General features: G+C 63.2%; 49 protein-coding genes, 1 tRNA gene and 1 riboswitch (2 of these 51 cut by a window edge). Of the genes, 18 read left to right on the forward strand and 32 right to left on the reverse strand.

The genetic code is table 11. The annotated features are described in order from the left end of the window. Positions 1–318, forward strand: partial view of a 3-ketoacyl-ACP reductase gene (locus J1C56_RS24265; protein WP_214392573.1) — the end only. It extends 459 nt beyond the left edge of the window; 318 of the gene's 777 nt are visible here — the last part of the coding sequence; its start codon lies beyond the left edge, outside the window; the stop codon is at positions 316–318. Positions 319–326: 8 nt separating this feature from the next. Continuing rightward, positions 327–1,982, forward strand: a complete 1,656-nt coding sequence (locus tag J1C56_RS24270; protein WP_214392574.1) for a GMC family oxidoreductase — start codon at positions 327–329, stop codon at positions 1,980–1,982. An 86-nt stretch (positions 1,983–2,068) separates the two neighbouring features. On the opposite strand, the gene J1C56_RS24275 is transcribed toward J1C56_RS24270, so the two are convergent. From J1C56_RS24275 to J1C56_RS24305, 7 genes are all read right to left on the reverse strand, one after another. Further along, a complete protein-coding gene (locus J1C56_RS24275; protein WP_214392575.1) occupies positions 2,069–2,311 on the reverse strand; it encodes a DUF1344 domain-containing protein in 243 nt (80 codons plus the stop codon). 195 nt (positions 2,312–2,506) lie between these two features. Beyond that, positions 2,507–3,478, reverse strand: coding sequence for an ABC transporter ATP-binding protein (locus tag J1C56_RS24280; protein WP_214392576.1), 972 nt, complete (start codon positions 3,476–3,478; stop codon positions 2,507–2,509). Continuing rightward, positions 3,475–4,677: an amidohydrolase family protein gene (locus tag J1C56_RS24285; RefSeq protein ID WP_214392577.1), complete on the reverse strand. Its 1,203-nt coding sequence runs from the start codon at positions 4,675–4,677 to the stop codon at positions 3,475–3,477. The genes J1C56_RS24280 and J1C56_RS24285 overlap by 4 nt, the downstream gene beginning before the upstream one ends. 17 nt (positions 4,678–4,694) lie before the next feature. Next, positions 4,695–5,618, reverse strand: a complete 924-nt coding sequence (locus J1C56_RS24290; RefSeq protein WP_214392578.1) for an ABC transporter permease — start codon at positions 5,616–5,618, stop codon at positions 4,695–4,697. Beyond that, positions 5,615–6,580, reverse strand: coding sequence for an ABC transporter permease (locus J1C56_RS24295; RefSeq protein ID WP_214392579.1), 966 nt, complete (start codon positions 6,578–6,580; stop codon positions 5,615–5,617). Before J1C56_RS24295 ends, J1C56_RS24290 begins: the two co-directional genes overlap by 4 nt. A gap of 58 nt (positions 6,581–6,638) precedes the next feature. Then, positions 6,639–8,204, reverse strand: coding sequence for an ABC transporter substrate-binding protein (locus J1C56_RS24300; protein ID WP_214392580.1), 1,566 nt, complete (start codon positions 8,202–8,204; stop codon positions 6,639–6,641). A 458-nt stretch (positions 8,205–8,662) separates the two neighbouring features. Next, positions 8,663–9,676 carry an ABC transporter ATP-binding protein gene (locus J1C56_RS24305; RefSeq protein ID WP_246591888.1) on the reverse strand — a complete coding sequence of 338 codons (1,014 nt, stop codon included), beginning with the start codon at positions 9,674–9,676 and terminating at the stop codon, positions 8,663–8,665. A gap of 119 nt (positions 9,677–9,795) precedes the next feature. On the opposite strand from J1C56_RS24305, the gene J1C56_RS24310 reads away from it, so the two are divergent. Continuing rightward, positions 9,796–10,536 (forward strand): GntR family transcriptional regulator, encoded by a 741-nt coding sequence (locus J1C56_RS24310; protein ID WP_214392581.1) that lies wholly within the window; start codon positions 9,796–9,798, stop codon positions 10,534–10,536. Here the strand turns inward: J1C56_RS24310 and J1C56_RS24315 are convergent. The 3 genes from J1C56_RS24315 to J1C56_RS24325 all read right to left on the reverse strand — a co-directional run bounded on the left by J1C56_RS24315 (position 10,533) and on the right by J1C56_RS24325 (position 13,037). Then, on the reverse strand, positions 10,533–11,300 hold the full coding sequence (locus tag J1C56_RS24315; RefSeq protein ID WP_214392582.1) for an aspartate/glutamate racemase family protein: 768 nt from the start codon (positions 11,298–11,300) through the stop codon (positions 10,533–10,535). The two genes, J1C56_RS24310 and J1C56_RS24315, sit on opposite strands and share 4 nt — an antisense overlap. 357 nt (positions 11,301–11,657) lie before the next feature. Next, positions 11,658–11,909, reverse strand: coding sequence for a hypothetical protein (locus tag J1C56_RS24320; RefSeq protein ID WP_214392583.1), 252 nt, complete (start codon positions 11,907–11,909; stop codon positions 11,658–11,660). A 129-nt stretch (positions 11,910–12,038) separates the two neighbouring features. Further along, the gene (locus tag J1C56_RS24325) at positions 12,039–13,037 is read right to left on the reverse strand and encodes an AraC family transcriptional regulator (protein ID WP_338001500.1); all 999 of its coding nucleotides are present in this window, start codon (positions 13,035–13,037) and stop codon (positions 12,039–12,041) included. 196 nt (positions 13,038–13,233) lie between these two features. Between J1C56_RS24325 and J1C56_RS24330 the strand changes: the two genes are divergently transcribed. Together J1C56_RS24330 and J1C56_RS24335 are read left to right on the forward strand one after the other, a co-directional pair. After that, on the forward strand, positions 13,234–13,686 hold the full coding sequence (locus J1C56_RS24330) for a cupin domain-containing protein (RefSeq protein WP_214392585.1): 453 nt from the start codon (positions 13,234–13,236) through the stop codon (positions 13,684–13,686). A 93-nt stretch (positions 13,687–13,779) separates the two neighbouring features. Next, complete coding sequence (locus J1C56_RS24335; RefSeq protein ID WP_214392586.1) at positions 13,780–15,267, forward strand: flavin-containing monooxygenase; 1,488 nt, start codon at positions 13,780–13,782, stop codon at positions 15,265–15,267. Between the two features lie 86 nt (positions 15,268–15,353). On the opposite strand, the gene J1C56_RS24340 is transcribed toward J1C56_RS24335, so the two are convergent. Continuing rightward, a tRNA-Val gene (locus J1C56_RS24340) sits at positions 15,354–15,428 on the reverse strand. A 105-nt stretch (positions 15,429–15,533) separates the two neighbouring features. Next, a complete protein-coding gene (cpdR, locus tag J1C56_RS24345) occupies positions 15,534–15,896 on the reverse strand; it encodes a cell cycle two-component system response regulator CpdR (RefSeq protein ID WP_018429348.1) in 363 nt (120 codons plus the stop codon). 228 nt (positions 15,897–16,124) lie between these two features. Here cpdR and J1C56_RS24350 point away from each other — a divergent pair, with 228 nt between their 5' ends. After that, positions 16,125–17,015, forward strand: coding sequence for an N-formylglutamate amidohydrolase (locus J1C56_RS24350; protein ID WP_214392587.1), 891 nt, complete (start codon positions 16,125–16,127; stop codon positions 17,013–17,015). A 224-nt stretch (positions 17,016–17,239) separates the two neighbouring features. Next, complete coding sequence (hisN, locus tag J1C56_RS24355; RefSeq protein ID WP_214392588.1) at positions 17,240–18,013, forward strand: histidinol-phosphatase; 774 nt, start codon at positions 17,240–17,242, stop codon at positions 18,011–18,013. Between the two features lie 2 nt (positions 18,014–18,015). On the opposite strand, the gene J1C56_RS24360 is transcribed toward hisN, so the two are convergent. After that, positions 18,016–18,975, reverse strand: coding sequence for an alpha/beta fold hydrolase (locus J1C56_RS24360; protein ID WP_214392589.1), 960 nt, complete (start codon positions 18,973–18,975; stop codon positions 18,016–18,018). A gap of 467 nt (positions 18,976–19,442) precedes the next feature. Here J1C56_RS24360 and J1C56_RS24365 point away from each other — a divergent pair, with 467 nt between their 5' ends. Next, on the forward strand, positions 19,443–19,910 hold the full coding sequence (locus tag J1C56_RS24365) for an Hsp20 family protein (protein WP_214392590.1): 468 nt from the start codon (positions 19,443–19,445) through the stop codon (positions 19,908–19,910). Between the two features lie 74 nt (positions 19,911–19,984). On the opposite strand, the gene J1C56_RS24370 is transcribed toward J1C56_RS24365, so the two are convergent. Continuing rightward, a complete protein-coding gene (locus J1C56_RS24370; RefSeq protein ID WP_214392591.1) occupies positions 19,985–21,034 on the reverse strand; it encodes a threonine aldolase family protein in 1,050 nt (349 codons plus the stop codon). Positions 21,035–21,534: 500 nt separating this feature from the next. On the opposite strand from J1C56_RS24370, the gene gltB reads away from it, so the two are divergent. Together gltB and J1C56_RS24380 are read left to right on the forward strand one after the other, a co-directional pair. Continuing rightward, positions 21,535–26,265 (forward strand): glutamate synthase large subunit, encoded by a 4,731-nt coding sequence (gene gltB / locus J1C56_RS24375; protein ID WP_214392592.1) that lies wholly within the window; start codon positions 21,535–21,537, stop codon positions 26,263–26,265. Between the two features lie 113 nt (positions 26,266–26,378). Continuing rightward, positions 26,379–27,833 (forward strand): glutamate synthase subunit beta, encoded by a 1,455-nt coding sequence (locus J1C56_RS24380; protein ID WP_214392593.1) that lies wholly within the window; start codon positions 26,379–26,381, stop codon positions 27,831–27,833. A 306-nt stretch (positions 27,834–28,139) separates the two neighbouring features. Here the strand turns inward: J1C56_RS24380 and J1C56_RS24385 are convergent, their stop codons facing one another. Continuing rightward, a complete protein-coding gene (locus J1C56_RS24385) occupies positions 28,140–29,381 on the reverse strand; it encodes an SGNH/GDSL hydrolase family protein (protein ID WP_246591891.1) in 1,242 nt (413 codons plus the stop codon). Positions 29,382–29,396: 15 nt separating this feature from the next. Next, on the reverse strand, positions 29,397–30,623 hold the full coding sequence (locus J1C56_RS24390) for a lytic murein transglycosylase (RefSeq protein WP_214392594.1): 1,227 nt from the start codon (positions 30,621–30,623) through the stop codon (positions 29,397–29,399). Positions 30,624–30,869: 246 nt separating this feature from the next. On the opposite strand from J1C56_RS24390, the gene galU reads away from it, so the two are divergent. Together galU and bluB are read left to right on the forward strand one after the other, a co-directional pair. Beyond that, a complete protein-coding gene (gene galU / locus J1C56_RS24395) occupies positions 30,870–31,757 on the forward strand; it encodes a UTP--glucose-1-phosphate uridylyltransferase GalU (RefSeq protein WP_214392595.1) in 888 nt (295 codons plus the stop codon). Positions 31,758–31,819: 62 nt separating this feature from the next. Continuing rightward, a riboswitch (cobalamin riboswitch) is annotated at positions 31,820–32,004 on the forward strand. 47 nt (positions 32,005–32,051) lie between these two features. Continuing rightward, a complete protein-coding gene (gene bluB / locus J1C56_RS24400) occupies positions 32,052–32,783 on the forward strand; it encodes a 5,6-dimethylbenzimidazole synthase (RefSeq protein WP_214392596.1) in 732 nt (243 codons plus the stop codon). On the opposite strand, the gene J1C56_RS24405 is transcribed toward bluB, so the two are convergent. Continuing rightward, positions 32,780–34,468, reverse strand: coding sequence for an outer membrane beta-barrel protein (locus J1C56_RS24405; protein WP_214392597.1), 1,689 nt, complete (start codon positions 34,466–34,468; stop codon positions 32,780–32,782). The genes bluB and J1C56_RS24405 overlap by 4 nt on opposite strands. A gap of 149 nt (positions 34,469–34,617) precedes the next feature. On the opposite strand from J1C56_RS24405, the gene J1C56_RS24410 reads away from it, so the two are divergent. Further along, positions 34,618–35,616: a KpsF/GutQ family sugar-phosphate isomerase gene (locus J1C56_RS24410; protein WP_214392598.1), complete on the forward strand. Its 999-nt coding sequence runs from the start codon at positions 34,618–34,620 to the stop codon at positions 35,614–35,616. A gap of 15 nt (positions 35,617–35,631) precedes the next feature. On the opposite strand, the gene J1C56_RS24415 is transcribed toward J1C56_RS24410, so the two are convergent. The 8 genes from J1C56_RS24415 to omp10 form a co-directional block, all read right to left on the reverse strand. After that, complete coding sequence (locus tag J1C56_RS24415) at positions 35,632–36,855, reverse strand: MFS transporter (protein WP_214392599.1); 1,224 nt, start codon at positions 36,853–36,855, stop codon at positions 35,632–35,634. Positions 36,856–36,911: 56 nt separating this feature from the next. Next, the gene (locus J1C56_RS24420; protein WP_214392600.1) at positions 36,912–37,553 is read right to left on the reverse strand and encodes a TetR/AcrR family transcriptional regulator; all 642 of its coding nucleotides are present in this window, start codon (positions 37,551–37,553) and stop codon (positions 36,912–36,914) included. A 118-nt stretch (positions 37,554–37,671) separates the two neighbouring features. Continuing rightward, the gene (locus J1C56_RS24425; RefSeq protein WP_214392601.1) at positions 37,672–38,136 is read right to left on the reverse strand and encodes an NfeD family protein; all 465 of its coding nucleotides are present in this window, start codon (positions 38,134–38,136) and stop codon (positions 37,672–37,674) included. A gap of 38 nt (positions 38,137–38,174) precedes the next feature. Continuing rightward, entirely contained in the window at positions 38,175–39,125 is a 951-nt protein-coding gene (locus J1C56_RS24430; RefSeq protein WP_214392602.1) for an SPFH domain-containing protein, read from the reverse strand. A gap of 116 nt (positions 39,126–39,241) precedes the next feature. After that, positions 39,242–40,456, reverse strand: coding sequence for an NAD(P)/FAD-dependent oxidoreductase (locus tag J1C56_RS24435; protein ID WP_214392603.1), 1,215 nt, complete (start codon positions 40,454–40,456; stop codon positions 39,242–39,244). 64 nt (positions 40,457–40,520) lie between these two features. Continuing rightward, on the reverse strand, positions 40,521–41,585 hold the full coding sequence (hemH, locus tag J1C56_RS24440) for a ferrochelatase (RefSeq protein WP_214392604.1): 1,065 nt from the start codon (positions 41,583–41,585) through the stop codon (positions 40,521–40,523). 218 nt (positions 41,586–41,803) lie between these two features. Next, complete coding sequence (locus tag J1C56_RS24445) at positions 41,804–43,798, reverse strand: 5'-nucleotidase C-terminal domain-containing protein (protein ID WP_214392605.1); 1,995 nt, start codon at positions 43,796–43,798, stop codon at positions 41,804–41,806. A 233-nt stretch (positions 43,799–44,031) separates the two neighbouring features. Beyond that, complete coding sequence (omp10, locus tag J1C56_RS24450; protein ID WP_214392606.1) at positions 44,032–44,418, reverse strand: outer membrane lipoprotein Omp10; 387 nt, start codon at positions 44,416–44,418, stop codon at positions 44,032–44,034. 260 nt (positions 44,419–44,678) lie between these two features. On the opposite strand from omp10, the gene J1C56_RS24455 reads away from it, so the two are divergent. From J1C56_RS24455 to J1C56_RS24465, 3 genes are read left to right on the forward strand one after another with little or no spacing between them, the layout of a single operon-like run. After that, positions 44,679–46,115 carry a PTS galactitol transporter subunit IIC gene (locus J1C56_RS24455; protein ID WP_214392607.1) on the forward strand — a complete coding sequence of 479 codons (1,437 nt, stop codon included), beginning with the start codon at positions 44,679–44,681 and terminating at the stop codon, positions 46,113–46,115. 57 nt (positions 46,116–46,172) lie between these two features. Next, positions 46,173–46,634, forward strand: a complete 462-nt coding sequence (locus tag J1C56_RS24460) for a PTS sugar transporter subunit IIA (protein WP_214392608.1) — start codon at positions 46,173–46,175, stop codon at positions 46,632–46,634. 21 nt (positions 46,635–46,655) lie between these two features. Continuing rightward, positions 46,656–46,943, forward strand: coding sequence for a PTS sugar transporter subunit IIB (locus J1C56_RS24465; RefSeq protein WP_214392609.1), 288 nt, complete (start codon positions 46,656–46,658; stop codon positions 46,941–46,943). 69 nt (positions 46,944–47,012) lie between these two features. Here the strand turns inward: J1C56_RS24465 and J1C56_RS24470 are convergent, their stop codons facing one another. From J1C56_RS24470 to J1C56_RS24495, 7 genes are all read right to left on the reverse strand, one after another. Further along, entirely contained in the window at positions 47,013–48,458 is a 1,446-nt protein-coding gene (locus J1C56_RS24470; RefSeq protein ID WP_214392610.1) for a homospermidine synthase, read from the reverse strand. A 140-nt stretch (positions 48,459–48,598) separates the two neighbouring features. Beyond that, positions 48,599–49,531, reverse strand: a complete 933-nt coding sequence (locus tag J1C56_RS24475; RefSeq protein WP_338001501.1) for a heme-dependent oxidative N-demethylase family protein — start codon at positions 49,529–49,531, stop codon at positions 48,599–48,601. Further along, a complete protein-coding gene (locus J1C56_RS33065; RefSeq protein ID WP_246591894.1) occupies positions 49,513–49,812 on the reverse strand; it encodes a type II toxin-antitoxin system RelE/ParE family toxin in 300 nt (99 codons plus the stop codon). The genes J1C56_RS24475 and J1C56_RS33065 overlap by 19 nt, the downstream gene beginning before the upstream one ends. Further along, complete coding sequence (locus tag J1C56_RS24480) at positions 49,809–50,090, reverse strand: CopG family ribbon-helix-helix protein (protein WP_214392612.1); 282 nt, start codon at positions 50,088–50,090, stop codon at positions 49,809–49,811. Before J1C56_RS24480 ends, J1C56_RS33065 begins: the two co-directional genes overlap by 4 nt. 59 nt (positions 50,091–50,149) lie before the next feature. Then, positions 50,150–50,818: an aminotransferase class IV family protein gene (locus tag J1C56_RS24485; RefSeq protein WP_214392613.1), complete on the reverse strand. Its 669-nt coding sequence runs from the start codon at positions 50,816–50,818 to the stop codon at positions 50,150–50,152. Then, positions 50,767–51,921 carry an aminodeoxychorismate synthase component I gene (locus J1C56_RS24490; protein ID WP_214392614.1) on the reverse strand — a complete coding sequence of 385 codons (1,155 nt, stop codon included), beginning with the start codon at positions 51,919–51,921 and terminating at the stop codon, positions 50,767–50,769. The genes J1C56_RS24485 and J1C56_RS24490 overlap by 52 nt, the downstream gene beginning before the upstream one ends. A gap of 30 nt (positions 51,922–51,951) precedes the next feature. Then, the gene (locus J1C56_RS24495) at positions 51,952–53,787 is read right to left on the reverse strand and encodes a M3 family oligoendopeptidase (RefSeq protein ID WP_214392615.1); all 1,836 of its coding nucleotides are present in this window, start codon (positions 53,785–53,787) and stop codon (positions 51,952–51,954) included. A 143-nt stretch (positions 53,788–53,930) separates the two neighbouring features. On the opposite strand from J1C56_RS24495, the gene J1C56_RS24500 reads away from it, so the two are divergent. Together J1C56_RS24500 and J1C56_RS24505 are read left to right on the forward strand one after the other, a co-directional pair. Further along, a complete protein-coding gene (locus J1C56_RS24500) occupies positions 53,931–55,436 on the forward strand; it encodes a sigma-54-dependent transcriptional regulator (RefSeq protein ID WP_214392616.1) in 1,506 nt (501 codons plus the stop codon). Between the two features lie 356 nt (positions 55,437–55,792). Further along, a protein-coding gene (locus tag J1C56_RS24505; protein ID WP_214392617.1) for a peptidoglycan L,D-endopeptidase MepK crosses the window boundary here: on the forward strand, positions 55,793–56,804 show its 5' portion. The gene runs 716 nt beyond the window's last position; only the first 1,012 of its 1,728 coding nucleotides appear in the window; it begins with the start codon at positions 55,793–55,795; its stop codon lies off the right edge, out of view.

The raw sequence follows: 56,804 nt of genomic DNA on the forward strand, positions 1-56,804 counted from the left end.
ATGACGTCGCCCGACAGGCTCGACTATTGCATGTCGAAGGCCGGGCTCGCCGCCTTCACGCAAGGGCTGACGCTGCGGCTCGCTGGTACCGGCATCGACGTGTTCGAGATCAGGCCCGGCATCATCCGCTCCGACATGACGGCAAAGGTTTCGGAAAAATACGACCGGCTGATCGCAGACGGGCTCGTGCCGATCAAACGCTGGGGCGAGCCCGATGACATCGGCCGCATAGCGGCAGCACTTGCCAGCGGCGCCTTCGGTTTCGCCACCGGTTCCATCATCAGGGCTGACGGCGCGCTGTCGGTCGCGCGACTTTGAGATCAGAGATGACCTACGACTACATCATCACAGGTGCAGGTCCAGCCGGTTGCGTGCTTGCCAACCGGCTGAGTGAGGATTCGGATGTCCGCGTGCTGCTGCTCGAAGCGGGTGGCGGCGACTGGAACCCGCTGTTTCACATGCCGGCGGGTTTTGCCAAGATGACCAAGGGCGTGGCGAGCTGGGGCTGGGAGACCGTGCCGCAGAAGCATATGAAGAACCGCGTGCTGCGCTATACCCAGGCCAAGGTGATAGGCGGCGGTTCGAGCATTAACGCCCAGCTCTACACGCGCGGCAACGCCGCCGACTACGATCTGTGGGCGAGCGAGGACGGCTGCACCGGCTGGGACTACCGCTCGGTGCTGCCCTATTTCAAGCGTTCGGAAGACAATCAGCGCTTCGCCGATGACTATCATGGCTATGGCGGGCCGCTGGGCGTGTCGATGCCGTCGGCGGCCTTGCCGATCTGCGACGCCTATATCCGCGCCGGCCAGGAGCTAGGCATTCCCTACAACCACGATTTCAACGGCAAGCAACAGGCTGGCGTCGGCTTCTACCAGCTGACCCAGCGCAACAAGCGGCGCTCTTCGGCTTCGATGGCCTATCTCAGCCCGATCAAGGACCGGCGCAACCTGACCGTCCGCCTGGGCGCGCGGGTGACGCGCATCGTGGTCGAAAAGGGCAGGGCCGCGGGCGTCGAAGTGGCGACCGGCAAGGGCACCGAGATCATTCGCGCCGAGCGCGAGGTCCTCGTATCCTCCGGCGCCATTGGCTCGCCCAAGTTGCTGCTCCAGTCGGGCATCGGCCCCGCCGATCACCTGAAGAGCGTCGGCGTTCCTGTGGTCCACGACCTCAAGGGCGTCGGCGAAAACATGCAGGATCATCTCGACCTGTTCGTGATCTCCGAATGCACGGGGGATCACACCTACGACAATGTCGCCAAGCTGCACCGCACGCTGTGGGCCGGGCTGCAATATGTGCTGTTTCGCACCGGGCCGGTGACGTCGAGCCTCTTTGAGACAGGCGGCTTCTGGTATGCCGATCCCGATGCGCGTTCGCCCGACATCCAGTTCCATCTCGGTCTGGGCTCGGGCATCGAGGCCGGCGTCGCCAGGCTTAAGAACGCCGGCGTGACCCTGAATTCGGCCTATCTGCATCCGCGCTCGCGGGGCACGGTGCGGCTTGCCTCGAATGACCCGGCGGCAGCCCCGCTGATCGACCCGAACTACTGGAGCGATCCGCACGACCGCAAGATGTCGATCGAAGGCCTGAGGATCGCGCGCGAGATCATGCAGCAGGCGGCACTCAAGCCCTTCGTCCTGGCCGAGCGGCTGCCGGGACCGGGCAAGGTCTCGGACGAGGACCTGTTCGAATATAGCTGTGCCAACGCCAAGACCGACCATCACCCCGTCGGCACCTGCAAGATGGGTACCGATGACATGGCCGTTGTCGACCTCGAACTCAAGGTGCGCGGCATCGAGGGCCTGCGCGTCTGCGACAGCTCGGTGATGCCGCGCGTGCCGTCCTGCAACACCAACGGCCCGACGATCATGATGGGCGAAAAGGGCGCCGACATCATCCGTAACCGCGATCCCCTGCCGCCAGCGATCTTCACCCACGAGCGCAACGACGCGCGGCCACGCGCCCGTGCCGAGGTGCGGTGAGCTGAGCCAAGCAATCTGGTCAAAGCGAAAGGCCACGGGCGCAAGGCGCCCGTGGCCTGAATTGTATTTCTTCGAGAAGCAATCCGTTAGGGATTGACGAGGACGCTCGACACCTTGGTGCTGTCGCTCTTGTCCATCTCGACCGTAACCTTGGCGCCCGGCTTCACTTCAGGCGGCACCGCGAGATCGGCGGGAATGGTGAAGCTCGTGCCATCCTCAAGCATGAGGACATGCGTTTCCGCGTTGTATTCCTTGACGACGCCATCGGCGGCGAAGGCGGGAAACAGCATGAAGCTTGCGGCGGCTGCGGCGAGAATGAATCTTTTCATCAAAGTGCTCCTTGGTGTTTGGCAAAATGCCCAGTTTCTGCAGGGATTTGCTCCACCCCCAGGGTAGCTAAACCTTCGGTGCGAGGATCGGTTCCGGTGCCAAGCCGCCAATCTGAGTTGTGCTTGATTGGGCCGGTGTGCGGAAGAGCACGAAAAATGCCGCACGCAGTTCATCGAACGCCGATAGCGCTCCGCTCAATCGATTTGGCCAATTGCCGCATGGCAGGCGACGTTGGCGCCGCTGGACGAACGCTTCAGTTCCGGCCGCTCCTTGCTGCAGATATCCATCGCCAGCGGGCAGCGCGGGTGGAAGGTGCAGCCGCTCGGCGGGTTGAGCGGGCTTGGGATATCGCCACCCAGAGGCGCGCGGTTGCGCTTCGGCGCCTCAAGGTCGGGCACGGTTTCGAGCAGCAGCCTGGTGTAGGGGTGCTGCGGATTTTCGAGGATGATTTCGCTCGGACCCTCCTCGACGAGGCGGCCGAGATACATCACGCCGATGCGGTCGGTGAGATAGCGCACCACCGACAGATTGTGGCTGATGAACAAATAGGTCAGGCCCAGTTTCTGCTGCAAATCCTTGAGCAGGTTGAGCACCTGCGCCTGCACCGAAACGTCGAGTGCCGAGGTCGGCTCGTCGAGCAACAGCAGTTCGGCCTCGGCGGCGAGGGCGCGGGCGATCGAGATGCGCTGGCGCTGGCCGCCGGAGAACTCGTGCGGGTACTTGTCGGCATCGCTGGGCGCCAGGCCGACAGTGACAAGCAGTTCGGCGATGCGCTTGCGGCGCTCAGTGCGGCCAAGCTTTCGCGCCACCGGCTCGAGGATGCTCTGGCCGATGCGCCAGCGCGGGTTCAGGCTGCCGACGGGATCCTGGAACACCATCTGCAGGCGGACACGCTCGCCGCCCGGCTTGCGGATTTCGACCGAACCGCTTGTCGGCCTTTCCAGGCCGGCGACGAGGCGAGCGACGGTCGACTTGCCGCAGCCGGATTCGCCGACCAGCGAGAAGGTGGTGCCGGGGCGGATCGCGAAGCTGACACCATCGACAGCCTTGACGCTGCGACGCGGCGCCCGGGTTACGAGGCGTTGCAGGAATGGCGCCGAGACGTCGAAGGTGCGGCCGAGATTGGCGACCTTGAGCAGGGGCAGTTCGGTGACGACTGCGTTCATGCGTCGCCACCGTCGATCCAGGCGCCGTCTTTGGCAACGATCAGGCCACGCTTGACCACAAGCGACCGCTTCGGCCGGTCGACGACGATCTGGGCCAGGTTCTCGCCTTCGATCAGGACGAGGCTGCCGTCGCAACCGACTTCCAGCCCATGGCCGGCGAGGTCGAGCAGGTCGGCGCCGCGCCTGGTGCCCATGTCGAGCGCAGCGGTCAACTCGGCGTCGGTGCGGCAGTTGCTGCGCCACGACAGCAGCCAGCAGCGTTCGAGCATGTCGCCATTGCCATGCGGGTTCCAGGTGTCGCGCAAGGAGTCCGAGGCCACCGCGCAACGGACACCGTACTCGGCGAGCTCGAACATCGGCGGGAAGGGGATGTCGCCCGGAACCGCCGAGATGATGCCGATGCCGGCCTCCGCCAGCAGGTCCATCATGCGGGCGAGCTCGTCGCGCGACGCCGTGCCGAGGCAGAAGGCATGGCTGACGATGACCTTGTCCTGCATGCCGAGCGCCCTGGCGCGTTCGGCGATCAGGCCGAGTTCGTAGAGACCGAGCTCGCCGCGCTCATGCAGATGGATGTCGATCTTGGCCTGCTTGCGATGGGCGATGTCGAAGATGGTGTCGAGGTGACCCTTGGCGTCGCCGTCGACGCTGGCAGGGTCGATGCCGCCGATGATCGAGGCGCCTTCGTCGAGAGCGGCTTCCATCAACTCCGCGGTGCCCGGCTCGATCAGCATGCCGAGCTGCGGGAAGGCGACGATTTCGAGGTCGACGGCGTGCTTGGTCTTTTCCCAGGCGGCGAGCACGCCATGCAGATTGTCGAGCTTGTATTCGGGCGAGATGTCGACATGGCTGCGGATATGGGTCGAGCCGTTGGCGACGCATTGGCGTATGAGATTGCCGGCGCGCTCGGTGACCGACCATGGCAAGCTGCGGCGGATCTCGACCTCGTTGTCGATCATCGCACGGAGCGAATCTGGGACGTTGATGCCGTGCCAGGGCAGGCCCCACAGGATTTTGTCGAGATGGACGTGTGCCTCGACGAAGGGCGCGATGGCGATCGCGCCCTTGCCGTCGATGACCTTGATGCCGTCGCGAGTTGCCTTGACGTCAGTGCCGATGGCCGAGATGCGGCCATTCTCGATCAGTATGTTACTGGCTGTCCCGGCGTCGGGGCGGACATTGGTGAGCAGAAGGTCGGTCATGATGCGGTTCCGTGGTCTTAGCGGAGGCGAGGATTGAGCACGTCGCGCAGCCAGTCGCCGACGATGTTGACGGCCAGCACCAGAAGCACAAGTGCCGCGCCGGGGAAGAGCGAGATCCACCATTCGCCTGACAGCAGCAGGTCGTTGCCGGCGCGGATCAGGGTTCCGAGCGAGGGTTGCGACGGCGGCATGCCGAGGCCGAGGAACGACAAAATTGCTTCGGTGAGGATGGCGACGCCGAGGCCGAGCGTGGCCAGAACCAGCACCGGGCCGATGGTGTTGGGCAGGATATGGGTAAGCAGGATGCGCACGCCGCCGACCTGGCTGATACGGGCGGCTGCGACATAGTCCTTGCGGCGCTCGATCATGGTGGCGGCGCGTACGGTACGGGCGAACTGCACCCAATCGGCGACGCCGATGGCCAGGATGACGACGTAAAAGCGCATCTCCTCGCGCATGCCGATCGGCATGACGATCTTGGCGACGCCGTCGATGAAGAAGGCGATCATGATCGTGGGGAAGCTGAGCTGGATGTCGCCGAGCCGCATGATGACGGTATCGACCCAGCCGCCGAGATAACCGGCGATCAGGCCAAGCGCCACGCCGATGGTCATCGAGGAGGCAACGGCGGCGATGCCGACCAGGATCGACACGCGCATGCCGTAGAAGATGGTTGAGAGGATGTCGCGGCCCTGCTCGTCGGTGCCGAGCAGGTAGGTCGAGGTGCCGCCGTCAATCCACACCGGCGGCAAGCGCGCATCCATGATGTTGAGCGTTGCCGGATCGAAAGGATTGTGCGGGGCGATCAGGCTGGCAGCTGCGGCGCAGAACACCAGAACGACGAGCACGATCGCGGCGAAGATGACCGGCGGCGAGTTCCTGAAGCGCCAGGCCAGTTCGCTGTTGCCGAGGGCTTTGAGTCTGAGGACAAGCTGGTTCATTTTGCACGCAACCTTGGATCGACAGCGAGATAGATCAGGTCGACGATCAGGTTGATCGTGACGAAGCTGAAGCCGACAAAGGCGAGATAGGCCGCCATGACGGGGAAGTCGGCGAATTCGATGGCCTGCAGGATCAGCATGCCCATGCCGGGCCACTGGAACACCGCCTCGACGACGATGGCGAAGGCGATCAGCGAGCCGATCTGCAGGCCGGTGATGGTGATGACTGGCAGCAGGCTGTTGCGCAGCGCGTGCGTCAGATAGACGGCGCGATCGGAGAGGCCGCGGGCGCGGGCGAACTTGACGAAATCGGTGCGTATCACCTCAAGCATCTCGCCACGCACAAGCCGCATGATCATCGACACCTGGAACACGGCCAGCGTGATTGTCGGCATGATCAGCGCTTTGAGTCCCGATGTGGTGAGCATGCCGGTCGTCCACCAACCGAGCTTGACGACCTCGCCGCGGCCAAAGGCCGAGAGCCAGCGCAGCTCGACGGAAAAGACCAGGATCAGCAGCATGCCGATCAGGAACTGCGGCATCGAGATGCCGAGCAGCGACCCGAACTGCAGGCTGCGACTGAGCAGGCCGCGTGGCTTGAGCGCGGTGTAGACGCCCATCGGGATGCCGACGGCAAGGGCGATGATGGTGGCGCAAAGAACCAGCTCCAGCGTCGCCGGCAGCCGGGCGAGTATCAGGTCGACCACAGGCTGGCGGTTGCGATAGGAGACGCCGAAGTCGCCGACCACCGCGCGTTCGACGAAGCGCCAGAACTGGACGAATGTCGACTGATCGAGGCCGAGTGCGACCCGCAGTTCATCACGCTGGGCAAGCGTGGCGTTGACGCCGAGGATGTTGTTCACCGGGTCGCCAAGGAAGTTGAAGATCGAAAACGAAAGTGCCGACACCACCAGCATCACGAGGATGACGCTGGTCAGTCGCGTGGCGAGCAAGGAAATCATCTCAGCCTCTGAAACGGAGAGAGGCCGGGCGCGCGTGCGCCCAGCCTCCGATCAATCGTCAGTCCATCGTGTAGTACCAGAACCGCGTATACTCGTCGGCCGGTACGATGGCGTGGACCTTGTCGCTCATGCCCCAGGTCAGGAACTGCTGGTGCAGCATGATCTTGCCGACCTCGTCGCGATGCAGCTTCATAACTTCGGAGATCATCTCCTGGCGCTTTTCCGAATCGTATTCGGTGCCGATCTGCGGGATCAGCTCATCGACCCGGGCGTTGGAATAGCCCTTCGGGTTCCAGGCGCCGAGGTCGCCGGTGGGCGTATGGAAGGTTGCCGAGATGATGTTGTAGGCGTCGAGCGTCGGCAGGCCGGCCCAGCCCAGCATGTAGAAGGAATACTTGCCGGCCGGCAGTTCGGTGTCGAACTGCACGGGTGGGTGCATCGTCAACTGCGCCTTGATACCGACCTTGGCAAGCATGCCAACCGTTGCCTGGCAGATCTGCTCGTCATTGATGAACGAACCGGCCGGGCAATCCATCGGCAAGGTGAAGCCATCGGCATAGCCCGCTTCCTTGAGCAGCGCCTTCGACGCCTCGATATCAAAGGGGAAGCGGACGTCGAGGCTGGCGTCGTAGAACGGCAGCTGCGGTGCCATCATGATCGCCGACGGGCGGCTGTTGTCGCGCATGATCGAGCGCTTGATGCCGTCGATGTCGATCGCCTGGTAGATCGCCTTGCGGACGCGCACGTCGGCGAGCGGGTTGGCATCGAGGCCAGGGAGTGTCTTCGATTGCTGGTCCATGCCGTAGAAGATATTGCGCAGATGCGGGGCGCGCATGATCTGCATGCCAGGCGTCGCCTCGATGCGCGCGACGTCCTGCGGCGGCGCGTTGCGGATGAAGTCGACCTCGCCGGAGAGCAGGGCTGCGACGCGCGTGGCGTTGTTGGCGATCGGCGTGTAGACGATCTCGTCGATGTTGTGCTGGCGCTTGTCCCACCATTTCTCGTTGGCGACGAAGACTGTCTTCACGTCGGGCTCGCGGCTGGCAACCTTGAACGGCCCGGTGCCGACACCCTGGGTGATCATGGCGCCGCCAGTATTGGTCGACAGATCAAGCGGCTTCTGGGCGCCGATCGATTCCTGGAACTCCTTGTCGAGAATGTACCAGCCTGCGAAATCGTTGAGCAGGATCGCGTATTTGCGCTTGAGCGTCATGTCGATGGTGTGGTCGTCGACCTTGATCACCTCGGCGATGGGCTCGAGCAGGCCGGCGAAGGGCGAGCCCGGCGAGCCGGCGCGTTCGAAGGAGAAGATCACGTCGTCGGCGGTGAACGGGTTGCCGTTGTGGAACTCGACGCCCTTGCGCAGGTGGAAGCGCCATTTGGTGTCGGACAGCGTTTCCCAGCTTTCGGCCAGTGCCGGCTCGATCTTGAGCTCCTTGTTCCAGCGGACGAGGCCTTCATAGACGTTGCCGATCAGGCTGAGCGTGAAATCCTCACGCGCCGCATGAGGGTCCATCGAACTGATTTCCTGCGATTCAGCGAACCGCAGCGTCTTGGCGTCAGCGGCGTTGGCGGCGAGGCTGGCGCACGAGGCGAGGAGAAGTAGTTTCAGATAACGGTTCATCGGCTGTTCCCACACAGTTCTTGTTTGTTGGACTTGCGTTGTCTCGTTTGGGCGTCGGCATGCCGATGGCCAGGGCGTCGAGCGTGCCGAAAGCCGCCGCATCCATCGGGTTCGAGAGCTGGTTCAACAGGGCTGCGTGGCCGGCGTGACAGAAACGAAACCGCGATCCTCTCATTCCCCGAGGTTCGGGGAATGCCCATTTCGATCCGTTCTGATCTCGAGCGCTTGTCACTTGGAGCCCAGCCTGTTGAGAGCCGACAGGAGGGATGATTTCACATCGAATACGCTTCGTCTACAGTGTTGTATGCGTAAAATGGCATCAATTGTATACAAACAATGCCTGAAATTTGAGCTGATTGCCGGGAGGAAGGGCGTGGCTAAACGGTCGCCAATCGCAACTGGCGACGCCGGTCGAAGGCCATGTCAAAGCCGCGGTAGCGCCCGCTGCTGTGCTGTCGTCAGAGCGTCGTCCCGCCCTGGTGGATGAAGCAGGCGGCGGATGTGCCGCCTGCATCGGCGAGCCTTGGCAGTTCGCCGCGGCAGCGATCACCGGCCTTGGGGCAGCGCGGATTGAAGGCGCAGCCATCGGGCCAGCTGCCGAGGCGCGGCATCGAGCCATCGATCTGGGCAAGGCGATCCGCCTTGCGCTTGAGTGAAGGGATCGAGGCCATCAGCCCCGCGGTATAGGGGTGTCGGGGACGGTGGATGACCTCGTCGACCGGCCCGATCTCGACGACACGACCGGCATACATGACTGCCACCCGGTCTGCCGTCTCGGCAATCACGCCCATGTCGTGGGTGACAAGCATGATTGCCGTGCCGCGCGTGGCCGCAAGCCGCTTGAGCAGGCCGATGATCTGGGCCTGAACCGAAACGTCGAGTGCCGTTGTCGGCTCGTCGGCGATGATCAGCTCGGGTTCGCCGGCGAGCGCCAGTGCGATGACGATGCGCTGGCGCATGCCGCCTGAAAACTGGTGCGGATACTGGCTGAAACGGTTCTCCGGGTCGGCGATGCCGACTTCGCGCAGCAAATGCAGCGCTTTCGCGCGTGCCGTTTCGGCATTGCCGGGATGATGCGCGCGGATGGTTTCGGTCAGCTGGCGCCCGACGGTGAACAGCGGATCGAGGCTTGTCAGCGGGTCCTGGAAGATCGCGCCGATGTGTCGGCCGCGCAGCTTGCGCTGCTCGGCTTGCGAAAGGTCGTCGATGCGCTGTCCTGACAGGTGGACGGTGCCGCTGGCAATCCGCCCGGGCGGCTGCAAAAGTCCGATCAGGGCACTGCCGGTGAGCGACTTGCCGGCGCCGGACTCGCCGACGACGCCAAGGATTTCGCCACGGCCGATGCTGAAGGAGACATCGTCGACGGCGACAAGCGAACGTTGGCGCAGCGGAAACTCGATGCGCAGATTGTGTACATCCAATACGGCGCCTGTCTGCGCCATGGGGCTCGGCTCAAGGGCCAGTCCGGTCATTGGAACACCGCCGTTCGTTCAAGGGTTGTGCCAAAGGAAAAGGCATGTTCCAAGCGGGAACGGTAGAGGATAGAATACATACCAAGTCCTCCCTATGCCCAATTCACCAGGATCGTGACATGCTACGCGAGCCCCGCGCTTCGAAGACCGCCGTTTCGCCGAGCCCGAGCGGCAAGACCAAGAAGCGTGGCGGCCCAACCGACGAGCACATTCACGGCGAGATCTATTCGGCGATCATCAACCATCAGATCCGCCCGGCAACGCCCTTGCAGGAGGACGCGCTGGCGACCGCCTTTGGCGTCAGCCGCACGATCATCCGCAAGGTGTTGCAGCGGCTGTCGCACGAAAAACTTGTCGACCTGATCCCCAACAAGGGCGCCTTCGTTTCCAAGCCCTCGATCGAGGAGGCGCGGCAGGTGTTCGAAGCGCGGCGCGGCGTGGAATGCATCCTCGCGGAAAAGCTCGCCTCGACGATCACCAAGGAAGACGTCGATCGGCTGACGGCCATGGTGGGCGCCGAGGCGGAGGCAGTCGAGCAAGACAGCAAACAAAGGCGGCTGCAGCTCTCCGGGGATTTTCATCGTGAACTCGCCTCGCTTGCCGGAAACGAGGTGCTGCGCGATTTCGTGCATGAGCTGGTGTCGCGAACGTCGCTGATCATCGCGCTATATGAGTCGCCAGGCGCGGTGCCGTGCTCGTACAGCGAGCACAAGGAGATCGTGGACGCCCTGAAGCGGCGGGACGGCAAGAAAGCTGCGCAGTACATGGACCACCATCTCCGTCATATCGAGGCTCAGATCGACCTGTCCGACCACCCCGTGCGCGTCGACTTCAAGACGCTGTTCAAACCCTTGGCCTAGCTGACCTTTCTCGTCATTTCGTCGCTTGCGAGGCGCGTATCGGGCGCATAGCCGGCAAGTTTGCCGCGATAGGTCTTCGGTAGCGGGTAGGCGAGGTCGCCGCGCTTGGACGTCTTCAAGCCCATGCCGACGATAGCCTCGGCGAATTTGACGCCGGCCACCACGCCGTCGATGACGGGCACCTGCAGCCGGTCTTCGAGATAATGCGCGAGATCGGCCATGCCGGCGCAGCCGAGCACGATGGCTTCGGAACGGTCTTCAGAGAGCGCCCTTTCGCACTCGGCCAGGATGATCGCGCGGGCGTTCGATTCCGGCTTCTCAAGCTCCAGCACCGGAACGTCGGTGGCGCGCACGCGGCGGCAATGGTGCTGCATGCCGTAGTTGCGGACGAGCTGTTCGGCGATGATGCGGGTGCGTTCGAGCGTCGTCACCACCGAAAAGCCGGTGGCGACGAAAGTTGCCGCGTGCATTGCCGCCTCGGCGATGCCGAACACCGGCGCACCGGTGATCTCACGCGCAGCAAGCAGGCCGGGATCGCCAAAGCATGCGATGATGTAGGCGTCGGCGGCAGGTCCGGCCATGATCTCGTCGACAAGGCCGATGATGCTCATCGCTTCGTCGTAGTGGCCTTCGATCGAGGCAGCCCCTGAGCGGGAGGTCACCGCCAGGATCTCGGTTCCAGGTGCTGCAACCGATCGCGCCGCGTCGCCGATGAGATCGGTCATCGACTGGGTGGTGTTGGGATTGATGAGCTTAATTCTCATGCGATCCTCTGAAGCCGGTGGCTTGCCGCGGTAGGGGTAATTCCGAGCCTAAAATTGTATACTATTGTGTATTCGTATTGGATGTAATTTGCTGTTGTCAACACGGTGGCAAGCGATTTTGCGGGACAGGCGATAACCAGCGCCGGCTATTGGCGGATCGGGTAGTGGCCATCGCACGCCGATCGGCGCGCTGCCGGGATAGATTGGACAAGCATTTGAAGGAGTTGGGATTTGCTGCGCTGCGGCGGGCGGCAGCTCAAAGCCAAGCAATGCGTGGCTTTTCGGGGTTGCTAGCGAATCAACACGTCGCGGGAATTGTATACAGGTATGGATTTCCAGGTTCTGCCGAGAACAGGCTTAGAAACCGCATGCAAGGCATTCGAGGCCGTTCCTGTAGCGATATTCGGCTTTCCAGTAGTGCGGGTCGTTGACCACAGCGTATTCGACCTCGGCCACTGTGGCGTATTTCTTCCTGAACGGGCGCGCCAGCGTGACCAGCAGGCGGCAGGTCGGGGGCCAGTCGCCGACGGAGAGAATGCTGTTTCCCCTTGATAGCTCCGACATCAGGATCGCTTGCAATGGCGGGGCCATCTTGGGCAATGCGTGCATCGGTAGGCTCCTGAGACGTGACGGACGATGGAGGATACGTGCATGCCCGGGCCACAGATGGCTTTGGACGACGGCTTAGTGTGATGCAGAGCATGTCCGGCGGGCGCCTTCAAGCTACTGTCGTCCAATCTATTGCCGTAAGGCGCCGCCTCTCCTTGTCTCGCGGGGAAGCTCGCCAAACTCGTGCCGGTATTCGGCGGCGAAGCGGCCGAAATGGGTGAAGCCCCATTTCAGGGCGACATCGGTGACGCTGGCTTCGCCCGCCACCAGGTCGAAGCGGGCACGGCGCATGCGCTCGCGCGTCAGCGCGCGGATAGGCGAGATGCCGAAGGCGTTGCGATAGGCCAGTTGCAGCGTCCGGGGGGCGACGCCCGCGGCTTCAGCGATCTCGTGCAGCCCGATCGGTGCCGCGACATTGGCGCGGATGAATTCTTCCGCCCGCTTCAGGTGGCGGGGTGCTGCACCCGGCCTCTGCTCGTTGAAGAACAGGCTCATATTGTTGGGCTGGTTGCGCAGGAACAGTTCCAGAAGGTGCTGCTCGTGCAGAACGTTCTGCAGGCCCGAACCGGGCAAGGACTTGATCTCGGCGGCCCGGAACAGCGAATTGGCCAGGCGCCGCCACGCCTGCATCTCGGGCCGGGAAAAATCGATCAGCGGGTCGAAGATCAGCGGCCCCGAAATGTCGCGGTCGAGCAGGCGCATGGCGAAGGCATGCAACGGCGCCTTGCGGACCTGGACGAGCAGCTGGGCGCAGCCCTGCCACCACTTCATCCTTGTCGCTAGGTCGGCATTGAGGACGGAGGCGATGCTGCGGTCGGTCAGGAATTCGCGCGAGCCGTTGCGGATGGTGGCCGTCCCCGAAATCGGCATCTGGATCAGGTAGAAGTCGCCGAGTTCGCCGGGATCGATCAGCACATCGGCGCCATAGCTGATGTAGTTCAGCGAGATCATCTCGCCGGGCGCATGATTATGCGTGACTCGAAAAGATTTCCGGTCACCGATGATGTCCAGTCGGTGATTGCAAAACTTCTGGGCGACCCGCTCCCTGGCGCAGTCGAGATCATTCGACTGAAACAAGACATGGTCTGAAAGCGGTACCCTTCGGACGGACGCCTCTTCCATCAGCATCCTGGCAGACTAGCATCGATCCTTGGGCTGCCAATGAAAATGAGCGGCAGTAGGTCGCGCCGGCAGCATTTTTGCGCTTTCTGGATAGTCATCGCGCAATACGGCTAGTGCTTTAGGAACGTTCGCAGCAATCTCTGCGGTGGAACAAATGAAAGGGTCGCCTGCGGCAGGCCCTTCGAAACAAAGGGAGCATATGATGAGCAATGAACTCGCCAAGGGCATCACGCGCCAAGGCACCGGCCATGCCGGCAAGACCTGGAACATCCTTGGGCAGGTCTATTTTCCGAAGGCGGTCTGTGAGTCGACCTTTGCCTTCGAGACCAACAGCGAGCCGGGCCAGTTCGTGCCAGTGCACATCCATCCGAACCAGGAAGAGTTCATCCTGGTGCAGGAGGGTGAACTCGACCTCAAGCTCGACGGCGAATGGGTCAAGGCCAAGGCCGGCGACCTTGTGCGCATGCCCAGGGGCATTCCGCATGGCTACTTCAACAAGTCGGACAAGCCGACCAAGGCGCTGTTCTGGGTGTCGCCGGCGGGCATGCTGGAAGAGCTGTTCAACAAGCTCGACAATCTCGCCGACCCGGCCGAGGTGGTGAAGGTTTCGGCCCAGCACGAGGTCAACTTCCTGCCGCCCGAAGCCAACGACTAGGCTGCCTGATCCCACTTTGGCATCTGCCCGACGCGCGCGACATCGGTCGCGTGCGAAGGCAAGCCTGCGTCCTGGCAAACAAGGAACAGCAAAATGGTCGACAAGAAGAAAGTCTGCGTCGTTGGCGCCGGCGTGAGCGGCCTTGCCGCGGCGCACGCCTTCAGGCAGCGTGGACATGACGTCGAAATCGTCGAGCGCAGCAACGATCTGGGCGGGGTCTGGGAACCGGCACGCTCCTATCCCGACGTGCAGACGCAAAGCCCGAAGGATCTCTATCGCTACACCTCGATGGCGATGCCGGATGATTATCCGGAATGGCCGAAAGGCACGCAGGTCCATACCTATCTCAAGAGCTATGCCGAGCGGAACGGGCTCGTGCCGCTCATCCGCTATGGCACCAAGGTTGTCTCGATGCAGCGGCGGGCCGATGGCGCCAAGGGCTGGCGGATGGAGCTTGCCAGCGGCGGCAAGACGGCTAGCCAGGACTTCGATTTCGTTGCCGTCTGCACCGGAAACTTCAGCGAGAAACGCGAGCTCGTGCATCCGGGCCAGGATGATTTCACCGTGGCCGGCGGCCAGGTGCTCCATTCGTCCGAGTACACCGATCCGGCGACGGTGCGGGGCAAGCGTGTCGTGGTGCTCGGCTTTTCGAAGTCGGCGACCGACATCGCGGTCAACGCCGTCAACTCGGGAGCTGCCGACGTCACCATCGTCTATCTCGAGCCAGTCTGGCGCATTCCCTACTTCATCGGCGGCCTGATCAACTTCAAGCGCATCCTCTACGTCCGCGCCCAGGAAGTGATGTTCCCGAACTGGGAAAAGTCAGTGCTGACACGGCTCGGCCATGCACTGGCCAAGCCGTTCGTCTGGGCCAACTGGCGGGCGCTGGAAAGCCTGCTCTCGCTCCAGCTCAAGCTCAAGAAGACCGGGCTGAGGCCAAAGGTGCCGATCGAAACCAGCATCAACTGCTCGGTGCCTATCGTCACGCCGGGGTTCTTCGACATGGTTGCCGACGGACGCATCAAGGCGATCCAGGGCACCATCGCTGCCTACGAGCAGGGCACGGTGATCCTGTCAGGCGGCGAGCGGGTCAAGGCCGACATGGCCATTCTCGCGGTCGGCTGGAAATCGGGCGTGCCGTTCCTGCCGGAGGAATACCGGCGCAAGCTTGTCGAGCCCGACGGGCAATACCGGCTTTATCGTGTCATCGCCAATCCTGACCTGCCCGACATGGGCTTTGTCGGCTTCAACTCGTCATTCTGCACAGTGCTGAGCGCCGAGCTAGCAGCCAACTGGCTGGTGCGCTACGCCGACGGCAAGCTGGGACGCCAGCCGACGCGCCAGGAGATGACTGATAATATCGAGATGATGCTGCGCTGGAAGCGCAACGAACGGCCGGCGGCCGGCGTCTATGGCGGGCTGTGCGTCGCGCCCTATCATTTCAAGCATTTCGACGAGCTGCTGGCCGACATCGGCGCAACCAAACGACGGCGCAATCCGGTTGCCGAGAACTTCGCGCCGCCGAACGCCGATGCCTATGCGGGATATCTCAAGAGCGCACCGGATTATCGCGCGGCATAGCCAGACGGCGAAAAAGACCGCGGCGCGCCCAAGCGTTCGTTGGGTGGTGCCGGCTGTTTTTTCTGAGCGATATCAGGGAGTTCGGATGGTGGGCGTGACAGGGATTGAACCTGTGACCCCTGCAATGTCAATGCAGTGCTCTCCCGCTGAGCTACACGCCCATCCGATGGAGGCGGATACACCATTTTTGATCCGGCGCGTCAATAGTGACTTTGGCGGAAAAATGCGCCGGATCATCAATTCCCTTGGCGACGCAAGGGAAACACCTATGCGGCGTGAAGCATCTTCTCGACCTCGTTGACGAGATCGCGCAGATGGAAGGGTTTCGACAGCACTTTTGCGTCGCGTGGAGCCTTCGAATCAGGATTCAGCGCGACGGCCGCGAAGCCGGTGATGAACATCACCTTGAGATCGGGGTCGATCTCGGTGGCGCGGCGCGCCAGTTCGATGCCGTCCATCTCCGGCATGACGATGTCGGTCAGGAGCAGCGAAAAAGGTTCCTCGCGCAGCCGCTCGTAAGCGCTGGCGCCATTGTCGAAGTCGCTCACCTGGTAGCCGGCGCGCTCCAGCGCCTTGACCAGGAAGCGGCGCATATCGTCGTCGTCTTCTGCCAGAAGAATGCGTGCCATCAGTTTCCCGTCCGAATCAGCGGTCGAAGCCGCCCCCCAGCAGGGGCTTCGTTAACCATCTTGTATATGAGTCCGCGACGGTAAACATCAAGTGAATGCCGTGTCAGCAGAGTGACGCAAAGGCATAATAAAGGCCGACTTTCCACAGCTCGAACTGCTGGACACCGACGGCGGCAGGTGGCACTTTCGATGGATGAGTGAGTGCATTTCGCAGGTCCATCAACAAAGATGACACCAGCCGAAGATTTCTCGGAGCTGCTGCCGTTCGAGGTCCGGACGAGTGCCGAGCAGCGTGTGCCGTTCGTGTTCAATTCGCCGCATAGCGGACGCTGCTACCCCGACCGGTTCCTGGCCATGTCCAGGCTCGATTCCATGGCCATCAGGCGTTCGGAGGACTGCTACGTCGACGAGCTGTTCGGTGCGGCAGTCGCCCTTGGCGCGCCGATGCTGGCGGCGCATTTCCCGCGCGCCTACCTTGATGTGAACCGCGAGCCTTGGGAACTTGATCCCCGGATGTTCGCCGAGCCGGTGCCGCCTTTCGCCAACGTACGTTCGGCGCGCGTTGCCGGCGGGCTTGGCACGGTGCCCAAGCTGGTGGGCGAGGGGCTCGACATCTATCCAGGCCGGCTGCCGCTGGCTGAAGCCGTCGGGCGGATCGAATGCGTCTACAAACCCTATCATGAGACGCTGAAGCGGCTGGTCACGCGGACCCATGCCCGGTTTGGCTATGCGGTACTGGTCGACTGCCATTCGATGCCGGCTTCGGTCCGTCTCGGCGACAACGGGGTGCGGCCCGATTTCATCGTCGGCGACCGCTTCGGAACCTCTGCTGCATCTGCTCTGTCGGAGCGGGCGATCGGGCTCCTGGCGGCCATGGGTTATACCGTGGCGCACAATAAACCTTACGCCGGCGGCTTCATCACCGAGCATTATGGCCGGCCGGCGCGCAAGCTTCATGCGCTGCAGATCGAGATCAATCGCGGGCTTTACATGGACGAACGCACGTTCAGGAAATCGGCGGGCTTTTATGCGCTTGCGGACGATCTGGCCCGGTTTTCCGCGGATCTGATGGCGATCCCGGACTATTATTTCCTCGACCTGCCGTTGGCCGCGGAGTAGGCGGCTGGATGCAGGTGGCTAAAAAAAGACCGCTCCGGAGAGCGGTCGAAGTCTAGGGAGGAAACGCCCAAGGAGGGCATGGACAGGAGAACTGTCCGAGGCCGAGATTATTGTGCGCTGCACAAAAGTCAAGACGCCCTTTGGGCTTTTTAATTCACGGTGATGTGGTTATTGCCGAGCGGGGTGGTGGCGTGTCATCCACGCCACAGTTGGAGATGGGGTGAATGATGGTCGACGCCGAGTTCATGCGACGGATCGCGAGTGCCGCGGCTGCCGAGACGCTGCCGAGGTTCCGGCGGCAAGGTACGGTGGCAAACAAGCTCGCCGGCGGCTTCGATCCGGTGACCGAGGCCGACCAGGAAGCAGAGCGTGCCATCCGCGCGCTGATCAACGCCGAATTTCCCGACCATGGCATTCTCGGCGAGGAGCATGGTAGCGAAAACCTCGGCAACAGCCATGTCTGGGTCATCGACCCGATCGATGGCACGCGCGCTTTCATTTCCGGACTGCCGGTCTGGGGCACGCTGGTCGGGCTCACCGTCGATGGCGACGCGGTTGCCGGCCTGATGTCGCAGCCTTTCACTGGCGAACTGTTTTATGCCGACGGCGATGGCTCGCACTATGAGGGGCCCGGCGGGCCGCGCACGCTTGCCGTGCGCAAGACGACGGCGCTGGCGGACGCCACGATGTTCACCACCACGCCGGCGCTTTTCAAGGGAGAGATGCGCAAGCGCTACGACCATCTGGAGACCCAGGTCCAGCTCGCGCGCTACGGCACCGATTGTTACGCCTTTGCCATGGTCGCGGCGGGGCAGGTCGACATCGTCGTCGACCCGGGGCTCAAGCCCTACGACATCGTGGCGCTGATCCCCATCATCGAGCAGGCTGGCGGTATCGTCACGACCTTCGAAGGCGGTCCGGCGGAAAATGGCGGCGACATCATCGCTGCGGCAACGCCTGAGCTGCACGCCGCGGCATTGAAGATTCTCAGGGGCTGAACCTATTCCACCGTTGCCGGCGTTCCGGGCACGAAGGCGCTGAACGCGGCGAGCAGCTGCTCGCGATAGATGTCGACTTCCTGCAGGATCTCGTGGCGGGCGCCGTCGATGGTCAACTGCGAGGCGACGCGGCAGCGGTGGACATATTGCTCGACGTCGCGCGTCGACACCACCTCGTCGGCGCCGGCGGTGACGATCAGCATCGGCACCTTGAGCGATGCGATAAATGCGGGCTCGCGCACGGCTTCCGACGCCGCCGCGGCTGCCCGCAGCCAGGCAATCGTCGGTCCGCCGACAGACAGCTCGGGATAGGTCTCGTAGAGCAGAATGTTGCGGCGGTAGCGGCGTTCGTCGCTGGTCAGCTTGTTGACGGCGAAGGGCGTTCCTTCGCGAGGCCGCGGCCCCCAGGCCGCGTAAAGCCCACCGAGGCCGAGCCAGCACATCACAGTTGTGATGCGCCTGATTGCCTTCATCGACAGCGGAACGCCGATAACCGACATGAACGGCGCCACCAGCACCATGCGCTGGACGCGGTTGATCATTGCGGGCGCGGCAAGCAGCGCGATCAGCGCGCCGCTCGAATGGGCGAGGATGAAGAACGGGCCGCGGCAATCGGGCAGGACGATCTGCTCGAAGAAAGCTTCGAGATCCCTGACGTAATGGTCGAAGTTTTTGACGTAGCCGCGATGGCCGTCGCGCAGCAGCCGCTCGGAAGCGCCCTGGCCGCGCCAGTCGAAGGTGGCGACCGCGTGGCCGCGAACCGACAGATCGCGAATGGTCTCGAAATACTTCTCGATGCACTCGTTGCGGCCCGGCAGCAGAATCACCGTGCCCTTGAACGGGTGCGAGGTGGCGGGAAACAGCCCATAGCGCAGCTGCTTGCCGTCATGCGCGGCAAAGCGGCCGGCGGTTGCCCGCTCTGGTACCGGATTGCCGGGGATTTCGTGGAACAGGTCCGTCATCAGGCGTTTCGGCTGGGCACTCGGTGCCGTGGGATCTGGCGATGCCACGGTGATAGAAAGCCGCATCGAGAAAATCAAAGGAAATCCGTGCGGAGCGGAATCGCCAATGGGAATAGAATGAGGCCGAAGGCAGCTTGCGGGTTGCCTTCGGCCTCTGTCGTTCCGGGAGGAAGGGACGTTACAACCCGGCTCGGCCTCGTCGGCGGCATTCTGTGGTGCCGCCTGTTCGTTGACTTGGCTGCACTTTAGGCGGGGCGACCTGAACGGATACCGAAGGGCCGGTTCATCTTCGGTTCATCCTGGCGGTCATGAAAAAAGCTGTGGCGACGATGTCTTGAAATGGCTTTGGGCGACCCCCAAATGTCTCCTGCGGCGCCCAATATCGGGGCCGCTGACCGCAGCCGGGACGCCAGAACGGGTTTCGGCACAGGTCATGCGCAAACCTTGTTGCTCACTGGAGAACACCCATGCGTCACGTTGATTTTTCCTCTCTCCACCGCTCGACTGTCGGCTTTGACCGGCTGTTCAACATGCTCGACGGCCTTGGCCAGCCTGACGGTGGCACAACCTATCCGCCCTACAACATCGAGCGCACCGGCGAGGACGCCTACCGCATCAGCATGGCGGTCGCAGGCTTCTCGGAGACCGAGATTTCGATCGAAGCCCATCGTAATGTGCTGACGGTCAAGGGTGACCGCGCCAACGAGGCCGCCGGCGAAGGTTCGGAGTTGCTTTATCGCGGCATCGCCTCGCGCGCCTTCGAGCGCCGCTTCCAGCTCGCCGACCATGTCGAAGTCGTAGGTGCGAACCTCAAGAACGGCCTGCTTCACATCGATCTCAAGCGCAACATTCCCGAAGAGCACAAGCCTCGCAAGATCGAGATTTCGGCTGCTCCGGCGAATGCCAAGCAGATCGAGGCCAACACGGTCAACTAAGACTGCTCCTCCCAAGCAGCAAAGGCGGCGCCATCAGCGCCGCCTTTTTGTTATCCGGGTATCCGGAACCTGATTTAACGAAGCAAGTCGCTAAACCGGCCGATGTCGTCGGGCGTGGTGGCAAAGGAGGTGACGAAGCGATAGAGCGCCTCGTCGTCGCCAATCTGGCCAGCGAGCGAAGTCGGGGTCGGCCATGTGTAGAAGGCAGCGCCGGCGCCTTGCGCCTTTTCGGCGACATCCTTCCTGATGATGGCGAAAACTTCGTTGGCCTCTGGCTGCCAGCCGAGGCGCGCGACGGACGAGCTTTCGATCGCCTGGGCCAGCCTGGCGGACATCGTATTGGCGTGACGTGCCGTCTCCAGCCACAGGCCGCCATCGAAATAGGCGTCGAACTGGGCCGAGATGAAGCGTGCCTTGGAGAAAAGCTGGGCCGAGCGCTTGCGCATGAAGGCCATTTCCCTGGCGCGGTCGAGGTCGAACATGACGATCGCCTCGGCGCACCAGCAGCCGTTCTTGGTGCCGCCGAAGGAGACGATGTCGATGCCGCGTTTCCAGGTCATCTCGGCCGGCGAGACGTCGAGCGACACCAGCGCGTTGGCGAAGCGGGCGCCATCCATGTGGAGCGGCAGGCCATGGCGTTTCGCAACTGCCGATATCGCCGAGATGTCGCCAAGGCCATAGACTGTGCCGACCTCGGTCGCCTGGGTGATGGAGATCGCCGCCCCGCGCCCGCCGTGAACGTTCTCCGAGGCGAAGCGGCCGACGGCGCGCTCGAGATTGCCGATGTCCATGCGCCCGAGCGGGCCATCGACCGGATGAAGCCGCGAACCATGGGAAAAGTACTCCGGCGCGCCGCACTCATCCTCAAGGATGTGCGCCTCGCGGTGCGCGAAGGAAATGCCTCCCGGCTTGCCGTAAGCTGCGAGCGACAGTGAATTGGCGGCTGTGCCGGTCGCGACGAAGAACACAGCCACTTCGCGCTCGAAAACCTCCGAGAATTTTGCGTAAACCGCCTTGTCGAGATCGCCGTCGCCATAGGCGCGGCTGAAGCCCGCAGCACTTGCGTGCAAACGCTCGGAGACCTTGGGGTGAGCGCCGGCCCAATTGTCTGATGCGAAGAACATTTCGTCCGTCCGTAATATAGCTGCGGGAGACTGCGTGGCAGGGTAGGCGGGAGCTAGACCGGATTTGTCGATCTTCGGCAAGTGCGGGGTCTGGAAAACGATTGAGGCAGGGAGAGCGCTGTTTTGACCGGTTGTTCAAAAATTGCGCCGGATGCTGGTCCGGCGTAATTTTCGGTCTTCGCAAGGGCGGAAAATTCGTGAATCGGTCTTGTGTGTATTCAAGAATTCTGTCATACAAAATTTAGGACAGCAGTGCTGTCTTATTTATCTGCCCAAAGCGAACCGGATTTGGCGTATGATGACGCCGCGTCCGGCTTCCGCCGCGAGCTAGGGTCAGGGGCTGAGGCCGGAGCAATCCGTTCACGTCTGTCCCGACTGCGGTTTAGTGCCGGCGAACGGCACTGCGCCGCTGCATATCGAGCATATCTGAAGGTGAACGGATCGGCATATTGCCGTCCCAAAGCAAATTGCCCGGATCGGGCGGGAATGGAGACAGGACGATGACGGAGTTGACGCCATCTGTGACGACGGATTTTGCACCGGCCGCGCAGACGAAAGCGGCCAACAATAAAACCGATCATCTCCGAACCCCCACCGGCTATGCAGCGCATGGCCTCTACGATCCGCGCAACGAGCATGACGCCTGCGGCGTCGGCTTCATCGCCCAGATGAAGGGCGTGAAGTCGCACCAGATCGTCAAGGACGGCCTGTTCATGCTCAACAACCTGACGCATCGCGGTGCGGTGGGCGCTGATCCGTTGATGGGCGACGGCGCCGGCGTCCTGGTGCAGATTCCCGATACATTCTTCCGCGAGGAGATGGCCAAGCAGGACATCGAGCTGCCGCCGGTCGGCCAGTACGGCGTCGGCCACTGGTTCATGCCGCAGGATGCGGCAATGCGCGACCACATCGAAGATATCATCCGCGAGTCGGCGCAATCAGAAGGCCTGCCGCTGATCGGCTTCCGCGACGTTCCGGTCGACAACTCCTCTTTGTCGAAGGCGCCGGAGATCGTGGCGTCGGAGCCGTTCCACCGCCAGGTGTTCATCGGCCGCACGCCCGAAATCGATGACGACGAGGAATACGAGGCGCGGCTCTATCTGCTGCGCAAGGTCATTTCCGGCCGCATCTATGCCGAAAACAACAACAGGGACATCGGCGCCTATTGCGTGTCGCTGTCGGCGCGGACCATCGTCTACAAGGGCATGTTCCTGGCTTTCCAGGTTGGCGACTACTACAAGGACCTTGCTGATCCGCGCTTCGAGACGGCGCTGATCCTGGTTCACCAGCGTTTTTCGACCAACACCTTCCCGTCTTGGAAGCTGGCGCACCCCTACCGCATGGTCGCGCATAACGGCGAGATCAACACGGTGCGTGGCAACAACAACTGGATGGCGGCGCGCCAGGCCTCGGTCGACTCCGAGCTGTTCGGCAACGACATCTCCAAGCTCTGGCCGATCTCCTACGAGGGCCAGTCGGACACGGCGTGCTTCGACAACGCCCTCGAGTTCCTGTTCCAGGGCGGCTACAAGCTGGCGCATGCCATGATGATGCTGATCCCGGAAGCCTGGGCCGGCAACAAGCTCATGGATAGCGAACGCAAGGCGTTCTACGAGTATCACGCGGCCCTGATGGAGCCGTGGGACGGTCCGGCCGCGGTGTGCTTCACCGATGGCCGCCAGATAGGCGCCACGCTCGACCGCAACGGGCTGCGCCCGGCCCGCTACATCGTTACCGACGACGACCGGGTGATCCTGGCCTCCGAGGCCGGCGTGCTGCCGGTCGAGGAAAAGCACATCATCAAGAAGTGGCGCCTGCAGCCGGGCAAGATGCTGTTGATCGACCTGGCCAAGGGCCGCATCATCTCGGATGAGGAGATCAAGGCCGAGATCGCCACCAAGCACCCCTACAAGACCTGGCTGTCCAACACCCAACTGATCCTTGAGGACCTCAAGCCGGTCGAGCCGCGTGCCCTGCGCAAGGACGTCTCGCTGCTCGATCGCCAGCAGGCCTTCGGCTACACCCAGGAAGACACCAAGCTTTTGATGTCGCCGATGGCGACAACCGGCCAGGAAGCCGTGGGTTCGATGGGCACCGACACGCCGATCTCGGCGATGTCGGACAAGTCGAAGCTGCTCTACACTTACTTCAAGCAGAACTTCGCCCAGGTCACCAACCCGCCGATCGACCCGATCCGCGAGGAACTGGTGATGAGCCTGGTGTCGTTCATCGGCCCGCGCCCCAACATCTTCGATCTCGTCGGGTCGTCGCGGCGCAAGCGCCTTGAAGTGCGCCAACCGATCCTGACCAATGGCGATCTGGAGAAGATCCGCTCCATCGGCCACACCGAAGACAGGTTCGACACCAAGACCATCGACATCACCTATGGCGTGCAGGAAGCAGCGGCAGGCATGCAGGGCGCGATCGAGCGCTTGTGCGAGCGCGCCGAGGCGGCTGTCGCCGGCGGCTACAACATCATCATCCTGTCAGATCGCCAGATCGGGCCGGACCGCATCGCCATACCGGTGCTGCTCGCGACGGCCGCCGTGCATCACCACCTGATCCGCAAGGGCCTGCGCACGTCCGTCGGCCTGGTGGTGGAATCGGGCGAACCGCGCGAAGTGCATCACTTCTGCTGCCTCGCCGGCTATGGCGCCGAGGCGATCAACCCTTATCTCGCCTTCGACACGCTGCTCGACATGCACAAGAGTGGCGAGCTGCCGGAAGAAGTCGACGCCTATGAGGTTGTCACGCGCTACATCAAGTCGATCGGCAAGGGCATCCTCAAGGTCATGTCCAAGATGGGCATCTCGACCTACCAGTCCTACTGCGGCGCGCAGATCTTCGACGCCATCGGCCTGAAGACCGATTTCGTCGAAAAGTACTTCACCGGCACCGCGACCAATATCGAGGGCGTCGGGCTGGAGGAGGTCGCGGCAGAAACTGTCAGCCGCCATGCCTCGGCATTTGGCGAAGACCCGGTGCTGCGCAACGCTCTCGAAGTCGGTGGCGAGTACATGTACCGCATGCGTGGCGAAGCCCACATGTGGACGCCTGACGCGGTCGCCTCGCTCCAGCATGCGGTGCGCTCGGGCTCATGGTCGACCTTCAAGGAGTTCTCTGCCCAGATCGACAGCGAGACCGCGCGGGCGCAATCCATCCGTGGCCTGTTCCGCATCAAGCTGGCCGAGGAAGGCGGGCGCAAGAAGCTTGCGCTCGACGACGTCATGCCCGCCGCCGAGATCGTCAAGCGTTTCTCGACCGGCGCGATGTCCTTCGGCTCGATCAGCCGCGAGGCGCACACGACGCTTGCCATCGCCATGAACCGGATCGGTGGCAAGTCGAACACCGGCGAGGGCGGCGAGGAACCGGATCGCTACCTGCCGCTGCCAGGTGGTGGCGTGAACCCCGAACGTTCGGCGATCAAGCAGGTGGCCTCCGGCCGCTTCGGCGTGACGACGGAGTATCTGGTCAACTCCGACATGATCCAGATCAAGGTTGCCCAGGGCGCCAAGCCCGGCGAGGGCGGCCAGTTGCCCGGTCACAAGGTCGACGCGACAATCGCCAAGACCCGTCACTCGACGCAGGGCGTTGGCCTGATTTCGCCGCCGCCGCACCACGACATCTATTCGATCGAGGATCTGGCGCAGCTGATCTACGACCTGAAGAACGTCAACCCGGCGGCCGACATCTCGGTCAAGCTGGTGTCGGAAGTGGGTGTCGGCACGGTCGCGGCAGGTGTCGCCAAGGCGCGCGCCGACCACATCACGATCTCGGGCTATGACGGTGGTACGGGTGCGTCGCCGCTCACCTCGCTCAAGCATGCCGGCAGCCCGTGGGAAATGGGCCTCGCCGAGACGCACCAGACATTGGTGCTGAACGGCCTGCGTTCGCGCGTCGCCCTCCAGGTCGATGGCGGCCTGCGCACCGGCCGCGACGTCGTCATCGGCGCGCTTCTGGGCGCCGACGAGTTCGGCTTCTCGACCGCGCCGCTGATCGCTGCTGGCTGCATCATGATGCGCAAGTGCCACCTCAACACCTGCCCGGTTGGCGTCGCCACCCAGGATCCGGTGCTGCGCAAGCGCTTCAAGGGCACGCCCGAGCACGTCATCAACTACTTCTTCTACGTGGCCGAAGAGGTGCGCGAGCTGCTGGCCGAAATGGGCTACAGCCATCTCGACCAGATCATCGGCGATGCCGATCTTCTGGAGAAGCGCGAGCTGATCGACCACTGGAAGGCGCGCGGCCTCGACTTCTCCAAGGTGTTCTACAAGCCCGATGCGCCGCGTGCGGCGATGCACTGGACCGAACGCCAGAAGCATCCGATCGACGACGTTCTCGACCGCACGCTGATCGCCGAGGCAAAGGCAGCGCTCGAGTCTCGCCAGCCGGTGAAGATCGAAGCGTCGATCCGCAACGTCGATCGTTCCGCTGGCGCCATGCTGTCGGGCGAGGTGGCCAAGCGCTTCAGGCACAAGGGCCTGCGCGAGGACACCATTTCGGTCAGGCTGACGGGTACCGCCGGCCAGTCGTTCGGCGCCTTCCTGGCGCGCGGCATCTCCTTCGAGCTGGTCGGCGACGGCAACGACTATGTCGGCAAGGGCCTGTCGGGTGGCCGCATCGTCATCCGCCCGCCGGAGGACTCCAAGATACTCGCCGAGGAATCGATCATCGTCGGCAACACCGTGCTCTACGGTGCGACCGAAGGTGAGTGCTACTTCCGCGGCGTGGCCGGCGAGCGTTTCGCCGTCCGCAACTCAGGCGCAGTCACCGTCGTCGAAGGCGTTGGCGACCATGGCTGCGAGTACATGACCGGCGGCGTCGTCGTCGTCATCGGCAAGACCGGGCGCAACTTCGCGGCCGGCATGTCCGGCGGCGTGGCCTATGTTCTCGACGAGGACGGCGATTTCGCCGAACGCTGCAACATGGCGATGGTGGAGCTCGAGCCGGTTCCCGAAGAGGACGACATGCTCGAAAAGCTGCACCATCACGGCGGCGACATCGCCCATATGGGCCGCGTCGACGTGTCGGGCGACATGACCCGCCATGACGAGGAGCGTTTGGTGCAACTGATCTCGAACCACATGCACTACACCGGTTCGACGCGCGCCAAACAGATCCTCGACGATTGGGCGACCTATCGCCCGAAATTCCGCAAGGTCATGCCGGTGGAGTACCGCCGCGCACTGATCGAGATGGAGCGCATGAGGATGGGGGTCGCGGCGGAGTAGCCGCGACTTACCTGCCGGCCGCGTCCAGCTGGACGCGCGCCATCGCATGCTTCATTTGAAGTGGTGGAATTCTACGCCCACGCCGAGGCGCCGGGCATGAGACGAGAGTTACGATGGGCAAGGTTACAGGTTTTCTCGAAATCGACAGGCAGGTGCATAAGTACCAGCCGGCTTCCGACCGCATCCGGCATTTCCGCGAATTCACGCTGCCGATGTCGAACAAGGAAGTCGAAAAGCAGGCCGCGCGCTGCATGGATTGCGGCATTCCGTTCTGTCACGGTCCGACGGGCTGTCCGGTGCACAACCAGATCCCGGACTGGAACGATCTCGTCTACAATGGCGACTGGGACAATGCGATCCGCAACCTGCATTCGACCAATAATTTCCCCGAATTCACCGGCCGCATCTGCCCGGCTCCTTGCGAGGAAGCCTGCACGCTGAACCTCGAGGACATTCCGGTCGCCATCAAGACCGTCGAGCAGGCGATTGCCGACAAGGCCTATGAGACCGGCTACATCAGGCCTTATCCGCCCGAGAAGAAAACGGGCAAGAAGGTCGCCGTCATCGGCTCCGGCCCTGCCGGCATGGCAGCGGCGCAGCAGCTTGGCCGTGCTGGCCACGACGTCCATGTCTATGAGCGCGAGAGCCGCCCCGGCGGTCTGCTGCGCTTCGGCATTCCCGACTTCAAGATGGAAAAGCACTATATCGACCGCCGTATCGAGCAGATGGCGGGCGAGGGCGTGACCTTCCATTGCGGCGTCAATGTCGGCGTCGACAAGCCGGTCACCGAGCTTCTGGCCGAACATGACGCAGTGCTCTATTGCGGCGGCTCCGAGACGCCGCGTCCCGCGGGCATTCCGGGCGACGACCTCGAGGGCGTGCACGACGCGATGCCTTACCTCGTCCAGCAGAACAAGCGCGTCGGCGGCGAAGACATCCAGTCGGTTGCCTGGCCCTCCGAGCCGATCGTTGCCGGTGGCCTGCATGTCGTGGTCGTGGGCGGTGGCGACACCGCCTCCGACTGCGTCGGCACTGCATTCCGCCAGGGTGCCGTGCGCGTCACCCAGCTCGACATCCGACCGCAGCCACCGGAGCGGGAAAACAAGCTCGCCGTGTGGCCCTATTGGGCGACCAAGATGCGCACCTCGTCCTCGCAGGCCGAAGGCGCGCAGCGCGAGTTCCAGGTGGCGACGCTGGAGTTCATCGGCGAAGAAGGCCAGCTGACCGGCGTGAAGTGCTGCGAAGTCGACGACAAGCGCAAGCCGATCCCCGGCACCGAGTTCGTCATCCGCGCCGATCTCGCCTTCATCGCCATCGGTTTTGCCGGCCCGCTCGCCGACGGCATGGTCAAGGAACTCGACGGCAAGCTCGAGATCACCACCGACAGCCGCCGTTCGACCAACGTCGCGGCCAACGACCGCGACTACAAGACCACCGTCGACAAGCTCTATGTCGCCGGCGACGTGCGCCGCGGCCAGTCGCTGGTGGTCTGGGCGATCCGTGAGGGCCGCCAGGCGGCGCACTCGATCGACACCGACCTGATGGGGTCGAGCGTCCTGCCGCGCTAAGACATTGTGGGTGCGTCCTTCGAGGCTCGCCCCCAGATGCCGTCCATAGCCCTGCAACGATTGTGAGGGCTCGCACCTCAGGATGAGGACCGTAGCGCAAGCGGTCCTCATCCTGAGGTGCGAGCCTTTTGCTTTCTTACTTTGAAAGATCTTGCCTTCCCTCCTTGAAGAGATGCGTTTGCATTCATCTCAAGGGTAGCGCAGCCACGGTCCTCATCCTGAGGTGCGAGCCCTCGCTGTCATTTCGGAATTGGTTCGAACCGTTCGCGGGCGAGCCTCGAAGGACGCACGACTGGCCTGCGCGGCTTATCGCCTGATGATGGCGGTCGTCGTTTCGGTGCTTTGCGCGGCAGGCAGCGGCTTCGGTGGCCAGGAGAAGTCGTCGATCCGGCCCGCAGGCGCAGTAGGTGCGATCCCTTGCACGGCAAGTTTTTCGCCGGGCGAACGTGGGTCGGTCTTGGCAGCCGTTTGCCCGCCGAGAAGTTCAGTGCCGCCGTCGAGTTCCGGATCAGAAAGCGAAACCGGTACCGTCCGGTCGATGTTGACCGGAACGTTGAGCTCGCCGGGAGTGGCCTGCGGCAGGCTTGCCGGCACCACGGTTTCGGTGCCTTGCGGCGTGATGCCGAGCAGCTTGTTCAGCGGTTTTTCGGCGAAGAAGGCGAGCTTGCGCTTGCCGGCCCGGGTGACGTTGATGCCGTCGTCGGAGCGTAGCCGCACCGGCTGGCCGTTGATGTCGGGGCCGCTGGTCACGAAGACGCCAGCCTCGTCGACGAAGCCGTCCCAGACATCGACGAACTCGCTGCCCGCGGCTTCCGTGGCGGCTCGGTAGATGTCGTTGAAGGCGAGCATGTCGGTGTTCATCTTCGACGACTTGAAGGCGGGCATGCCGACCCACAGGAATGGAACCTTGGTCTCGGCGATTGCCTTGGCCAGCTTCTCCGCACGCCCGGAGTATTCCTTGGTCCATGCGGCACTCATCGGCGGCTCGCGGTTGTCGGCGACCCGCATCTGCTGGCGGTCGTTGGAGCCCATCATGATGATGACGGCCGCCGGCTTTTCCTGCTCGATCAGTGCCTTGGCCTTCTCGGGCCAGTTGTAATAGTCCTCGCGGACGAGGCCCGACGAGCCGTTGGTCTTGTCGATCACCCGAATCTTGGCGTTCTCGGCGAAGACCGTGCCGAGGCCTTCGGCAATGCCGCCGCCGAGGAAGTCGCCGATGACCAGGACGACACGCGCGTCCGCCAGCTTCTCGACCACCGGCACGGCGGGATCGGCTGTCCTGCCGACATTACCGGCTGTAGCCTTTGGCTTGCGCGGCGTCTTGCGGATCTTCTTGCGCGGCTGCGGTTCGTCCATGATGAACGGATCGACGCGCGGCTCGCGGCGCGGCATGAACAGGTCGCGCAGGGACCATTTGCGCAATATGCCTTCCTGCGCCACGGCCGGCGTCGGCATAGTCGACGAAATGGCGGTCAAGGCGACCGCCACCGCGACCAGTGGCATCGTCAGGCGCAACAGCGAAAACCGTGGACGACGCGTCGATGCCAATACAGCCTCCGGTTGCTAGTTACGCCGCAGGAACTTCAGCACTTCCATGCTCGGATGACCGTCCGGCGTCAAGCCCAGCTGTGCCTGGAATGCCTTGATTGCCGAACGGGAGCCTTCGCCGATCTTGCCGTCGCTCTTGCCGTCGTAATAGCCGTGCGCCGAAAGCCGCTTCTGCAACTCCTGCTTTTCCTCGAAGCTGAGCTTGGTGAACGGCCGCTTCCAGTCTTGCACCAGGCCACCGTAGCCGGCGATCTCGTCGGCAAGAAGGCCGACGGCGAGCGCGTATTTGTCGGCGTTGTTGTAGCGCTTGATGACCGAGAAGTTCTTTGTCATCAGGAACGCCGGTCCGCCGCGGCCGTCCGGCACCTTGAGCGTGGCGACGTCGGAGCCGCGCTTGAAGGCCTTGCCGTTGGCGCGTTCGATGCCGAGCGATGCCCATTTGTCGATCGTCAGCGACCCCGTGGGGAACTTCTGGCCCTGAGGCAACGCGACCTCGTAGCCCCAGGTCTTGCCGGCCTGCCAGCCGTTCTTCTTCAGCAGGTTGGCGGCGGTAGCGAGCGCGTCGGGCACGGAGTTCCAGATATCGCGCTTGCCATTGCCGTCGGCGTCGACGGCATAGGCCTGGTAGCTGGTAGGGATGAACTGCGTGTGGCCCATCGCACCGGCCCAGGAGCCGACAAGGTGGCTTTCGTCGATGTCGCCACGTTGCAGGATCTTGAGCGCGGCGATCAGCTGGGTGCGGGCAAATTTCGCCCGGCGCTGGTCGCCATAGGCAAGTGTCGCCAGCGAGCGTACGACATTGCGCATCACCTTGTCGTTCTTGAGAATCTCGCCGTAGTTCGATTCCATCGACCAGATGGCGAGCAGGATGTAGCGGTCGACGCCGAACTTGGCCTCGATGCGGTCGAGCCAGGGCTTCCACTTCCGTGCCATCTCGCGGCCGACGGTAATCGACTGGTCGTGGACGCGGTTGTCGAAATAATCCCAGACGGGCGCGGTGAATTCGGGCTGGAAGCGGGCTTTTTCCAGCACTTCGGGGTCGGCCGATGTTACGCCGCGAAAGGCGCGGTCGTAGGTCGAGCCGGAAATCCCGTTGTCTGCGGCGACCGAGCGGAAGCTCGACACCCAGCGCTGGAAGCCGGCTTCGGCGGCCGCCGGGCCGGCGGGCAGCATCAATGCCAGCGACAGGCCAGCGATTGCAGCGGCGCTTGCGAGGCCTTTGGCGGTCTTGCGAAGGGGCATTCTTTCCTCCTTGGAGAGATCAGAACTACGATTCATCGCCGATGCCGGTTATCAATCAGTTTACCATAGACGCTTTGGGGAACGAAAAGCGGGTTGAAGGATTGTCCACCTAGGCGTTCGGACAATCAAGATCGCGTGATCAATGGTCTTGCCCGCTGTCGCCGAATATGTGAACGCATTCAGTATTCATCAATTCGGGCGTGGCAAAATCCGCGTCCGATACATCCCTCCATCGGACGACCAGCAATGAAAAGAGTTCGCAAGGCAGTTTTTCCGGTCGCGGGCCTCGGCACGCGCTTCCTGCCTGCCACCAAGTCTATCCCCAAGGAAATGCTGACCGTGGTCGATCGCCCTGTCATCCAGTACGTGGTCGACGAGGCGCGTGAAGCGGGCATCGAACATTTCATCTTCGTCACCGGCCGCAACAAGGCGGTCATCGAAGACCATTTCGACGTCCAGTTCGAACTCTATGACACGCTCGCCCAGCGCGGCAAGATCGAGCAGCTCGAGCGCCTGCAGCGGCTGCAGCCGGGCCCGGGCCAGACCTCGTTCACGCGCCAGCAGGTGCCGCTCGGCCTCGGCCATGCGGTGTGGTGCGCGCGCGAACTGGTCGGCGACGAGCCCTTCGCGCTGCTGTTGCCCGACATGATCATGCAGTCGGAAAAGAGCTGCATGCGCGAGATGGTCGAGCTCTATGCCGAGACCGGCAACAACATCATCGCCGTCCAGGAATGCGATCCCGCCGAGGCGCACAAGTACGGCATCGTCGGCAAGGGCAAGTCCGTGCACACCGGCTTCGAGATTGAAGGCATGGTGGAGAAGCCCAAGCAGGGCACCGCGCCGTCGAACCTGTTCATCAACGGCCGCTACATCCTGCAGCCTGAGATTTTCAACATCCTGGCAAGCCAGGAGCGTGGCGCCGGCGACGAGATCCAGCTCACCGACGCGATGCTCAAGCTCGAGAAGTTGCAGTCCTTCTACGGCTACCACTATCGCGGCCGCACCTTCGACTGCGGCTCACCGGAAGGCTTTGTCGAGGCCAATGTCGCCTTCGCGCTGTCGCGTTCCGATCTCAGCAAGAGCATGGCCGGTATCATCGAAGGCCTTCTTGGCGAGATGAAGTCGGGCAAGTAACTGCGTGTCGCCCGTGCGTCAGGATTGGACGCACGGCGCGATGGCTTTCGCCTGCCGCAGCCGCTAGAAATACCCTGCCAGGTGCCCGCAGCGATGCGGGAGAATCGGGAACACGGTGCAAATCCGTGGCGTGCCCAACGCTGTAAGAGGGACCGTATCGGCAAAAGCCACTGTTCACGTTGAACGGGAAGGCGCCGACGACGGGTTGAACTCAAGCCAGAAGACCGGCCCGGCAGACATCGACCACCGCATGGTCAGGCGGGGGCAACCGATATGCTCGCCAGGGGACATGCGATGCTTGCTGACCAGTTGAATGCCGTTTCAGGCTGTTTCGACCTTGCTGCCCAGGATGCCGTCTACCGCGCCATCTTCACGCGACGCGACGTTCGCAGCCATTTCCTGCCCGATCCGATCGGCGACGATGTGCTGGCGCGGCTTCTGCTTGCAGCCCATCACGCGCCGTCGGTCGGCTTCATGCAGCCGTGGAACTTCATCGTCATCCGCGATCTCGAAAGGCGTGAGCGGGTCCGCGATCTGTTCTTCGCCGCGCGCCAGCAGGAATTGCCGCATATCGCCGAAGAGCGGCGGGAGCTGTACCGCAAGCTCAAGCTCGAAGGTATCTGCGAGAGCCCGCTCAACCTGGTCGTCACCTGCGACCGCGGCCGTTCGGAAAGCTCCCCGCTTGGGCGCTGGCACAATCCTGAAATGGACCTCTACAGTACCGTCTGCGCCGTGCAGAATTTCTGGCTGGCGGCGCGCGCCGAAGGCGTCGGTGTCGGCTGGGTCAGCATCCTCGACCGCGAGGCGCTCAAGCAGTTGCTCGGCATTCCCGACCACGTCGTGCCGGTGGCTTATCTCTGTGTCGGCCATGTCAGCGAGTTCGCCGAGAAACCCGATTTGGAGCGACATGGCTGGGGTCGCCGCCTGCCGCTTGCCGACCTCATCATGAGCGAGGTGTTCTCCGGGGAGGGGGAGGCGGCCTTGAAGGCCGTCGCCGCCGGTATCAGCGGCTCGCCAGTACGCTAGCGCTGGATCTTCAGCCCGACGAAGACGCTGTTGGTCTTGGCGTCGCGGTTGGACAAGGTGCTGTCGAAGGTCTCGTGGCGCAGCTTGCCGGTGAGGCCGGCATAGCGGTTGAGCCACCAGGTCAGGCCCGCCTCGGCGCTCAGCCTGAGTTCGTGGTCGTTGGAGCTGGCATAGTCGCGGTAGCCGACGCCGCCGGCGAGGAATGCGGTCAGGTTGGACCGGATCTGCCGCTCGATACTGAGGCGGCCGTTGTAAAGCACCGAGCCGCTGTCGCCAGCGGTGGTCGATCCTTCAACCAGGGTTTCGCCGGTCAGGCCGACGATCGTTCCGCGCATCGGCGACCATTTGAGGTCGGCGGCAATGGTTGCGGCGGAAACCGTCTTCAGCCGGTCGTCGTCGAAGTCTTCCGAAATCCAGCCGGCAGAGATTTCACCGCCGAACTTTTCGCCCATGTCGATCTCGACGCCGGCGCGGGCACCGGTGCGCTTGGACGAACGCTCGAAACCGGCGGTATCGAAGCGCAGATCATAGACCCTGCGCCCGAATTCGACCTCGCCAAAGGGGGTGAACGCAGGCGAGACCTCGTAACCGACGCGGACCTTGCCGGTGTAGAGGGTCGAGTCGCGGTCCTTTTGCGACAGCGTGGTGCCATCAGTGAGTTCCGCGTCGCTGTAGCTTTCGTCGACAACTTCGCCGGTGACCCCGAAGCGGAGCTTGCCGACATCCTTTTCGACACCCAGCGAGCCGTTGAGCGTATGCAGGGTCGGCCGCTCCGCAGTGCCGGAGATGACCACGGGCGACGACGTCGATTCCGGGCGCATGCTGTAGCCGAGCCGCGCCAGCGCGCGCAGGTCGTCGGCGAAGTCGAGCTGCAAACGCCCGTCGATGCCGCCGCTGAGATCCTTGACCTCCTGGCCGGAGACGGATTTGCGGTAATTGCCGTAGGCGTCGATGGTGGCCGAATGGTTTTCCCAGTCGGACGCGGCATTCAGCCTGAGCGTCGTCTCGGACAGGATCGCCGACTTTCCATCCGAGCTCGAATCGGCGTTCGACGTGGCTGTAATGCCCTGTTCCAGGCTCGGCTTGAGTACGAAGGTGCCGAAGCGGACGCCGGTCGGCTCGAACGGGTTTGCGTCCGGCTGCGGCCTGCGGCCTTCGATGGCGCGCTGGCGTTCGGCTTCGGGGCCGTTTTCTATTTCGGTTTCGGAATCGACGGTGCCCTGGCGCACGGTGCCGGTGGTCAGTTCTTCGTTGATTGCCGCCGTGGCCGGCCTTTCGGTAGCGGCGGACGTTGCGGCAGTACCGGCCTGCCGCTCGCGCGCTTCGCGGGCACGCTGGCGTGCGGTGGTAGGCAGGCGGGCGGATGACGAGGAGCCGGCTGTCGTATTCTCGGCGTTGGGCGGCTCGCTGAACAGATCAGTGGCCTCGGCGTCGGCCTGGGTCGGGATCGCGCCCGGGCTGACGGGCTGATAGGCCGGTGCCTGGTCCTGTACCGGCTCGGCTGCGGGGCGCCTTTTGTAAAGCAGCAGGGTGTTGTTGAGGTCGTCTTCGCTGACCGGTCCGCGCAGCCCGGTTTCCTGGGCATGGAGCGGGGCAGCGCACAGCAGCGTCGCCACGCTTGCCGTCGCCAGCAAGACGCGGAGTGCAGTATTCCGTTTGCGATGCTCCGGCCTGATCTGCGCCATCTTTCCCACTGCTTCGCCGACGCAAGGGCGTCGCACTTACCAACTGGTAAATGGCCATGGTTAACGGAGCGTTTCTCGGTGGCCTGCGGGAGCCCCGTTTTGGGCGGATAATCATGGACAGCCGCCGTCCGACGCGCTAACGCATCGCCATGCACGCTGGATCGTTGAAAAAAGAGCCGGACGGGCAGGCGTCGATCGCCTCCGCGCTCCGCACCGTCACCATCGAGCAGGCCGGTATCGCCGCGCTTGTCGCAGCGCTTGAAGGCCCGCTCGCCGAGCCATTCGCCAAGGCCGTCTCGATCCTGGGCCAGCTCAGCGGCCGGGCGATCATCACCGGCGTCGGCAAGAGCGGGCATATCGGCTCCAAGCTGGCGGCAACCTTCGCCTCGACCGGAACGCCGGCCTATTTCGTCCACCCCTCGGAAGCCATCCACGGCGATCTCGGCATGATCACCAAGGAAGACGCGATCGTCGCGCTCTCCTGGTCGGGTGAAACAGCCGAGCTCAAGGGCATTGTTGCTTATTCCAGGCGGTTTTCGATCCCGCTGATTGCGCTTACCGCCGGCGATTCCTCAGCCTTGGCGCGCCAGGCCGATGTCGTCCTGTCGTTGCCGCGTGCGCCGGAAGCCTGTCCGCACGGTCTTGCGCCGACCACCTCGACGCTGCTTCAGCTTGTCGTCGGCGACGCGCTGGCGGTGGCACTGCTCGAGGCACGCGGCTTCACCGCCGATCACTTCCGCACCTTCCATCCCGGCGGCCAGCTCGGCGCGAGCCTGATGCCGGTCGGCGACCTGATGCACAAGGGCGACGAAATGCCGATCGTGTTGATCGGTACCAAGATGCCGGAAGCGGCGCGGACGCTCTCCAAGAAGCGTTTCGGTTGCGTTTGCGTCGTCGACGAGCAGGGCAGGCTGGCCGGGATCATCACCGATGGCGACCTGGCCCGCAATCTCGACCGAAATCTCGCCGAGACGAATGTCGAAGACATCATGACCCGGCAGCCCAAGACGGTGCCGCCACAGATGCTGGCCGGCACGGCGACGGCGATGCTCAACGAGCACAACATCAGCGCCATCCCCGTGGTCGAAGGCGACAAGCCTGTCGGCATCATCCACTTCCACGACCTGCTCAGGGTCGGCGCTGCCTGACCTGCCGGCGTCGGTTTACAGTTCCGTCGTGCCGGTTGGTTCGTCTCGCCCCAGCGCGAGCGCGGCAATGACCGCGCAGGCCGCGAGCACCGCGGCGCATGAGATGAGCACGGGCGCTGCGCCAAACATGTCGAGGGCCGTGCCGACGACCAGCACGGCGACCGGCGCTGCCATCAGGATCAGGCTTATCGACGCGCCGATCACATGCGCGCGCAGGCTTTTTGGCGCACTCGTCTGCAGCAGCGTGGTGAAAACAGGCGAAAGCGGGCCGGCGGCAATGCCCAGCACCGCACCCGAGGCAATGAGCATGGGCATCGAGCGGTCGATGGCAAGCAGGATGACGCCTGCGGCCAAGCCGACAAAGGCTGCGACGAAGACGTTGCGAAGACTCGGGCTCCGGCCGATTGCGGCCAAGGCAAGGTTGATTGCAATCGCACCCGCCGCGGCGGCGGTGAGATAAATCCCCAGCGCCGAAGCAGGCTGACCCTCGGTGCGCAAAATCGCGGGCAGGGCTACCGCCTCGATCGCCACGAAGGTACCCGTGCCGAGGCTCGCCAGCAGCAGTGCCGTTCGCAGCCGTACCGATCCGAAGATGATGCGCAAGGCAGCAGTGAACTCGGCCGTGGCAGCGGATGACGCCTGCCGCAGGCGGAATTGCGGCAGGCTCAGCATCACCAGAGCCGCGGCCGCTGCGTTGATGGCGGCGATGATCCACAGCAAGGTCGACGTGTCGACGACCGCCACCAGAACGGCGGCGATCGCCGGCCCCACAATGGCTGCGCCACTGTCCACGAGATCGTCGATGGCGTTGGCGCGCAGCAGCGGCATCCGAGCCAGCCGCGCGATCTCAGGAACGCGGGCCTCGATCGCCACGCCGCCGGGGCCGTCCAAGATGGCGCCGCATAATGCAAGCGCCACCAGCAGGCCGATCGTCAGCGTGTCCAGGCTGTAGAGCAAGGCAGCCATGACGGCGGCAACGGTACCTAGACAGGCGGCGAGTATAGCCGTGCGGCGGATGCCCAAACGCTCGGCGATGAGCCCGCCAAAGGCACTGCCGACGATTGCCGGGGTCAGCGTCATGAAGGCGATGACACCCATCCAGCTGGCGCTGCCGGTGAGGTCATAGACAAGCCAGGGGTAGACGATCGCGGTGATCGCGTTGCCGAGATTGAAGACGATGCTGGCCAATTGCAGACCGGCAAACGGTCCACGCGTTCGGGCAAGGCGCAAGGTGTTCATGACTGCTCAACTGCTGAACGCAGCTTCCTTCGGTTTCGCTTTTTGGGATTGCTGCTTCAGGCTTTGACGGTCTGTTCCCGGGCTGCCTTGCCGGCCCCTTTTGCTCCCGGCCGGAGAAAGCGGGTCAGGAGCAGGTGCAAATTTGCCTGTTGTTCGAGCGGATGGAAGCCGGGGTCGACAGCAATGCGGCCGAATATTCCGTCAATCAGCGCCGCGACCCAGCGGGCGGTTTCGACAGGATCGAGCGTGGCATCGATCTGCCCGCGCGAGGCAGCGTCGCGCAGCATCACGCTGAGCGATGCCTGCATTTCGGCATCGTAGGCAGAAACCAGCGCGGCGATCTCCTTGTCGCGCATCGCCTCGGCGGAGATTTCGAGGGCAAGGCTCGAATAGGCGGGATCGGCGGCCAGTTCGAGCACGATGTCCATGAATTTGAGAATCTCGTCGAACAGGTCCCGGCTCTGGTCGATCTGCGCGAAATAAGCCGCCGTCTCGCGGCGGTCCTGCTCGACGATCGCCGCGATGATCGCCTGCTTGGTCGGATAGTAGTGGAAGAGATTGCCGGGGCTCATCCCCGCTTCGGCGCAGATTTCCGCGGTCGAGGTGCCATGAAAGCCCTTCCTGGTGAAACAAGTGATCGCCGCAGCCAGGATCTGCTGCTTGCGCGCCTCGAATTTTTCAGGGTCGACCTTGCGCATCAGCGCTCTCTTTTATTACTAGATTATTTAGTCTAATAATTGAGCGAGGCTGCCTGGTCAAGGCAAGGCGCGATGCGCGAAGTGGTGAGTTGCCGGCGAACTACCGGGGCTGCTCGCCTCAGGCCGGCTCTACCACCAGCTCGAGATCAGCATCCGCCGCGCCTATGACACGCACCTGCGCGCCTGCGGGCAGGTCAGGACCTGAGACGCGCCATGTCGTATCGCCGAGCTTGATGCGGCCACGGCCTTCCTTGATAGGCTCGGACAGCGTTGCCGTGCGGCCGATCATCTGGGCGCCGCGGCGGTTGAGCAGAGGCTGATCAGACGCCGTTTCGCGGTCGCGGACGATCTTCTTGCCGACATAGGCGGAGGCGAGCGCGAGGACGAGGAAGATGAGTACCTGCACCTGCCAGGTCCAGACCGCGACGTCCCAGAGCAACAGAGAGGCCGAGCCGACGATCAGGGCGGCGATGCCGATCCACAGCAGAAAGACGCCGGGCGCGAAGATCTCCAGGCACAACAGGATGAAGCCGAGCAGCATCCAGTTCCAGGGACCGAGTTCGGCAACGATGCTTGCGATCATGTGCAGTTCCTCAATTCACCTCTCGCTCGGCTGCCAGATCACCCTTGCTCGGGCGGAATCTTCGGCGTGCGCGAAGCCTGGCGCTGCGCGCCTGACGTGCCGCCGTCGCGGAACACTTCCTTGGCGATCTCGCCGATGCCGCCAAGCGTACCGATCAGCGCCGAGGCTTCCATCGGCATCAGCACGACCTTGCTGTTGCTGGCGGAACCGATCTTGGCCAGCGCCTCGGTGTATTTCTGGGCGACGAAGTAGTTGATCGCCTGGACGTCGCCCTTGGCGATGGCCTCGGACACCACCTGGGTGGCGCGGGCTTCGGCCTCGGCGGCGCGCTCGCGGGCCTCGGCGTCGCGGAAGGCGGCTTCCTTGCGGCCCTCGGCTTCCAGCACCTGCGCCTGCTTCATGCCTTCGGCTTCGAGAATCTGGGCGCGCTTGTTGCGTTCCGCCATCATCTGTCGGCCCATCGACTCGATGAGGTTCGCCGGCGGGTTGATATCCTTGATCTCGACGCGGGTGATCTTGATGCCCCAGGGGTGGGCCGCTTCGTCGACGACGCGCAGCAGGCGCTCGTTGATGGCGTCGCGATTGGACAGCAATTCGTCGAGATCCATGGAGCCCATCACGGTGCGGATGTTGGTCATGGTCAGGTTGAGGATGGCGTTTTGCAGCCCGGCGACCTGGTAGGCGGCCTGCGGTGCGTTCAGCACCTGATAGAAGGCGACTCCGTCGACGGCGACCATCGCGTTGTCCTTGGTGATGATCTCTTGCGTCGGCACGTCCAGCACCTGCTCCATCATGTTCATCTTGGCGCCGACGCGGTCGATGAAGGGGATGATCAGGTTGAGGCCGGGCGTCAGTGTCCTGGTATAGCGGCCGAAACGCTCGACGGTGTAGTTGAAGCCCTGCGGGATTGTCTTGATGCCTGCGAACAGCACCAAAAGCACGAGAACGACAAGTACCGGGATGACAATGTCAAATCCGCTGAAGTTCATTCGGCTATCCCCCAAAATTGAACGCGGTGGCGCAAGTCACCGCACCGCTCGATGATGAAGACTTAAGGGTCTTTGGGAGCCGTTACAATCGTGAGGAGGTGGATTGTCGGACGTTCTCAACGGCGAAAGCCAAACAGGTCTGCGTCACAATCGATGCCGCCCGAAATGGCCGCGCTGACGATCTCGGCGGCGATGCGCGAATAGGTGATGCCGTTGCCGCCATAACCCATCACCGCGTGGATGCGGGGATGGCGAGGCAGCTTGCCGATAAAGGGCAGGCCGGTGGCCGTGGTGCCGAACGAGCCGGCCCAGGCGAATTCGGGTGTCGTGTCGAGCTGGGGCAAGAGCCGCTTCAGTTTCTGCGAAATGCGATCCGATTTTCCGGCGATCAGCGCGTCTCGCCGCGCCTCGTCGATGAAATCCTCGTCCTCTCCGCCGCAGATCACCCGGCCGTCGGCGGTGGCCCGCATATAGAGATAAGGGTCGGATGCCTCCCAGATGAAGGCTTCGTCCGGCCACAGCTTTTGCTTCTGCGGCCGCGTGGCGATCGCCCAGGTCGAGATGATCTTGTGGCCGCTCGCGGGCACGAGATCGGCGACCAGCTCATAGCCGGTGGCCAAGACGACATGGCTGGCCGTGATCGTCGGGCCGTCAGCCGTCGCCACCACCACCTCGTTGCGGCTGGACTTGACGGCGGTCGCCTCAACCGGAGCGTAGAAGCGTGCCTTGCGTTCGCGTGCCTTGCGGAACAGCCCGGCGGTCAGCTTCCGCGGGTCGAGCGCCAGGTTGTCGTGGCTGAGGATGGCGCCGTCGCGCTCCATGCCGAATTTTTCGCGCAGCGCCGATGGCGCCAGATAGGTCGCGTGGATGCCGGCAAGGCGCCGCGCTTCGGCCTCGGCGCGCAATGCGGCGGCGTCGAGCGCGTCGCCGGCGAGATAGAGCGACTGTTTCGTCTGGGTATTGCAGCGGATGCCGAGTTCGTCGATGCGCGCCTTGATGTTCATCACCGCAAGCCGCGACCGACGCCACGCCCGCTCGGCCTTTTGCTTGCCGATCTGGCGCGACAGCAGCGATAGCGGCTGGTCGATCTCGAACTGGACAAGGGCTGTCGTGGCCGAGGTCGAGCCCAGCAGCGGTCCGCGCCGGTCGATGCAGACGACCGAATGGCCTGCTTCGGTCAGTGCCTCGGCCATCATGGCGCCGCTGATGCCCATGCCGATGATGGCGACGTCGGTCTTGATGTCGCGCGTGAGCTTGCCGGCCGGGACGGACGGCGCGCGATAGGCGTACCAGACGGGCCGTCCGGTCCTGAGGTCGAGCTTGCGGGTCATTGTCGGGCGGGTCTCCTGGCCCGCGTTCAACGCCGCGCGCCGGTGGAGGTTCCGCCAGCGGCGGCTAGACCCAGCCCATCAGTTCGCGACGGGTGATGGCCTCGATCACCGCCATGCCTTCCGGACTGTCGTTGAGGCAGGGAATGTGGGAGAAGCTCTTGCCGCCGGCATGGTGGAAGATCTCGGCATTTTCGCCGGCGATCTCCTCCAGCGTCTCGATGCAGTCGGACGAAAAACCCGGATTGACGATGGCGATCGATTTCACGCCTTCCTTGGCCAGCCTCTCCACCGTCTTGTCGGTGTAGGGCTGCAGCCATTCCTGGGCGCCAAAGCGCGACTGGAAGGTGGTCATCAGCTTCTTGTCGCTCATGCCAAGCCGCTCGCGCAGCAGTCGCGTCGTCTTCACGCAATGGCAGTGGTAGGGGTCGCCCTTCTCGAAATAGGGTTTTGGGATGCCGTGATAGGAGGCGAGGATCACCTCCGGCTCGAAGTCGAGCTTGGCCAGGTGCTGTTCGATCGAGCGGGCCAGCGCTTCGATGTAGACCGGCTCGTCGTAATAGGCCGGCACGCTACGGATCGATGGCTGGGCGCGCAGCTTCATCAGCGCGCGGAACAGCTGGTCGTTGGCGGTTGCGGTCGTCGTTGCCGAATATTGCGGGTAGAGCGGAAACAAAACGATGCGGTCGCAGCCCTGGGCGATCAGCTTCTGGGTCACGCTTTCGGTCGAGGGATTGCCATAGCGCATGGCCCAGTCGACGACCACGTCCGGCAGGTCGCGCAACGCTTCGGCAAGCTTCTCGCCCTGGGCGCGGGTGTAGGTGCGCAGCGGCGACTCATCGCGCTCGGTGTTCCAGATCTTCTTGTAGTTTGCGCCTGACTTCTTCGGCCGGGTGTTGAGCACGATGCCGTAGAGGATCGGATACCAGACGATGCGCGGCAGTTCGATGACGCGCGGGTCGGACAGGAATTCGCGGAGATAACGCCACATCGACTTCTTGTCGGTGCCGTCGGGCGTGCCGAGATTGACCAGGAGAGCGCCAACCTTGCCCTTGCGCACTGCGGGGTGACCGTTGGGGAATGGGCCGAGCGCCTTGGCCGATTTTTCGTCGATTGTGGTGGTCAGGTTCATTCGGTGTCTCCGTTACGCGGGATACCTAATTGAAAGGCGCCGATGTTCAATGTCGCGTCTGGCCGCACCCTGCAAGGGAATAGGGCAATAGGGCAGAAAGGGAGTAGGGCTACCTCAATATCTTATTGCCTGACTGCCCTAATGCCCTATTCCCTTGCTCGGAACGCAAAAGCCCGCCCGGTTGGCCGGGCGGGCTTGTCGAGAGCAGGTTAGCCCTATCAGTTTGCCGACGGGATCGAAAGCGTTCCGCCGATGGTCAGGTCCTCGGCCTTGGCATCCGGGTTCGCCGCGGCGATGGCCTGCCACTTGGTGGCGTCACCAAGATAGGTCTTGGCGAGATCCCAGAAGGTGTCGCCACGGGCGATGGTGTGCGACTTGCCGCCTGCAGCCGGCGTTGCCGCCGGTTCAGCCGCTGCGGGTGCCGCCGCTTCGGCAGGCTTGGCCGGCTCTACGGCCGGCGGCGTGGCGGCGATCTCGCCCGAGGCACTCGGCAGCGCCGGCGTTGCCGGTGCTGCTTCGGCGGGCTTGGCAGCTTCAGCTGGTGCAGGGGCAGCATCGGCCGGCTTTGCCGGCTCGGCCGGGGCAGGTGCCGCAGCTACGGTCGCGGCGATCTCGGTGATGCGGCCGTCGAGCTTGGGCGTGAACGGCCGGTTCTTGGCGAGATAGTCGGCGACGACCTGTTCGAGGCTCGGACCGTAGTCGTAGGCGTTGGTGGCGTTCGAGGCGAACAGCTTGTAGCCGTCGCCGCCCTGGCGGACGTAGTTGTTGGTCGCAACCGTGTAGACCTTGGCTTCGTCGATCGGCTTCCACGCGCCGCCGTCCATCACCTCGACCGACTTGACGCGGCCGGCATTGGCGGCGACCGACTTGTCGAAGGAGTACTTCAGGCCGGCGACCTGCGGGAACTTGCCTTTGCCTTCCTCGATCTCGCTGACGCCTGCTTCAAGCGAGGCGACGATGTCCTTGCCGGAAAGCTGGAAGGTGGCGAGCGTGTTCTGGAACGGCAGCACCGTCAGCACTTCGCCCATGGTGACCACGCCCTGGTCGATCGAGGCGCGGATGCCGCCGCCGTTCTGGAAGACGATGGTTACGCCCTGGTCCTTGACCCGGTCGAGGATGGCGTCGGAGATCAAATTGCCCATCTCGCATTCGCGCGCCCGGCAGCTCTCGCGGCTGCCGTCGATCATCGCGGTGGTCTCGGCGACTTCCTTGTTCTTCAGCTCCTCGATAGGCGCGCCGAGTTCCTTGATGCGGGCGAGCACGGCCTCGTCGGGCTTGATCGAATTGTCGAGATAGATCGGGTCGCCCTTGGCTTCCTTGACGACGCCGTTGTCGTCGAAGGTCACGGTGAACTCGCCGAGATATTTCGAGTAGGACGCGGCCTGGGTGACCGGAACCTTGTAGCCGTCGGGGTTGTCGATCATCGTCGGGTAGGGCCCTTCGGCCTTGGCGTCGGTGTTCGACAAAAGCGAATGCGAGTGGCCGCCGACGACCACGTCGACGCCTGGGATCTTGGCGATCAGCTCCTTGTCGCGGGGGTAGCCGACATGGGTCAGCGCGATGATCTTGTTGACGCCCTCGGCCTTCAGCTTCTCGACTTCGGCGGTGATCGTCTTGATGTCGTCTTCGATGGCGATGTTGGGGCCGGGCGAGGCGACTTCGGGCGTGTCATTGGTGACGGCGCCGACGATGCCGACTTTCTGCCCGCCGACCTCGATCACCAGCGACGGCTTGATGCGGTCGCCGACCTTGGACTGGGCATTGGGGTGGACGTTGGCCGACAGCACCGGGAACTGGATCTTCTCCAGGAACGGCACCAGTGCGTCCTCGCCATCGTCGAACTCGTGGTTGCCCACGGTCATGGCATCGAACTTCATCTGGTTGAGGAACTCGGCTTCGACCGCGCCCTTGTAGGTGGTGTAGAACAGCGAGCCCTGGAAGTTGTCGCCGCCGTTGAGCAGCAGAACGTTCTGGCCTTCGAGCTTCTTGCGCTGTTCGGCAATCGCGGTGACCAGGCGCGCGGCACCGCCGATGCACTCGCCCTTGCCTTCTTCTTCGGCGGAACAGGTCGATTCAAACTTGTTGTTGCTCTCAATGCGGCTGTGCCAGTCATTGATATGCATGATGGTCAACGTGTAGTCGGCGAATGACGGCACGGCGGAATAGCCGAATGCCGAAGCCGACAAAGCCGCAATGGCAGCCAATCTCTTCATGATGAAATCTCCCGAATGACCCCGACGAGACGTTTAGCGTCTTCGCTTGACCGGAATGTTACACATTCCTTGGCGCCATGTTCACATTCCGAATTTTCGGATGCAAGGGAGAATCGGCAGTTTGTAGCCGTCTTACTTGTCGGCCGGAGGCGGCTTCGCCAGCGCGGATACCGGCGATCCCGCCGGTAACGTCACCAAGCCGATGTGCCCGCCGGAGCGGGCACCGAATTAGGTCAGGCCGTGCGCCTGGTGAGGGTGAATTGCTGGCCAGCGGAGCTGGTGCAGTTCAGCTGGTTGGCCGAGATCAGCAGGCAGTTGAAGCTGATCGGCGACTGGCGGATCAGCGAGGTGCCGTTGATCTGCACCGAATTGGCGCCGGTCAGGATGTAGGTGCCGTCGGAAAGCTTCTGGCCTGTGTCGGTCGCCACCGTCTGGAACGAGCCGCCGGCAAAGGTCGAAAGTCCGGTGCCCTTGGCGTCGAGCCATGCACCCTCGACACCCGAGGGGGCGGGCCTCACGCCACCGCCCGAAGATCCGCCGCCGCTGGTCGAGCAGCCGGCAATGGCGGCCGCAAGCAAGGCAAGCACTCCGGCCGAAGCAATTTTGCGCGAAGTCGTCATGAAAGAATCCTCTCCTCAGTCCGCAGCCTTCAATCGCCCGATTTGGCTTTGAAGGCAAGGCTTTGCGCGCCGGCATCGTCGATCAGACGATTGTAAACAGGTGGTCGCGATAGTCCATTCGATCGCCGCAATACCTTAACGAGACCGGTGAGGCCGATTGACAGGCTGCGCAATCGATGCAACTTTCGTACATTGTTAAACACAAATGTTCTCGGCGAGGGATGCGCCGGGAATGGCTTGACGTCTTTGGGGAGGCTTACATGGACGCGTTTTTGACCGGCCTTAAATCGGCCGTGGATACGCTTGGGGCAACAGTTCTGCTGCCCGTCGTCATTTTCATCATCGCTGTGGTTCTCGGCGCCAAGGTGGGCAGGGCGTTTCGCGCCGCCGTCACCATCGGCGTCGCTTTCATCGGCATCAATCTTGTGCTCGGGCTGATGCTCGGGTCGATCGGCGACGTCGCCAAGGCGATCGTCACCAACACCGGCATCCAGCGCGACATCGTCGATGTCGGTTGGCCTTCGGCCGCGGCAATCGCCTTCGGCTCGTCCGTTGGCCTTTGGGTCATTCCGATCGGCATCGCCGTCAACATCGCGCTGCTCCTGCTGCGCCTGACGCGCACGCTCAACGTCGACGTCTGGAACTTCTGGCACTTCGCCTTCGTCGGCTCGCTGGCCACTGCCGCCACCGGCAGCCTGGGCTACGGCCTGGCGGTCGCGGCACTGGTCGCAGCCCTTGCTTTGCTGTTCGCCGACTGGTCGGCACGCGCCGTGCAGCAGTTCTACGGCATTCCCGGCGTGTCGGTGCCGCATCTGGCGTCGGCGCAGATCCTGCCGATCGCCATCGTGCTGAACTGGGTGATGGACCGCATTCCCGGCATCAACAAGATCAACATCTCGACCGAAACCATCGAAAAGCGCTTCGGCGTCTTCGGCGAACCTGTCGTGCTCGGCCTGATCATCGGCCTCGTGCTTGGCCTGATCGCCTACTACAACGCCGGTGATTTCGGCACTGTACTGTCCAAGGTGCTGACCACCGGCATGACGCTGGCCGCCGTGATGCTGCTGCTGCCGCGCATGGTCAAGGTCTTGATGGAGGGCCTGCTGCCGGTGTCCGACGCCGCCCAGGAGTTTGTCCGCAAGCGCACCGGCGACCGCGAGTTGCTCGTCGGCCTCGACTCGGCGATCCTGATCGGCCATCCGGCCGCGATCTCGTCGTCGCTGATCCTGGTGCCGATCGCCATCGTGCTGTCGATCATCCTGCCCGGCAACCGTGTCATCCTGTTCGCCGACCTTGCCGTCATTCCGTTCATCGTTGCGATGACGGCGCCGCTGCTCAAGGGCAACGTCTTCCGCATGGTGATCGTCGGCACGGTCACGCTGGCGCTCGGCTTCTACGTCGCCAACGCACTGGCGCCGCTGTTCACCAGCGCCGCCGTCTCGTCCGGCTTCGAGATGCCGGCCAATGCGGTGCAGATCACTTCGGTGGTCGACGGCTTCCTGTGGATCCCTTACGTGATCATCGAAGCGATCCAGGGCCTCGCCATTGCTGGCTTGGTACTGCTCGCCGCTGTGATCGCCCTGCTGTTTGTCCTCTACCGTCGCAACAGCGCGGCCTGGGAGCGCGCGGCAGGTGCCGAGGATGAAGCCGAGGAGGCAGCCCCTGCCATCCGCGCCAAGGCATCGGCCAGCGCCTGATATCGAAAACCCGAACCGGCGGCACGTGCCGCCGGTTTCGGATACTGGAGCATGTGAATGGCGCGAGCCCTGATGAATTTTCTCGACCCCCAAGCCATCGCCCTGGGGGTTGAGGCACAAGACAACGAAGCTGTCATTCGCCTGCTTGCCGGCAAGCTAGAGGCGCTTGGCTACGTCAAGGGTTCCTACGCGGACGCAGTGGTCAAGCGCGAGGCGACGATGCCGACCGGCCTGCCACTCGGCTATGCCTTGAATGTCGCGATCCCGCACACCGATCCGGAACATGTGCTGAAGCCGGGCATCGCGCTTGCCGTGCTCGAACAGCCGGTCAACTTTGCCAACATGGAAGACCCCGACGAGGCTGTTCCGGTGGGCTTCGTGTTTCTCCTTGCCATCAATGACAAGGACAAGCAGATAGATATGCTTCAGGAGATCATGGATACGATCCAGAGCGAGGCGGCACTTGCCAGCCTCAGAAACGCCAAGACGATCGAAGACATCGCCGCGGTGATCGGCTAGCCACAGGAAGGGACATATCAGATGGCCAAACAGAAGACCGTTCTCTTTGCCTGCGGCACCGGCGTCGCCACCTCGACGGCCGTCAACGCGGCAGTCACCGAAGCCATGAAGGCACGTGGGCTGACCTTCAACGCCATGCAGTGCAAGGCAACCGAAGTACCGAGCCTCGCCGACAGTGTCGATCTGGTCGTTTCGACGACGCCGATCTCGGCGTCGGTGACGGTTCCGGTGATCAAGGGGCTCGCCTTCCTGACCGGCATCGGCAAGGACAAGGCGCTCGACGATATCGAGGCCGAGCTTCGCAAGTAATCGCAGCCTTCAATCCTTCAAACAAAAAGGGCGCCAAACGGCGCCCTTTTCTTTTCAGCCTTCTGTTGCTCAGCGCACCAGGATGTTGCGGAACTGCCAGGGGTCGTCCTTGTCGAGGTCCTCCTCGAACAGGCCGGGGCGGCCGTCGAGAGGCGTCCAGTCGGTGTAGTGGCCCTTGACCGGTCCGAGATACTGCTTTTGCACTTCAAGGCAGCGCTTGTAGTCGACCTCGTCGGCTTCGACGATGCCGGCTTCCGGGTTCTCGAGTGCCCAGACCATGCCGGCGAGCACCGCCGAGGTCACCTGCAAGCCGGTCGCGTTCTGGTAGGGCGCGAGCTTGCGCGCCTGTTCGAGCGTCAGCTGCGAGCCGTACCAGTAGGCGTTCTTGTCGTGGCCATAAAGCAGCACGCCGAGCTCGTCGGAACCATCGACCAGCTCGGTTTCATCGAGCACGTGATGAACGGGCTGCGCCTTGCCGGCCGCGCCGAACATCTCGTGCAGCGACAGCACCGCGTCGTTGCATGGATGGTAGGCGTAATGGCAGGTCGGACGGTAGGTCACCTTGCCCTTCTTCGAGCGCACGGTGAAGAAGTCGGAGATCGAGATCGCCTCATTGTGGGTGACAAGGAAGCCGTATTGCGGGCCAGGGGTCGGGCACCAGGTGCGGACGCGCGTGTTGGCGCCTGGCTGTTCCAGATAGATCGCCGCCTTGTTGCCATGCTTGAACTTCTTGGCGTTCTTGGGCTTCCAGTTCTCGTGCGTGCCCCAGCCAAGTTCGGCCGGCTGCAGGCCTTCGGAGATGAAGCCTTCGACCGACCATGTGTTCCAGAACACGTTCATCGGCTTGGGGTTCTTGGTGCGCTGGGTGTCACGCTCGGCGATGTGGATGCCCTTGACGCCGGCCTTCTTCATCAGCGCGGCCCAACCCTCACGGTCGCTGGTCGCGGGCTCCTCGAATTCGAGGCCGAGATCCCTTGAAAGGTTGACCAGCGCCTGCTTGACGAACCACGAGACCATGCCCGGATTGGCGCCGCAGGTCGAAACGGCGGTGGTGCCGCCGGGATGCTTGCGCCGTTCGGCCAGAAGCGTTTCGCGCAGCGCATAGTTGGTGCGCTCGTCATTGCCGGCATCGCTGTTGAAATAGAAGCCGAGCCATGGCTCGATGACGGTGTCGACATAGAGCGTGCCGAGCTTGCGGCACAGATGCATGAGCTCCACCGAGCCGGTGTCGACCGACAGGTTGACGCAGAAGCCCTGGCCGCCGCCATTGGTCAGCAGGGGCGTCAGAAGCTCCTTGTAATTGTCCTTGGTTACCGCCTCCTGGATGAATTTGATGCCGCGCTCATCCGCGAGTTTACGGTTCTCGTCGCTGGGATCGATGATCACCATGCGCGACTTGTCGAACTTGAAATGGCGTTCAATGAGGGGGAGAGTTCCGCGACCGATCGAGCCAAAGCCGATCATCACAACAGGACCAGTAATCTCACCGTAAACAGGCCATTTTTCATTCGCCATTTTTTATGGCACTCCTTCTCACACTAAAAGAGCCGGGCCCCAATTGACCCGGCTTCAACGGCTAAACCATACATGCTTGTCACAATAAAGCGAATCCGGCTTCCCATATCCTGTAGGAAGCGGACGTTATGCCGCTATTCTTAGCCGGCAGAGGCGATGCCGTTGAGGAATCCGACCAGCCTGTCGCGGTCGGCGGCAAGGCCCTTGTAGTCGAGCTGGTCGTGGTCGAGAGCCAACAATTGCTCGGCGAAGGAGGCGGCGAGTTGCGCCCGGTCCGGGTTGCGCGCGAGCACCGCCAGCGGGTCGAGATAGATGCGTATGGTGAACAGGATATCGCCTGTAACAGGCAGCTTCCTTAGGGTCTGCCGCTCGACGCGGATGAAGGCGTGGGCAGCGACGTCGGCACCGGGAAAGGTCGAATCCGCTTCGACCGAACGGGCCAGGCGCTGCCGGTCGGAGAGCGGATGGTAGAGCGAGCCATCGGCCTGGATCGACCAGTTGAAACGCTCGACCAGCACCGCGAGCTTGTCGAACATGCGTGCGATCAGTTCGGCCATGCGGGTCCCTGGTCCGAAGCCCGGTACCGGGCCGTGGATGTCGTGGATCGCCTTGCCGAATTTCTCGGTGAGCCGCCATGACGAGGGAAAGCACAGCGAACCGGCGGTGAGCCGCCAGCCATTTTCGCCCTGACGCATCAGGATCAGGTCTTCCTGGACGAGCTTCGAGGCAGCGATCAGAGGGTTGTCACCCGCGTTGGCGACGTCGACCACTCTGTCAGTGCCGCCGATGATGCAGCGCCCGCCCTCCAGGCGATAGGTCTCGGGATAGCGCTCGATCAGATGCGCGACCAGGAGGTCGAGCACTTCCTGCTGTGCCGCGCGCGTATCCGGCTCGGCGACGAAGACCTTGTCGGGGATCGTCGCGTAGAGCCGGTTCTTTTCCGAGAGGTAGGCCTCAAGGTGGCTGTCCAGCTCGATCCAGTCGCGCGGCTCGGCCTGCTTCAGTCCGATGGCGAAAGGTTTTGAGGTGCCGTCGTAAGGCGTATGCGTGGGGATCACAGGGTGGTCGGCCACTGCGGTGGGCGGTTGCGCCGCGTGTGATAGACGCGAAGCACTTCGATGTTGCCGTCCTTGATGCGGTACGGAATGAAATAGGGCAGGTCGGGCACGGCGCATTCGCGGACCGATTCACGACCGGCAGTCGGGCGGCCGATGTCGGGCCGTTCCTCGATCAGCCGCAGCGCCTTGATAATGCGTTCGCCGACCTTCTGCGCCATCTCGGGATCGTCAGCGGCAATAGTGGTGCGGAGTTCGGCGAGATAGCGGACGGCACGGGGAAGGATGCGTAGCGTCATGTCTGGGGGGCACCGGCTTCGGGGGCTGGCAACTCACTGTCCGTGCCCCATGATGCGAGCCAATCCGCCACGGTTTCGCCCGGCACAAAATTGCCTTCATCGGCCTCGCGTTCGGCCTCGCGGACGCTGGCGAGATAGGCCTGCTGGTCGCCCACGTAAGCCGCCACTGCTTCCTTGATGATGAAGGCGCGCGAGCGTCTTGTCAGCGTCGCATAATCGTCTACTTCGCTGCGCAGATCGTCGGGCAGACTGATAGAGAATTTGGATTCGCTGGCCATGTTCAGGCTCTACAAATGCACCTGGAGACAATGTAGTCGACTATGGCGGTGAGTCAAACCTAACCTCGCGCCAGCTTTACGGCGATCAACCCGCGTAGCGAATTTCCGACCCACAGTCTTGATGCGCTGTTGAGGTCATCTAAGCTCAAGGTTGTCTCGACCGCTTCGCCTCGCGCAAGCATTTCGCCGCGCAAAACCCCGGCAAGCAGTCCGCAGGCAAGTGCAGGCGTCCGGAGCGGCCCGCCGTCGCCGAAATCGACAAAAATGCTGGTTATGGTGCCTTCGCAGACGTTTCCTGCCTGGTTGAGCAGGATCATTTCGTCCGCCTTTTCGCGGGAAAACTCGGCGCGGGCGCGGTCATAGGCTTCCCGGCGCGTCGTCTTGTGGCGCAGCAGCTCGTTCGAGCTGTTGAGACGCGCTTCGGCGATGCGAATCGTCCACACGGCATCGGGCGCAAGCGGTGCAAATGGCTCTGTGGTGACGTCGGTGCTGCCATCCGGTGAAAGGGCGAGCCGGACACGCAAGGCGAAATCTCCAGCAGCCGCGCGCTTCAGGCTCTGTTCGACGCTTTCGCGGTCAAAACTGAAGCCCAGTGCTTCCGACGAAGCCTTGAGCCGTGCAAGGTGGAGCTCGCCGCGCAGGAAGCCGCCAACCGGCTCCCAGCGCATTGTCTCGATCAGTTCGAAGCCGGCACCGTGCCCGTGGCGAAGCGCGCTTTCAGAAGACATTCCGCATACTCCGACTCCGCGGTCGAATCGAACACCACGCCGCCGCCGACATTGTAGACGGCCTCGCCGTCGTCATGCAGCGTGATGGTGCGGATCGCCACCGAAAACCGCATCGTGCCGCCGGGCGCTATCCAGCCGATGGCGCCGCAATAGACATCGCGCGGGGTGCTTTCCAGCTCGCGCAGGATCTCCATGGCGCGGATCTTCGGCGCGCCGGTGATCGAGCCACATGGGAACAGTGCGGCGAAGACTTGTTCGATGCTGAGGCCGGGCAGCAGTTTGGCGCGCACGGTACTCACCATCTGGTGCACGGTCGGATAGCTTTCAATGCGGAACAGTTCGGGCACATCGAGCGTGCCGACCTCGCTGATCAGCGAGATGTCGTTGCGCAGCAGGTCGACGATCATGCGGTTTTCCGCCTGGTTCTTCTCGTCGTTGCGCAGGAAGTCCCGGAGTTCGGCGTCCTGCTTGGGCGTCTTGCCGCGCGGGGCGGTGCCCTTCATCGGATGGGTCTCGATCCAGCCCTGGCTGTCGATCTCGAAGAACAGCTCCGGCGAGCGCGACAGCACCACAGGGCCACCAAGCGAGACCAGCGAGCCGTATTTCACCGGCTGGCGGGCGATCAGCGCGTCGAAGGCGTCGAGCGGGGTGCCCGACCACTGCGCATGGACCGGAAAGGTCAGGTTGGCCTGGTAGCAGTCGCCCTGGCGCAGGTGCTGATGCAGCTTCTGGAACCGGCGCTCATAGTCGGCCTGCGACCATGTCGCCTTGGCATCGAAGATCGGCCCATTGGTGACGGGCTCGCGTGACGGCGCGCGGTCGCGGTCCGAGGGCTGGTCGAACACGCCAAGGCAGACCAGCGGCGTGCGCCGCCCCTCCGGCAAAAGCGGCCGGAGTTTCGGTTCGAGCAGATAGCCGGCCTCGTAGGAGAAATAGCCGGCGAGCCATTTGCCTTGCTCATGCGCCTTCTGCGCGGCCTGCAATGCCGGGAAGAAATCGGTCGCGTCATGCGCAACGATGATCTCGCGTGGTGCCTCAAACAGCACCTCGCGGCCGGCGGGGTCGTCCCTGAACAGAACGAAGGGAGATTGGGGACCAGTCATGATTTCAGTCGCCTGGGAAAGTGCTGGAGCTCAGTCCAGCGCTTCCAGTTCGTCGATGAGGCTGCTGATGACGGCGAGCCCCTTCTGCCAGAAGGCGGGATCGGTGGCGTCGAGGCCGAACGGTTTCAAAAGCTCCGAATGATGCTTGGTGCCTCCGGCGCGCAGCATCTCGAAATACTTGTCCTGAAAACCGCGCTCGGCGTTCTGGTAGACCGCGTAGAGCGAGTTCACCAGGCAGTCGCCGAAGGCATAGGCATAGACGTAGAAGGGCGAGTGGATGAAGTGCGGGATGTACGACCAGAACACCTCGTAGCCTTCGCGCAGCTTGATCGCCGGCCCGAGGCTCTCGGCCTGCACCTCGAGCCAGAACTGGCCGAGCTGGTCGGAGGTCAGTTCGCCGTTCTTGCGCTCGGAGTGCACCTTGCGCTCGAACTCGTAGAAGGCGATCTGGCGCACGACCGTGTTGATCATGTCCTCGACCTTCTGCGCCAGCATCGCCTTGCGCTCGCGCTTGTCGGTGGTGCGGTCGAGCAGCGAGCGGAAGGTCAGCATCTCGCCGAACACGCTTGCCGTCTCGGCCAGCGTCAGCGGTGTCGAGGCCATCAACGCACCCTGGCCGGCGGCCAGCACCTGGTGCACGCCGTGGCCGAGCTCGTGGGCCAGGGTCATGACGTCGCGCGGCTTGCCCATGTAGTTGAGCAGCACGTAAGGGTGCGCAGAAGGCACTGTCGGATGGGCGAAGGCGCCGGGTGCCTTGCCCGGTCGCACCGGCGCGTCGATCCAGCGGCGATCGAAGAAATCGCGCGCGATCTCGGCCATTTCAGGCGAAAAGCGCTGGTAGGCGGTCAGCACTGTATCCTTGGCCTCATCCCAGCCGATCATCGCCTGCGGCGTCTCGGGCAGCGGCGCGTTGCGATCCCAGTGGTTCATCACCTCCATGCCGAGCCACTTGGCCTTCATCTTGTAGTAGCGATGCGACAGGCGCGGATAGGCCTCGCGAACGGCGGCGGCGAGCGCATCGACGACCTCGCGCTCAACGCGGTTGGCGAGGTGGCGCGAGTCAGCGATGTCTTCGAAGCCGCGCCAGCGGTCGGAAATCTCCTTGTCCTTGGACAAGGTGTTGGTGATCAGCGTGAAGACGCGCTGGTTCTTGCGGAACGTCGCGGCAAGCGCGTCGGACGCCGCCTTGCGGATCTCGCCGTCGGGATCCTGGAGCATGTTCAGCGCCGGCTCGAGCGCCAGCTCCTCACCGCCGATGTTGAAGCGCAAATCGGTCATGGTTTCGTCGAACAGCCGGTTCCAGGCGCCGCGCCCGGTGATCGACTTTTCGTGGAACAGTTGCTCGACCCGGTCTTCGAGCTGGTAGGGCTTGTCCTTCCTGAGATCGAGTACCCAGGGGCGGTAGTGGCCGAAGGCGGGATCGGTATCGAGCGCATCGAGGATCAGCGCATCGTCGACGAGGTTGAGTTCGAGCGCGAAGAACAAAAGATGCGCGCTGGCGTCCGTCATTTTTTCCTGCACGTCGCCGTAAAGCTTGGAGCGCTTGGGATCGGACGTGTCGCCAGCATAGACGAGCCCGGCATAGGAGACCACGCGGCCGACCAGCTCCTCCAGCGCCTCATAGGTGCGCATCGCCTCGCCAAGCTTGCCGGCGGAACCGCGCCCGGCCTCTATGGCAAGGGTGCCCTTCCAGCGCGCCTCGAAGGCAACCGCATCGTTCGACGCCTTTTCCAGGTCGCGAGCCAGCTCCGGCGCATCCATGCCGGAATAGAGGTCGGCAAGATCCCATTCGGGCAGATCGCCCAGCCCTGCCGCGCTTCCGGCGGAGGCGGTGGCCGACATCTGTTGCCCGGAATTCCAACGCATCGCGTCTTCCTTTTTACTGCTCATTTGCCGGTTTGATTCAATCCTAAGGGATTCGTTCACCGGCTTTCTTGAAACCTTATTTAGAACCCTGTGCCAGGATGATCCACATCCAATCAGCAGCTGCGGGCATATTGCGGACATTCATGGCAGGTTCGATTCTCATAGTCGATGACGATCCCGTCCAACGTCGCCTTGTCGACGCGGCGGTGACGAAATTTGGCCATACCGCAATGGCTGTCGATGGCGGCGAGGCCGCGTTGCGCGTCCTCGACGGCCCGCGCGCCGGCGAGATCGGCGTGATCATTCTCGACCTCTCCATGCCCGGGCTCGACGGTATCGGCGTGCTCAAGGCGATGCGCGAGCGAGGCATCGCACTTCCCGTCATCGTCCAGACCGCGCAAGGCGGCATCGAGACAGTGGTCTCGGCGATGCGCAACGGCGCCTTCGACTTCGTCGTCAAGCCGGCCTCGCCGGACAGGCTGCTGGCGGCGATCGCCAACGCGCTCAAGGTCGAGGCAGTCGAGGATCAGGTCCGGCGCACGGCGCGCCGCGGCAGCGGCTTGCTGACCTTCCGCGACATGGTCACCCGAAGCCCGGCCATGGACCGGGTCATCCGGCTCGGCCAGAAGGCGTCGGCATCCAACATTCCGATCCTGATCGAGGGCGAATCGGGTGTCGGCAAGGAACTCGTCGCCCGTGCCATCCAGGGCTCCGGCGACCGCCGTTCGAAACCCTTCGTCACCGTCAATTGCGGCGCCATTCCCGACAATCTTGTCGAGAGCATCCTGTTCGGCCACGAGAAGGGCTCGTTCACCGGTGCCACCGACAAGCATGCGGGCAAGTTTGTCGAAGCCAATAACGGCACGCTTTTTCTCGACGAGATCGGCGACCTGCCGCTCGACGTGCAGGTCAAGCTTTTGCGCGCGGTCCAGGAAGGCGAGGTCGACCCGGTCGGCGGCCGCTCGACGGTCAAGGTCGACATCCGGCTGATCTCGGCGACGCACCGCAACCTCCTGCAGCAGGTCAAGGACGGCAAGTTCCGCGAGGACCTGTTCTACCGGCTCAACGTCTATCCGATCTTCGTGCCGCCGCTGCGCGACCGCCGCGACGACATTCCGCTGCTGGTCAGCCATTTCATTTCACGCGTCGCGCCGGCAAGCCCGCATGGCCGGATCCCGATGATCTCGGAAAACGCGCTGGCGCTGCTTCAGGCCTATGACTGGCCTGGCAACATTCGCCAGCTGGAAAATGCGGTGTTCCGAGCATGCGTTCTGTCCGAAGGCGATGTGCTCACCGAAGACGAGTTCCCGCAGATCCGCGCGCAGGTCGAGGGCGTCGTCGATCTCGGTGGCGATGCGGCGCCTGTGGTTGCGGATGGCGGTGCCGACAAGTTCGTGCCAACGCCGGTGCTGTCCTCGGCGCCGGAGCGCGTCCGGCCGGGAACGCTGCGCGCGCTCGACGAGCGCGGCAATGTCCGCCCGCTCGCCGATGTCGAATTCGAGATGATCCGGCTGGCCATCGACCACTACAACGGCCAGATGAGCGAGGTCGCCCGGCGGCTGGGAATCGGCCGCTCGACGCTGTATCGTAAGCTCAAGGAATACGGCATCGATCCCGAGACCGGTCGCAGCGAACGACTCGCCTCTTGATATTTTGTTGCCGCCGATTTTGAATTAAAGCTTGCGTGTCGCTTGCGGGCCGCAGCGGTGTACAGTTTCGTGCGTATTTGTTCAGTGGTGTTTTTGTGGTTTAAACCAGTGGTTTACCATGAAAAGGCGCGATTCCTTTTTGCTGGGATATCGCCATGGTGTTACCGCATTTCGCCTTCAATAAGCAGTGATTAACCATTAGGATCGATATTCGGACGCGAATCCGTAAGCGTGTCCGGGCTTCAAATCCGGGGACAGATGGCAGCCTAACAGGGCCTTTTGATTTGAATAGGATCGAGAACACCGAAGGGCGTCACTCGAAATCGAACGTCTGGCAAAAGTGGCTTACCGCCGCGATGTTGACTTTTGGTTTCCTGACAGCTTCCCAGGCAACTGCCTCCGCCGAGACGCGGACGCTCAAGCTTTATTACACCCATACGGGTGAAAAGGCTGAGATCACGTACAAGCGCAACGGCAGGTATGACGCCGCCGGGCTCAAGAAACTCAATCAGTTCCTGCGCGACTGGCGTCGCAACGAGCCGACCAAGATGGACCCGCGTCTGTTTGACGTGGTCTGGGAAGCGTATCGTTCCGCTGGTGGCCGCGATTACATTCACGTCGTTTCGGCGTACCGCTCGCCGGCAACCAATTCGTTGCTGCGCAGCCGCTCCAGCGGCGTTGCCGAAAAAAGCCAGCACATGCTCGGCAAGGCGATGGACTTCTTCGTTCCCGGCGTGCCGCTCAAGAAGCTGCGCGACGCGGGCCTGCGTGTCCAGGCCGGCGGCGTCGGCTATTATCCGCGCTCCGGTTCACCCTTCATCCACATGGATGTCGGCAATGTGCGCCACTGGCCGCGCATGAGCCGCCGCGAACTCGTCGCCGTGTTCCCGTCCGGCAAGACCTTGCACGTGCCGAGCGACGGCAAGCCGCTGCCCGGTTTCGAGCAGGCGCTCGCCTCCTATCAGTCGCGTAAGAAGAGTGGCGACCTCGTGCTCGCCAGTGCGGCACCTGCCAAGCGCAGCGGCGGCCTGTTTGCCGCGCTGTTCGGCGGTGGCGGTGCCGACGAGGAAGAGGATACCGGCGAGATCGCCGTGGCGGCCGTTCAGCCCAAGCGCGCTCCCGCCAAGGCCATCGCCGAAGCGCCGGCTGCAGCCAAGCCACTGCCAGGCATCCAGATCGTTGCGCCTGAAAATGCCCAGCGTGCCGAGCTGCCGCAGGTCGCTGACGAGGCGCCCGACCAGCAGGCGCCCGAAACCATCATCGCAGCCCTGCCGGCGCGCAGTGTCCCGCTGCCTGGCATGGCCCCGCGGCCGCAGGCCGAGGTTGGTTTGGCGACCGCTGAAAACGTGCCGTTTGGCGCGGCTTCGG

Source organism: Aminobacter anthyllidis (assembly GCF_018555685.1).
Taxonomy (GTDB): Bacteria; Pseudomonadota; Alphaproteobacteria; order Rhizobiales; family Rhizobiaceae; genus Aminobacter; species Aminobacter anthyllidis.

Excerpts from the sequence above, each read along its gene's own strand:
- J1C56_RS24270 (WP_214392574.1), top strand. The coding sequence starts at position 327 with ATGACCTACGACTACATCATCACAGGTGCAGGTCCAGCCGGTTGCGTG.
- J1C56_RS24275 (WP_214392575.1), bottom strand. The coding sequence starts at position 2,311 with ATGAAAAGATTCATTCTCGCCGCAGCCGCCGCAAGCTTCATGCTGTTT.
- J1C56_RS24280 (WP_214392576.1), bottom strand. The coding sequence starts at position 3,478 with ATGAACGCAGTCGTCACCGAACTGCCCCTGCTCAAGGTCGCCAATCTC.
- J1C56_RS24285 (WP_214392577.1), bottom strand. The coding sequence starts at position 4,677 with ATGACCGACCTTCTGCTCACCAATGTCCGCCCCGACGCCGGGACAGCC.
- J1C56_RS24290 (WP_214392578.1), bottom strand. The coding sequence starts at position 5,618 with ATGAACCAGCTTGTCCTCAGACTCAAAGCCCTCGGCAACAGCGAACTG.
- J1C56_RS24295 (WP_214392579.1), bottom strand. The coding sequence starts at position 6,580 with ATGATTTCCTTGCTCGCCACGCGACTGACCAGCGTCATCCTCGTGATG.
- J1C56_RS24300 (WP_214392580.1), bottom strand. The coding sequence starts at position 8,204 with ATGAACCGTTATCTGAAACTACTTCTCCTCGCCTCGTGCGCCAGCCTC.
- J1C56_RS24305 (WP_246591888.1), bottom strand. The coding sequence starts at position 9,676 with ATGACCGGACTGGCCCTTGAGCCGAGCCCCATGGCGCAGACAGGCGCC.
- J1C56_RS24310 (WP_214392581.1), top strand. The coding sequence starts at position 9,796 with ATGCTACGCGAGCCCCGCGCTTCGAAGACCGCCGTTTCGCCGAGCCCG.
- J1C56_RS24315 (WP_214392582.1), bottom strand. The coding sequence starts at position 11,300 with ATGAGAATTAAGCTCATCAATCCCAACACCACCCAGTCGATGACCGAT.
- J1C56_RS24320 (WP_214392583.1), bottom strand. The coding sequence starts at position 11,909 with ATGCACGCATTGCCCAAGATGGCCCCGCCATTGCAAGCGATCCTGATG.
- J1C56_RS24325 (WP_338001500.1), bottom strand. The coding sequence starts at position 13,037 with ATGCTGATGGAAGAGGCGTCCGTCCGAAGGGTACCGCTTTCAGACCAT.
- J1C56_RS24330 (WP_214392585.1), top strand. The coding sequence starts at position 13,234 with ATGAGCAATGAACTCGCCAAGGGCATCACGCGCCAAGGCACCGGCCAT.
- J1C56_RS24335 (WP_214392586.1), top strand. The coding sequence starts at position 13,780 with ATGGTCGACAAGAAGAAAGTCTGCGTCGTTGGCGCCGGCGTGAGCGGC.
- cpdR (WP_018429348.1), bottom strand. The coding sequence starts at position 15,896 with ATGGCACGCATTCTTCTGGCAGAAGACGACGACGATATGCGCCGCTTC.
- J1C56_RS24350 (WP_214392587.1), top strand. The coding sequence starts at position 16,125 with ATGACACCAGCCGAAGATTTCTCGGAGCTGCTGCCGTTCGAGGTCCGG.
- hisN (WP_214392588.1), top strand. The coding sequence starts at position 17,240 with ATGATGGTCGACGCCGAGTTCATGCGACGGATCGCGAGTGCCGCGGCT.
- J1C56_RS24360 (WP_214392589.1), bottom strand. The coding sequence starts at position 18,975 with ATGACGGACCTGTTCCACGAAATCCCCGGCAATCCGGTACCAGAGCGG.
- J1C56_RS24365 (WP_214392590.1), top strand. The coding sequence starts at position 19,443 with ATGCGTCACGTTGATTTTTCCTCTCTCCACCGCTCGACTGTCGGCTTT.
- J1C56_RS24370 (WP_214392591.1), bottom strand. The coding sequence starts at position 21,034 with ATGTTCTTCGCATCAGACAATTGGGCCGGCGCTCACCCCAAGGTCTCC.
- gltB (WP_214392592.1), top strand. The coding sequence starts at position 21,535 with ATGACGGAGTTGACGCCATCTGTGACGACGGATTTTGCACCGGCCGCG.
- J1C56_RS24380 (WP_214392593.1), top strand. The coding sequence starts at position 26,379 with ATGGGCAAGGTTACAGGTTTTCTCGAAATCGACAGGCAGGTGCATAAG.
- J1C56_RS24390 (WP_214392594.1), bottom strand. The coding sequence starts at position 30,623 with ATGCCCCTTCGCAAGACCGCCAAAGGCCTCGCAAGCGCCGCTGCAATC.
- galU (WP_214392595.1), top strand. The coding sequence starts at position 30,870 with ATGAAAAGAGTTCGCAAGGCAGTTTTTCCGGTCGCGGGCCTCGGCACG.
- bluB (WP_214392596.1), top strand. The coding sequence starts at position 32,052 with ATGCTTGCTGACCAGTTGAATGCCGTTTCAGGCTGTTTCGACCTTGCT.
- J1C56_RS24405 (WP_214392597.1), bottom strand. The coding sequence starts at position 34,468 with ATGGCGCAGATCAGGCCGGAGCATCGCAAACGGAATACTGCACTCCGC.
- J1C56_RS24410 (WP_214392598.1), top strand. The coding sequence starts at position 34,618 with ATGCACGCTGGATCGTTGAAAAAAGAGCCGGACGGGCAGGCGTCGATC.
- J1C56_RS24415 (WP_214392599.1), bottom strand. The coding sequence starts at position 36,855 with ATGAACACCTTGCGCCTTGCCCGAACGCGTGGACCGTTTGCCGGTCTG.
- J1C56_RS24420 (WP_214392600.1), bottom strand. The coding sequence starts at position 37,553 with ATGCGCAAGGTCGACCCTGAAAAATTCGAGGCGCGCAAGCAGCAGATC.
- J1C56_RS24425 (WP_214392601.1), bottom strand. The coding sequence starts at position 38,136 with ATGATCGCAAGCATCGTTGCCGAACTCGGTCCCTGGAACTGGATGCTG.
- J1C56_RS24430 (WP_214392602.1), bottom strand. The coding sequence starts at position 39,125 with ATGAACTTCAGCGGATTTGACATTGTCATCCCGGTACTTGTCGTTCTC.
- J1C56_RS24435 (WP_214392603.1), bottom strand. The coding sequence starts at position 40,456 with ATGACCCGCAAGCTCGACCTCAGGACCGGACGGCCCGTCTGGTACGCC.
- hemH (WP_214392604.1), bottom strand. The coding sequence starts at position 41,585 with ATGAACCTGACCACCACAATCGACGAAAAATCGGCCAAGGCGCTCGGC.
- J1C56_RS24445 (WP_214392605.1), bottom strand. The coding sequence starts at position 43,798 with ATGAAGAGATTGGCTGCCATTGCGGCTTTGTCGGCTTCGGCATTCGGC.
- omp10 (WP_214392606.1), bottom strand. The coding sequence starts at position 44,418 with ATGACGACTTCGCGCAAAATTGCTTCGGCCGGAGTGCTTGCCTTGCTT.
- J1C56_RS24455 (WP_214392607.1), top strand. The coding sequence starts at position 44,679 with ATGGACGCGTTTTTGACCGGCCTTAAATCGGCCGTGGATACGCTTGGG.
- J1C56_RS24460 (WP_214392608.1), top strand. The coding sequence starts at position 46,173 with ATGGCGCGAGCCCTGATGAATTTTCTCGACCCCCAAGCCATCGCCCTG.
- J1C56_RS24465 (WP_214392609.1), top strand. The coding sequence starts at position 46,656 with ATGGCCAAACAGAAGACCGTTCTCTTTGCCTGCGGCACCGGCGTCGCC.
- J1C56_RS24470 (WP_214392610.1), bottom strand. The coding sequence starts at position 48,458 with ATGGCGAATGAAAAATGGCCTGTTTACGGTGAGATTACTGGTCCTGTT.
- J1C56_RS33065 (WP_246591894.1), bottom strand. The coding sequence starts at position 49,812 with ATGACGCTACGCATCCTTCCCCGTGCCGTCCGCTATCTCGCCGAACTC.
- J1C56_RS24480 (WP_214392612.1), bottom strand. The coding sequence starts at position 50,090 with ATGGCCAGCGAATCCAAATTCTCTATCAGTCTGCCCGACGATCTGCGC.
- J1C56_RS24485 (WP_214392613.1), bottom strand. The coding sequence starts at position 50,818 with ATGTCTTCTGAAAGCGCGCTTCGCCACGGGCACGGTGCCGGCTTCGAA.
- J1C56_RS24490 (WP_214392614.1), bottom strand. The coding sequence starts at position 51,921 with ATGACTGGTCCCCAATCTCCCTTCGTTCTGTTCAGGGACGACCCCGCC.
- J1C56_RS24495 (WP_214392615.1), bottom strand. The coding sequence starts at position 53,787 with ATGCGTTGGAATTCCGGGCAACAGATGTCGGCCACCGCCTCCGCCGGA.
- J1C56_RS24500 (WP_214392616.1), top strand. The coding sequence starts at position 53,931 with ATGGCAGGTTCGATTCTCATAGTCGATGACGATCCCGTCCAACGTCGC.